Origin of the sequence: Allotamlana fucoidanivorans (assembly GCF_006265225.1) — a bacterium.
Taxonomy (GTDB): Bacteria; Bacteroidota; Bacteroidia; order Flavobacteriales; family Flavobacteriaceae; genus Allotamlana; species Allotamlana fucoidanivorans.
The window spans coordinates 173,015-230,685 of record NZ_VDCS01000001.1 but is presented as its reverse complement, the minus strand read 5'-3'; the positions used below and the strand labels follow the sequence as shown (position 1 = coordinate 230,685).

Sequence of the window (57,671 nt, the reverse complement as noted above, 5' to 3'; positions counted from 1 at the left end):
TTTTCAGGATTCTATCTATCATATTATAATTGTAGGAGTTATAGTCTAACGCCCGTTTACAGGCGTTGTCCAACCGTTGTTTTCCTACTTTTTTAGCCAGATGAAGGATGCCTAAACAGGACTTGTAAGATTGCTCCGGATGTTGTTTTTATCTAAAATTTCAACAATCATGGTGTGGCAATGCACACCTATTTGACTGGCCCAGTCGATAAATTTTTCACTACTCCATTCACTAACAAACCTATGATGTGAAGGCATGTGTTCCTTTATGGTGGTATAGCCATATTTCTGGCGCTCTCTGGCATGGAAGGTTAAGAGTTCATTCTGGTGGTAAATCTCTATAACACTTTCCGAGTATATAACCTTAACACGCTTGCCTATATGTTCGTAGGGCACGCTGTAATAATGCTTGTCTTTACTGAAGTATATATGACTGTTTTTATGAACGGTAGCTCTGGACTGTCTCTTGATTTCATAGCGTTTTTCAGGTAATGGTTTTAAAGCCTGTTTCTCTATTTCTTCGAATAGAGAATATCTGGAGTACTCGCGCCCTCTAAAAGACATGGCATTGTGCTTTTTAAGCTGTTCTAATATAGCTTTATTGAGCTCTGCTATACTGTGGAAGGTTTGATTGCGAAGTGGAGCAAATACACGTGTGTATATGATGCGAACCGCATTTTCTACAATGGCCTTATCACGAGGTCTGTATGCTCTTGTGGGGAGCACTGCGGTTTCATAATACTCTGCAAAATCAGCAAAATCGGCGTTAACTCTGGGCTCGTAGCGACTACTTTTACTAACGGCTGCCCGAAGATTGTCGGGAACCAAGGCCTGAGGCACTCCTCCATAGAACCAAAGAGCATTTTCAACACAAGCCATAAAGTCTTCTTTCTTCTGGCTCTCACAGGCTTCTACGTAAGTATACTGACTACTGCCCAAAACACAAACAAAAACTTCTAAGTCCTGGATCTCACCGGTATGCTTGTCTACAATGGAGAGTTTCTTTCCTGTAAAATCTATAAATAATTTATCACCGGCTTTATGGGTAAAATGCATCACTGGAGACACTTCCTTAGTCCACTCGCGATACCAATACCTAAACTGGGATAGTTTATAGCCATTAGGATGTTTCGTGTAATACTCCTGCCATAAAAGTTCTTTCGTGACACCGGTTTTACGAAGTTCCTTATCAAAATAAGGGAAGTACTTTTCTAATATAACAAGTTGTTCTGGTTTGGGTTTTTGGTCGGATTTAAAAAGCCTGTCCAACTCTTCTAAGGTCATAGCTGAGACTTCATAGCCTGTAAGCTGATAACGATTGAAGAAATCGATGTACTTAACAATGGTATTGCGTGAGATACCTAACTGAAGGCTTATTTTTCGTTTGCTAACACCTTCTGAATAAAGCTTAAATATCTGTTTTACTTTTCGCATATCTATTTGTTTATTGGCCATGATCTTTTTGATTATAAGATCGGTAATGCCGTACAAATAGAATCGATTTTTTAGTGGCTCACTTTCGTCCGCTGCAGGTGGCTCAGTTTCATCCGCCGCGCTATGCTCACTTTAATCCGCTGTGGGTGGCTCAATATAGCCGTTTTTTGCAGATATCTCCGTTATTTTATATTTCATTCTATTTAATCTGTCCGTTATGTGGGACTACACAAAATTTATCACTCTTCAAATATAGAAATATATACTATTGCCGAAAACGGAAACCTTGGAAAGCTTATTAGACAAAAGTATTTAACTATATGTAGAGCAAACCAACTAGTCAAATTTTATTATCACAAATTCACGAAATTTTATTTTTATGATAAGACATCAATATCTGTGAAGTCAATGACAGTAAGTGTTTCGAGACGGGTTTGAGCATATACTTTAGCTCAACAAAAAAAGCCTTGATTATCAAAAGATTAATCAAGGCTTTACAAGGATTTAAAGTGGTCCCACCTGAACCACTTGAATTTTTATTTTATTTTACTCTATTTTATTGAATTTTAGTTCGTTAACCCCTATAAACACCGTGTTTTACAGTTAAGCGAAAATAGGTGAAATTAAACGAAATTAAAAAAATTCGTCCCCTGATTCGTCCCCCAGAAACATAATTTATCTTACATTTGAAGCATGGGAAAAGCAAAATTTATACTCAAAGAACCTACTTCCAAAACGGATACACTAATCTACTTAATTTTTAGATATCAATATCAAAGATTCAAGTATTCAACTGGCGAAAAAATAAATCCAAAATTCTGGAATACCACCTCACAAAGAGTAAAGACTACAAAACAATTTACTGAACATCCCGAATTTAATGCTAGATTAGATAAAATTCAAAATGGCATAAATAACGCTTTTAGAAAATTATTAAATGATGGCATTCAACCAAACAACACTAACTTAAAAGAAGCTTTAGAAATTGAACTATCAGATAATATCGTAAAGCCTAAAAAATTATCTCTTTTTAAATTCATTGAAGATTACATAGAAGAAAGCAAACTCAATAAATCTAATGGAACTATTAAGGTTTATAACACCACATTTACGTACTTAAAAGATTATGCTAAAAAGTATAAACCAATAGACTTTGAATCTATTACATTGGAGTTCTATAACAATTATTTAGGTTTTCTAAAAAAACATAATCTATCTAATAATACAGTAGGTAAACACATAAAAACTATCAAATCTTTTATGAATGAAGCTACCGAAAGAGGTCATAATACAAATCTAGAATTTAGAAACAAACGTTTCAAAACAATTAGAGAAGAATCAGACAGCGTTTATTTAAGTGTTGACGAATTAAAGAAGGTTGAAAAGCTAGATTTAAAAGCTAGTCCGAGATTAGAAAAAGTTAGAGATTTATTTTTAATAGGTTGTTATACTGGTTTAAGATTTTCAGACTTCACCCAAATAAACCCCGAAAACATAGTTTCCAACAATACTGTTATTGAAATAAGAACTAAAAAAACAGGGCAAAGAGTGTCTATTCCATTGCATAAAACTGTAAGGACTATTCTTAAAAAATATAAAAATAAACTGCCTAAAGCCTATACTAACCAAACCATGAATGACTATCTAAAGGATGTCATAAGTTTAGCAGGAATTAAAGAAAAGATTGAAACTACAATTACTAAAGGCGGTAAAGTTGTAAAAAAGCCTATTTCAAAACATAAATTAGTATCTACCCATACCGCTAGACGAAGCTTTGCTACTAATCTATATTTAGCAGAAGTCCCAACAATTTCAATTATGAAAATAACAGGACATCAGACAGAACGTTCATTTTTACAGTATATTCGCGTTTCTCAAAAAGAAAATGCCGATAAATTATTAACGCACCCATTTTTCAACTAATGAACATAAAATCTTTTGAAGAGTTCAAAGCTGAATTTGAAACTGAACTCAATCAAATACCTCAAACCCACAAAAAGAACCTTATCGAAAATGAAATTAAAGAAGTTGAGAACTACATAAGGCATGAACAAACAAAAAACATTCACGGTAATTTTTTTAAAAACAATAGTCTTATTAACACGTCAAACGCCTTTTCTGTTTTCAAACTAAGTATCTCTCCATTAGCCAGAAAGGGATTCTCCGATGCATTTAATAATTATATTTTAAGAGGAATAATCAATGAGGAAACAGAGTGTTATAGTCAAGCCTTCCACTTTGGAAAATACTATCTATGGCTAAATGAGTTTAGAGATCAATTAAATAAAAAGCCTACTCCAAAAAAACCTCAACTATCACATAAGCAAAAAATTCTAGCCTTACACTACTATGGAGTTAATCTAAACAAATACGACAATGTAAAAACGGCTAAATTATTATCTCAAATTTTAGGTGTTGGAGAAGAAAACACAAGAAAATACCTGTCCTATGTAGCAGCAGGTAAAAATGATGTGAGAACAAAACAAAATTTAGAAAAAGTGGCTCAACTATTTGAAAACATAGATGATACAGAAGTTTCAAATAAAATAAAATCAGATTTAGATAAATAAAATTAAGGTTGTGGTTACCACATTACTTACCATACGGTAACCTCTATTTCATATTTGCACCATAATTAAAAACAATTAATCATGGGAAAAATTGAAATAAACAATTTCACTATCGCTGACTTAGAACAAGCGATTAAAAATGTTCTAAATGAAAACATCTTCAACAATGTTTTAGATAACATTAGACAAGAAGAATCTTTAAACATGTATTCTAGAGAAGCAACCGCAGATATGCTTTGTGTTTCTCTGCCTACTTTGAATGAATGGACTAAACAAGGAATAATCCGTGCGTTTAGAATTGGAGGTCGTGTTCTTTACAAACTAGAGGATATAAATAACTCATTAAAAGAGGTTAAAACTTCAATAAAGAGAGGAGGTAAATCATGTTAAAAAAGAAAAATGATTACTCCGTTATCGTGTTCTTAGAAAACGAGAAGAAACCTAAAAAATGGACTTATGTTCATAAGCTAAATGGGTTCTCTTTATTCCTCTCAAAAAAATACCCTAACTGGTTATATATGAATGTTTACAACCGTAGAGAGGGAACATTTATCCGACAATACAAAAAGGGAGAGTTCATTCCAGCTTTCACTGAATAGTTTCTCTTTTTTTTTAACCTTTAAAACAACGTAGTAACCTTTATAAAAACCTTTAATAAATAACCTTTTAATGGTATTTATTAATATACAACGATTCAGATTATGATTGTCAAGAATACATACGGTACAAGTGTTGCATTTTCAACAAGAAGATACGGTAAAGCACCAAAATATGAGTTTACAGGTTCAGCATTACAACGTAAAAAGCAAGAGCCAAAACAAAATACAAAAGCAAAAAAAAAGGAGAGTAAGGGCAAGGAGAAAAAGGAACGCTCCTTGTCCAGGCGTTCGAAACAAAAAATTCGTAAAAAGATTACCTGCTTTGCTAGATGTTATAAAAGATTAAGCTTTGTAACACTTACATTTTTAAACAAAGTTACAGACGAACAAGCCGTTAATTTATTACGAAAATTTGTAGACAATGCTAAAAAACGTAGTGAGGATTTCCAATATGTTTGGGTGGCTGAAAGGCAAACTAAGAATGACGAATTTAAGGGGAACGTTCATTTTCATATTATAACGAATAAATACTGGAAAATTGAAAAATGGTGGAATTATTGGATTAATCTTCAAATAAAGAATGGTGTTACCCCAAGAGAAAAAGACTTTAAACCTTCCTCTGCTTTCGATGTTAAACAATTAAACTCAAATAATATTAGAGCTATAGCTTCTTATGTGACAAAGTATGTGACAAAAAATAAAGCAAAGTTTAAATGTCAAGTTTGGAACTGTTCTAAAAGAGTTTCTGAATTATATACAGACTTTTATAGCACAACAGAGTTTACAGACCAATTTAAACGGTTAAATGCTGTTCTAAAAGAGTTAAATAATACTGACAGAGAAAGTCCTGTAATCAACGTTAAAATGATTGATTTGAACAGGAAAACGTTGCCTCTTTACAAAAGGCTGGATGATAAAAACAACCGAGTCCTAAAACCTAATTAAGAATGTGTTTATTGGACTCCCAAAATTCATTCAAAGAAATTTTCAAATTCTCTACTTCCAAAATAGTTTCAGGCTTCCAATTCTCTTTGGGAGTCTTAACAATTGTACTAATCAACCTCTTTAATTGCGAAGACTTAACATTGATGAAATAAGATTCAGGTAACTCTGTACCATTTTTCCATTTTTCCCAATTCTGTTTTCTTCCAAAATTATTCATGATTGTAAAATCATTTAATTTGAATGCCTCAATAATTTCATCCTCATTGAACTTAAGTTTCTTGTCAAACTTATTTCTTGCGATTTTATTTATCTGAAATTCGACACCCCCAATTACAGTTTGAAAACTCCTTCTTTTAACACCCTTATCCAAAAATTCATCTATAAACCTAGATAAAAATATTACTTTATTATTCATAAATGTTATGTTTAGCTTTACATAATATAGGTTGGGAATACTTTTTAATGAGTATTTGGAAAGAATAATCTTGCCTTATAATAAATGAATTGATGAAAAAAATTATAATAATTCGAAATTGTTTCTGAATACAAAACTTAAGCTGCTCTTCTTTTGATTTTTAAGAAAAACTCCTCCAATTCAGGGCGAATACCATCAATACTTAACTTTCTTATTGGTAAGTCAGTGAAAAATGTTGATGACAATAACTCTGACGGCGCTATTCTTTTGATTTCATTTTGAGCAAATAAATCCGCAATTGAAAGGCCATACGCCTTAGCATAAATGGGTAAATATTTATTCATAAAGTCCTTAACCCATTGGTCAGCATCATAAATAGATGAAATATTCCAATCATCTAACTTAAGATACTCATCGTTATTATGTATAAACATTCTTATTACTTTAACACAAAAACCAACACATGTAGTTATATCATAATTGGCATTAACCAAAAAAGATTTATAATCGGAAGAATCATAATAAGAATCATCAAATAAAAACCCGTATTTTGGATGCACTCCAATCTTTTGGAGTTTTTCACAATGTCCCAAAAAAACAACAACCTCTTCATTAGAGATAATATCCAATTTTTTAATATAAAGAGAATTAAGGTCATCAGTTTGGTCATTTAAATTTTCCAACTCAACTGATTTTCCGCCAAAATGAAAATAGAAAATAGCTCCATCATAAGATATAATCAACCCCGAATGCCTACAAACTCCTGAATCATCAACCTCACAGGATATGGCTACAAAGTCTTCTGAAAAATCATATTCCTTTACTGAAATTAGCTCTGATTTATAATTAATTGCTTTCAAAGATTTATTCATTCTAGTATACTTTTCCTATTTTAAGTGTTAATTTATTTTCAACTTCAGCAAGTATCTCTGACAAATCTTCATGGTCTTTGAAACCTTTGGAGATAACAAGTATAGTCCTTAAATAAACTGGTGATGCGTAATTACTTAAAAAAACTCTGATAAATTTTTTAGCGCCCGAATAATTCTGACCATCATAAAAGCCCTCTAGTTTTTCACTAATTAAATGAAAAGGTTCAGTCCCTTTCTTATCTTTTAATTCATTAAAAAACTTTTTAAAATCATAATAATAGTCCTCAGACTTTCCGGCATATATATCACAAAAACTATATTGAATACGACCATTCTTATCTTTCGTCCATGCAGAAATTTTAATCTCATTATATAAGAAAGGGTTAACTTTCCTAGCTTCTTCATGATTGCATTGAATAGTTATTTTTTCATCATTAACTACTAAATGAAAATTTGGTTTAACCCCTCCGTTCTGTTCAAGCCAACCATCTATAAATTTTACACTAAAATCATTTCTATATACTCTCCTAACCCTTCTGTTTCTAAATCGCTTAGTAAATAATGGCTTTAAACTCTCTTTTACTGATGATTCTCTATTATAAACAATATCAAAATCAAATTTATCATCAATAACATCTCTAATAACATTAAGTTCATTCACATATAAATTATCCCTCTCAGGACTATTTTCATGTGCATCCTTGATTTTGTTATAAACAACCTCCATTTGGTTATCAGGACTTAACATTAATGGAACTGCACTTCCTTGTTTAACCCCAATCTTTAGATTTAAATCCGCTTCGTGTTCAACAATTTTAATGAAAGCATCTAGTATCTGTCTTAAGGATTTTGTTTCATCTAAAGACATATTTAACAAGTTTATGTCCTTACCATCAGAATCTTTACTAAGAATTATTTGAATACTTTCCATCTTGGTTTTGTAGAGTAACCAAAAGTATATTTTTTTTCTTACAATAAATAAAATAATAAAAAATAATTCGAAAATTAATTTTGTTTACTGTAAAATCTAACTAATACCAAATCCTAAAATCCGTCCCCCAAGTCGTCCCCTTTAACTAAAAAAGCCTCATAAATTCAACATTTACAAGGCTTTACGGGTTTAAAAAGTGGTCCCACCTGGGCTCGAACCAGGGACTTTCTGATTATGAGTCAGATACTCTAACCAACTGAGTTATAGGACCGAAATTGGAGTGCAATATTACTACTTATTTTATTTCCTAGCAAGAAAAATTACCCCTTTATCTCTTGACACAATTCAATTAAAACGCCGTTGGTTGTTTTTGGATGCAAAAAAGCCACCAACTTATTATCGGCCCCTTGTTTTGGGGTTTCATTAAGAACAGTAAACCCTTCTTTTTTAAGTCGCTCAATTTCAGCATATATATCACTTACATCAAAAGCTATATGATGTATACCTTCCCCTTTCTTTGCAATAAACTTAGCTATTGGGCTATCCATTTTTGTAGCTTCCAAAAGCTCAATTTTATTTTCTCCTATTTTAAAAAAAGACGTATTTACGCCTTCGGTTTCTACGGTTTCAACCTTATAATGTGGCACCCCAAACAGTTTTTCAAACAACGTATTAGCATTTTTTAGGCTTTTTACAGCAATTCCTATATGTTCAATTTTATTCATCAAAGCAATTTATTTTAGTTAACACAGCAAAATAGTTCAAAAACGCTTCATAATTTTCTTAATGACCGTTAAATTAAACCAACAAAAGAGACAATATCTTTAAATATCGTTATTTTTGCCTTATGGAAGAAAGTCAAAGACAAAAAAAAATCGGATCGGTTTTACAGCAAGATTTAGTAGATGTCCTTCAAGGCGCAGCTACACAAGGGGGAATGCGAGGTATTATCATCTCTGTGAGTAAAGTAAAAGTCACTGTAGATTTATCTGTTGCGAAAGTCTACTTAAGCATTTTTCCTAACCATAACGCTAAAGAACTTCTTGAAGGCATAAAATCAAACACCCCATTAATACGGCATGAATTAGCGCAACGTACTAAAAATCAATTACGCCGTATGCCGCAACTGGAATTCTTTATTGATGATTCTTTAGAATATATTGATAGAATAGAAAACTCTCTAAAAGGAAAAGAAAATCCAATTAAAGACCCTTCTATTCTAGACAAAAGGAAAAAATCTTAATTACATCATTGAGCTTCTCTTTTTATATAGCGAAACGATATTTGCGCTCAAAGAGCTCTAATAATGCTATTAACTTTATCACCTATATTGCTCTTATTGGGGTCATTGTTGGAGCAGGATCACTGTTTATTGTACTGTCTGGTTTTGCGGGCTTAAAAGACTTTACTTTAGAATTTACCAATACCGTAGACCCCGACCTAAAAGCTGAAGTGGCTACTGGAAAATCATTTGTCATTTCAGATGATGACATCAACCAACTTTTAGCTTTAAAAGAAGTCGCTTCCTTTTCTAAAATTATTGAAGAACGCACAATCATTACTTCTAATGATAAAAATACTTTAGCAACCATAAAAGGTGTAGATACAAACTTTCAAAAAGTAGTTAGTATTGATTCGGTTTTAGACCACGGAAATTGGCTGGAGCAAAATTCCAATCAAATTGTGGTGGGCTGGGGTATTGCCAACATGCTTTCTTTAGGTGTTCTAGATTTTACAAGAGCCATAAACATCTATGTGCCAAAACCGGGAAAAGGAGCTATCACCTCACCAAAAAATGCTTATAATACCGTAAAAGCACTTAATGTTGGTGTGTTTTTTATAAACGAAACCTTAAACGACACCTACGTTTATGCCTCCATTGATTTAGTAAAGAACTTATTAAATTATGAACCCAATCAAATCTCTGCAATAGAATTTAAACTTTCTGAAGGCGCAGATGAAAACATAGCAAGAACAAAAATCAAAACTATTTTAGGCGATAGGGTTATATTAAAAAACAGAACCCAACTCAATGATGCCCTTTATAAAATGCTTAATACTGAGCATTTAGTGGTTTATTTGATATTTACCCTAGTTCTTATCATTGCTTTTTTTAATGTTATTGGCTCATTAATCATGATGATGCTAGACAAAAAACAAAGTTTAAACACCCTTTTCAACATAGGGGCTACAGTAAAAGATATTAGACGAATTTTCTTTTTTCAAGGCAGTCTTATGAGCGTTGTTGGAGGGATTATTGGCTTAATAATAGCCTACTTTATTGTATTACTACAGCAAGGTTTTGGTTTGGTTATGATTACGCCATCATTGCCATATCCTGTAAAAATTGAGATTGAAAACTTTTTTATCGTATTTGTTACTATTTCTGTTTTAGGTGTTTTGGCATCAAAGATGGCTTCTGTTAGAATTTCAACAAGTTTGGTTCAGGGCGTATAATGATTTGGGCAAGTTGCTATAAACATAGCAAACAGGCTTTCGGTAGTCGCTCTCGTTGAGGAGCTCCAACATATACCTCAATCCTTCTTGCGAAGTTCGATTGATAAATATCTGGTTTACAAAAAAACAATCAACCTTTATTTGTAAATATGTCAATAATCAAATGCAAAAGCGATAGAAGTGTTAGCTTTTGGCGAGCTTCTTTTTGAGCCAAAACTAGTAACGCATAGCGCAGCGACTTGTCATTTTCCCTAAATATTTACACGCTAAACTGATAGCCAGAAAATTTTTCAAGCACCTCATCAAAAGCAGCAAAAACATCTTCAGAATGATCTGAGGTTACCATTTTTGTTCGGTATTCTTTAAAATGTGGAATGCCTTTAAAATAATTGGTATAATGCCTTCGGGTTTCAAAAACACCCAACGTTTCTCCTTTCCAATCTATAGCCATTTGTAAATGACGCCGTGCCGCCTCAACGCGCTCCTCTAAACTTATAGGTGCCAAGTGTTCACCTGTTTGAAAAAAATGTTTTACCTGCTTGAAAAACCACGGATTTCCGATACTCGCTCTCCCTATCATACACCCATCTAACCCAAAGGCATCACGCATTAGCATGGCTTTTTCTGGGGTATCAACATCACCATTTCCAAATACCGGAATATGCATTCTTGGGTTATTTTTAACTTGAGCAATAGGCTTCCAGTCAGCCTCACCCTTATACATTTGAGCACGGGTACGCCCATGAATGGCAATGGCTTTGCAACCCACATCCTGAAGCCTTTCAGCCACTTCAACAATTTTAATAGAATTATGATCCCACCCCAATCTAGTCTTTACCGTGATTGGAATTGTGGTACGCTTTACCATTTCGGCGGTTAAGCTTTCCATTAAACAAACATCTTTTAAAATACCCGCTCCTGCTCCCTTGCTAACTACCTTTTTTACTGGGCAGCCAAAATTTATGTCAATAATATCTGGTTTTGATGCCGAAACAATATCAATGGTTTGCAACATACTATCTAGATTGGATCCAAAAATTTGAATCCCAACAGGACGTTCTTTTTCATAAATATCGAGCTTCATAACGCTTTTTGCGGCGTTACGAATCAATCCTTCACTAGATACAAACTCGGTATATACTACATCTGCACCTTGTTCTTTACAAAGAGCTCTAAAAGGCGGATCACTAACATCTTCCATAGGTGCTAAAAGCAACGGAAAATCAGGCAGTTCTATGTTATCTATCTTCACCAAGGGTTCAATTTTTGTGCAAAATTACTGTTTTTTAAAATAACAGGCATTTTTAAGACTAGTAAGCTGATTTTGATTCTATTTTTTAACAATCTTTTTGACTACAGTCGATTCATTTTTAAGTTTCATAGCAGCAAAATACAAACCAGATGGTAACTGAGACATATCGACTGTAGTACTTGTACCAGAAAACACGTTGAGCATTCTAGCATCATAAAGTGTTATTGATACAAGTTGCGAACTATTTATGTGAAGCATATTGTTTACAGGATTAGGAAATAGTTCAACCTCAGTAACCGCTTGTTCTTTAGTTTTTGAAAGCGCCATATCATTAGTTTCAAGTGCTATAAGTTTGGCATTTTCGGTAATTATACTGTAAAAAAATTCTGAGGTCACATAATAGCTGTTTTCATCAACATAGGTAATGGCCTCGGTCTGTTCAAAACCAAGGGAAGACAACAAAGTTTTTGTATTGGTACCTGAAAACACATCGCTACTTGTAAACCCTTCACTAACCCAAATAAACGGTTGTAAAGTTTCAGAGTAACCAATTAAATACAACTTCCCACTAAAGGGGTTATAGGTGCCTCCTGTAATTAAACCGCCACTAGCCAAAGTTGTAGGCAGAGCCGTAAGCTCATAATCGCCTGGTGTTTTTGGTATTACATAAGCCTTTGTTTCGTCGTTAATCCAATTTTTGCTAAACAGCATTAAATTATCGCTATCAAAAGAAACAAGGGCTTCGGCATCCCATTCGGTATTGTTTGCCGTTGTTCCTGTAAAATCCGTTTGATCTAAATAGCTAAATGCAATAATCTCAGCTTGTACTGAATTTGAAGCTGTAAAATCACTTTTACTAACCTTGTATATTTTTAAATCTGTTCTATTACCACTCACATTATTTCCTATGTCGCCAATATAAATATGGTCACTATCGTGGGTGATATCTTCCCAATCAACATTATCAGCATTGGTGATTTCTATGGTTCTTGTTACAGTTGCTGTGTTAACATCAAGCTCATAAAGGGCATTACTGTTTCCCGAATCATTATGCGTTACTAATTTGTCATTTAAATAAATAACACCCGATGATTCATTCAAACTCACCGGGAGATTAAACTGAATAGTTACATCTGGATTTTGGCTTTTGCCTGTGAGCATTCCAAATACAATGAAGCAACAAACTATTAATTTACTCATAAACAAAGGGTTATATCATCAAATGTATAAATAATTATGGATTATAACAGATATTACTTCAAACTTTAGTCAAAAAAATCAGCATACCATCCCTTAGTTCTGTAGTTCTCCTAAAAACACAAAAGCTTTTATTTTACAAGAAATACCACAAATACAGTAAATTTCATCTTTTATAGCATCAAATAATTAAACTATCTTTGCAAAATCTTTTTAGAAGATACCTTTATGAAGCACATTAGAAACTTTTGCATTATTGCACATATAGACCACGGTAAGAGCACACTTGCAGACCGTTTGTTAGATTACACAGGTTCTGTAACAGCTAGAGAAAAGCAAGACCAGTTGCTAGACAATATGGACTTAGAACGTGAGCGCGGTATCACCATAAAATCACATGCCATTCAAATGGATTATGAATATAATGGCGAAAAATATGTTTTAAACTTAATTGACACCCCAGGTCACGTCGATTTTTCGTATGAAGTTTCTAGATCTATAGCCGCTTGTGAAGGTGCACTTCTTATAGTTGATGCGGCACAAAGTATTCAGGCACAGACCATTTCTAATTTATATCTTGCCTTAGAGAATGATCTAGAAATTATCCCTGTATTGAATAAAGTGGATTTACCAAGTGCAAACCCAGAAGAGGTTACAGACGATATTGTAGACCTGCTGGGTTGTGACCCTGAAGATGTGATTCACGCTAGTGGAAAAACAGGTTTTGGGGTTGATAATATTTTAGCAGCTATTATTGAAAGAATACCGGCTCCAAAAGGTGATCCTGATGCGCCCTTACAAGCCTTAATTTTCGACTCTGTTTATAATACGTTTAGAGGTATTGAAACCTATTTTAGAGTGTTTAATGGCGAAATTAAAAAGGGGCAGCATATAAAATTTGTAGCCACCGGAAAAGATTATTATGCTGATGAAATTGGCACACTAAAACTCACTCAAGTTGCCAAACAAAATGTTAAGGCAGGCGATGTAGGATACCTCATCACAGGTATAAAAACAGCTAAGGAGGTAAAAGTTGGTGATACAATTACAGACTTTGCCAAACCAACTACAAACATTGTTGAAGGGTTTGAAGATGTAAAACCTATGGTATTTGCTGGTATTTACCCTGTTGACACTGAAGATTACGAAGAGCTAAGAGCGTCTATGGAAAAACTCCAACTTAATGATGCTTCGCTTGTGTTTCAACCCGAAAGTTCGGCGGCTTTAGGGTTTGGTTTCCGATGTGGCTTCTTAGGGATGCTACACATGGAAATTATTCAGGAACGTTTAGAGCGTGAGTTTGATATGACCGTAATCACTACGGTTCCTAACGTATCATACCATGCCTATACCAATAGAGAGCCTAATGAAACAATAATAGTTAACAACCCATCAGATTTACCTGAACCCTCAACCTTAAATCGTGTTGAAGAACCTTATATCAAAGCAACTATAATTACAAAATCCGACTTTATTGGTAATGTAATGTCGCTTTGTATTGAAAAACGTGGTATTATAACCAATCAAACCTACTTGACGCCTGAGCGTGTTGAGCTAACCTTTGAAATGCCACTAGCTGAAATTGTTTTTGACTTTTATGACCGACTAAAAACCGTTTCAAAAGGCTATGCCTCTTTTGATTACCACCCTATAGGCATGAAGCCTTCAAAACTGGTGCGTTTAGACATTCTGCTGAATGCACAATCTGTTGATGCGCTTTCTGCACTTATTCACACCGATAATGCTCAAAATATAGGACGAAAAATGTGCGAAAAGTTAAAAGAACTTATCCCTCGCCAACAATTTGATATTCCTATTCAAGCCGCTATCGGTGCAAAAATCATTTCTCGTGAAACCATAAAAGCCTTACGTAAAGACGTAACTGCTAAATGTTACGGTGGTGATATTTCGCGTAAAAGAAAACTTTTAGAAAAACAGAAAAAAGGAAAAAAACGCATGCGTCAAGTAGGAAATGTTGAAATCCCGCAACAAGCGTTTATGGCTGTTTTAAAACTCAACGATTAGTTCTTTTTACGCCTTTGTAGGGCTTTATAAAAACCCAAACAGTACCTACCTGTTGCCATGGTACTTTTTTCTGAATGATTAAAACTTAAACAGGCTTTTATCATGATTTTATTGTAAATAATTTCATGTATTTGCTGATATGCATTAATTTCTTCAAAAAGAAAAATCTACTATAAATTGTTGATAATTATTTTGTATGTTTATAACATAGTATTATTAACAATAAGTTCATATGCTATAAATCCCTGTTAACACTATGTTTAACTAAATTTACACTGTCTTAATTATTTGATTTGGCCGAAAAAATGTTATTAACAATTTAACAATTTCAAGAAGCTTGCTTACTTGATTTTCAATAAAGTACCTAACAAATAATCGTTTTGACAATTATTAAAATTAACCATAAAAAAAGAAGGCAACGTCAGTTCTATTTCTTTTTTTTGATATGAATTTTACTTAACACAACCATATGAAAGCACTTTTTTATACCAGAGAATTTCCACCCTATGTTTATGGTGGCGCCGGAGTTCATGTTGAATATTTAGCTGACGAATTGTCTAAATTAATTGAGGTCGACGTAAGGTGTTTTGGAGATCAAAATGAAAGTGCAAATAATTTAACTGTTAAAGGATTTCCTTTTGACAATGCTATTTTTGATAATGCCGATGATAAACTTAAATCTGTATTTAAAACACTTAGTACCTGTTTACACATGAATGCAGACTCCGTTGATGCCGATGTAGTACACTGCCATACCTGGTATGCGCATTTTGCTGGTATTATTTCTAAACTTTGTTATGGCACACCTTTAGTTATTACCACTCATTCTCTAGAGCCTTTAAGACCTTGGAAACGCGAACAGCTAGGACGCGGATATGATGCCTCATCATGGGTTGAAAAAACAGCTATTGAAATGGCTGATGCGCTAATTGCGGTATCTGAAGAAACTAAAGAAGATGTGATTAAACATTTTGATGTTGACCCCAATAAAGTACATGTTATTTACAATGGTATTAATCTGCAACAATATATTACAACCTCTGAAACAGCTACCCTTGACACCTATGGTGTTGATAAAACAAAACCTTATGTGCTTTTTGTTGGAAGAATTACACGTCAAAAAGGTATTATTCATTTGGTAAATGCCATAAAATATATTGATCCAGATACGCAAATTGTACTTTGTGCTGGTGCTCCAGACACTCCTGAAATTGCCAAAGAAATGAAAGACAGCGTTGATCTTGTTAAAAAAACGCGAGACAATGTGATTTGGATTGACAAAATGGTAACCAAAGAAGAAATCATTCAACTATATTCTCACGCCGATGTATTTTGTTGTCCTTCTATTTATGAGCCTTTCGGCATCATTAACATTGAAGCCATGGCTTGTAATACTGCTGTAGTGGCCAGTGCGGTTGGCGGGATAAAAGAAGTAGTTGTAGATGGCGAAACCGGTATTTTAATTCCGTTAGAACAACAAACCGAAGCACCATTTGAACCCATAGATCCTGATAAGTTTTCTAGAGACTTAGCTGATGGTGTCAATAAAGTTATCAAAGATAAAGCCTTACGAGAAAAGATGGCCGTTAACGGCAGGAAGCGTGTTGAAGATTACTTTGATTGGGTAGCCATTGCAAAACAAGTAGAAGAACTATATGCGTCTTTAATAAAATAAATACACTAACTAAAACGATAAAACATGATAAACAACAAGGTGCTTTCAATAATCTTAGGAGGCGGTCAAGGCTCGAGGTTATACCCACTTACAAAAGATAGATCTAAACCCGCTGTTCCAATTGCAGGTAAATACAGGTTAGTTGATATTCCAATCTCCAATTGTATAAATGCTGATATAAAACGGATGTATGTACTCACACAGTTTAACTCAGCATCCTTAAACCGTCATATAAAAAACACCTATCATTTTAGTTTTTTTAGTAGTGCCTTTGTTGACGTACTTGCTGCAGAACAAACCCCACAAAACAAAACCTGGTTCCAGGGTACAGCAGACGCCGTAAGACAAAGTATGCATCATTTTTTAAGACATGATTTTGAATACTTCTTAATTCTTTCCGGAGATCAATTGTATCAAATGGATTATGAAGAAATGATTAATGCACACGAAGAAAGTGGTGCCGAAATTTCAATTGCTACTATTCCTGTAACCGCTAAAGAAGCTACTGAATTTGGTATTTTAAAGTCCGATGATTCAAATGTTGTTACTTCCTTTATTGAAAAACCAGATGCCAGTCTATTACCTGAGTGGACCTCTGAAGTAAGTAGTGAAATGAAAAACCAGGGAAGAAACTACTTAGCATCCATGGGTATTTATATTTTCAATAGAGACTTATTAACCAAACTTATGGAAAACCCAGACACCAATGATTTTGGTAAAGAGATTATTCCTGGTGCTATTGAAACCCACAAAACTTTAAGTTATCAATACGAAGGCTATTGGACAGACATAGGAAATATTGACTCATTCTTTGAAGCTAATATTGGACTCACTGATGATATTCCTAAGTTTGATTTATATGATAAAAGCAAGCGTATTTATACCAGAGCCAGAATGTTACCAACTACCAAATTGGCGGGCACTATGCTTGAAAAAGCTGTCATTGCTGAAGGATGCATCATTAGTGCTGCAAAAATTGAAAAATCGGTTATTGGCATTCGTTCAAGAATTGGTGATGAATCTACCATCATTAACACGTATATGATGGGTTGTGATTTCTATGAAACCCTAGCTGATATTGAATCTAACAAAATTGAAATTCTATTAGGTATTGGTCAGCGTTGCTTTATAAAAAATGCTATTATTGATAAAAATGTTCGCATTGGTGATGATGTAAGGATAAACGGTGGCAAACACCTAGAAGATGTTGAAACAGAAACATATATGGTAAAGGACGGTATTGTTGTTATTAAAAAAGGTGCCGTAATACCAAAAGGCTTTGTAATTTAAATCTAAAATTTCTTTTTTCACAAACACATTATGAAGCAAAACCAGAAAAGAGTTGTCATTGATTATGTGTCACCTAATGTTAATTGTGGTGAATTTTACATAAAGAGAGTCGTTAATGAAATTGTTAATGTAGAAGCATTTATTATGGCCGATGGTCATGACGTACTTGGTGCCTCCATTTTATATAAACATGAAAATGATAAAACTTGGTCTGAAACCAGAATGACCCTACGCTCTAATGATGAGTGGCATGGTGCGTTTTCAGTTACCAAACAAGGATTTTATTCCTATAAAGTTGAAGCTTGGGTAGATTATGCCCTTAATTGGCGCTATGGCCTGATAAGAAAAATAAACGACGGGCAACATGTGTCCTCTGAACTTTTGGAGGGTGCCGAATATATTGATGCCATCATTAATAATGTTAAAGAAGAAGACAAGCACTATCTTGAAAAGCTACGCTATATTTTTAAGAATGAAAATGATTACGGTGAAGCCATTACAGAAGCTTGTACAGACAGACTCTATCAAATATTTTTTAAGAATCCGTTAAAAATATTAGCTAACACCAGTATTGAGTACAAGGCTTATGTTGATAGAAAAAAAGCCAGATTTAGTACTTGGTATGAATTTTTCCCGCGCTCAACCTCACAACAAGAAGGTATTCACGGTACTTTTAAAGACTGTGAACGTATCATGCCTCGTGTAAAAAGTATGGGGTTTGATGTGGTTTACCTCCCGCCTATTCACCCCATAGGCGAAGTGAACCGTAAAGGAAAAAATAACACTACCGAAGCCAAAGATGGTGATGTAGGTTCCACTTGGGGCATTGGTTCAAAATATGGTGGACATAAAGATGTGCATCCTCAACTGGGGACTCTTAATGATTTTAAAAATCTGATTCAAGTAGCAAAAGATAATGATATAGAAATTGCTATGGATTATGCTTTACAGGCAGCTCCAGACCACCCATGGGTAAAAGAGCATCCGCAGTGGTTTAAGTGGCGACCAGACGGCACCGTACAATATGCAGAAAATCCACCAAAAAAGTATCAAGACATTCTGCCTATTTATTGGGAAAGCAAAGACTATAAAAACCTTTGGAAAGAGTGTCTTGACATTCTTATGTATTGGATTGATTGTGGTATAAAAATATTTAGGGTAGATAATCCGCATACCAAACCATTCTATTTCTGGAACTGGATTATTTCCCAAGTAAAAGCCAAGCACCCTGATGTTATCTTTTTAGCTGAAGCTTTTACTGCTCCTAAAGTGATGCAACAATTAGCAAAACAAGGCTATACCCAATCATATACTTACTTTACTTGGCGTAATAATAAGCATGAATTAATTGAATACATGCATGACTTAACAAAAAGTGACTTAAAAGAGTATATGCAGCCCAATTTCTGGCCTAATACACCAGATATTAACCCGTATCACTTACAAGGCGCCAATGAATCTAAACATATTCAGCGCTATGCTTTGGCAGGAACATTAAGCTCGTGCATTGGAATTTATGGTCCTGTTTTTGAATACATGATTACCAATCCGCTTTTAGGTAAAGAAGAATACCTAAATTCTGAAAAATTCCAGATTACACACTATGATTGGAGCAAACAAAATAAGCTAACCACAATCATTGCAAAAATAAATTACATCAGGCATTACAACCCAGCATTACAGCAAACCAATAATATCAAATTCTGCCACATTGAAAATGATAGTTTAATTGCCTTTTACAAATGGAACGATGACCGAAGTAATGAAATTTTTGTGGTTATAAGTTTAGATGAGCACCACTCGCAAGCAGGTTCTGTTCAAATGCCATTACAAGACATTGGTGTGCCTCATGGGTACAATCTTGAAATGCATGATTTAATAACCGATAGTAGATACAATTGGAATAGCGAATGGTGTTATGTTGAGCTACACCCTACTATGCCTATGCATATTTTTAAAATAAACAAATAAAAATATGTCGAACCAATCTTTAAAAACATCTAATCAACCTATTTTCAAAACAGAAAAGCCTTGGGAAACACTACTTGATAATGACAAGTTTGTTAAGGCTTTTTTGTCGGATGTTTTAGAAGATTATATTGTACAACAACGCTGGTATGGAGGGAAATCAAGCAACCTTAAGTATATAGAACTTGTTGAATATTTCAGAATACAGCAACATGGTGAAGTTTATTTTGGATTAATTTTAGAAGTCAATTTTGTTGAAGCCTTCTATCAACACTATTTTTTACCCATTGCATTTGTTACTGATGAGAACTTTGTTCAAGAGGACAAAATTTTACCCTTATATATTGAGGATCAAAAAGGCTATATAATTGACGCTGTACACCTTGAATCTTTCAGAAAATTGGTTTTTGAGCGTATTGCAACGGCTCTACCTAAAGACACCACAAAAGTACAATACCATAAAAGTCACCTATTTAAAGATGTGACCTATGAATCCTCAAGGTTCATGGGCCTTGAACAAAGCAACACCTCAATAGTTTACAATGAAAAATATGTTTTAAAGTTCTTCAGGCGCATTTTTTCAGACAAAAATCCTGACTACGAAATGAGCAGGTTCTTATCAGAAAAAAAAGAATTTAAAAACACCCCTGCTTATCTAGGCAGCATAAACTTAGTAGATGCCGCCAATACCAATATTACTCTAGGTTTGATGCAGGAAATGATTCCTAATGATGGCGATGCTTGGGATTATATGCTGAAAGAACTCCATAAGGTCTTTTCTAATTTAGAATACAAACGCATCAACATTGCTGAGTTACCAAACACAGACTTATACCAAAGACTTAGCATTAGCGATATTCCTCCCCAAATTATTGATTGGGCTGGTTTAAACTTGTTTTCAAAAATAAAAACCCTAGCCTTAAGAACGGCAGAAATGCATATTGCTTTAGGCTCAGAATTTGAAGAAACCGCTTTTACACCAGCACATTATAATGGCGATTATACCGTATGGTTAAAAAATAAAATGTTGCATCAATTTCAAAACCGGTTAAATATTGTAGAAAATAACATCTATAAACTTGATGGGCTTGCATTAACCTTAGCCAATGAATTTTTAGATAAAAAAAACCTTATAAGAAAACGTTTTGTTGATTTTGACTGGACGAAACTTAAAGGAGAACGCATCCGTGTTCATGGCGATTACCACTTGGGGCAAATATTGGTGAAAGATGATGATTTCTACATCCTTGATTTTGAAGGTGAACCAGAAAGTACCATTCGCGACAGAAAGGTAAAACAACCACCATTAAAAGATGTTGCAGGTCTGTTTAGATCTTTTCATTATGCCATTTATGCTAATGTTTTCAATAATTGTGAAAAACACTACAATGCTTCTTTTGAAGATCTTTTTCATGCCTCCGAAATTTTATACCGATATATCACTGGCTTATTTTTAGGCACTTATGTTGCTGAAATTCAAAACGCAAATTTAAATTTAGGATACAATCAAGAACGCATTTTCATATTAAAATACTGCTTACTTGAAAAAGCAGTTTATGAATTAGGATACGAACTAAACTCACGCCCAAAATGGGCTATAATTCCTTTAAAAGGAATCTCTAATATTATAAACCACTAATTTATGGCACACGTAAAACCGTATAGTTTATTTACAGAATTTGACATTAATCTATTTAAAGCAGGCAAACACTTCAGGCTTTATGAAAAATTTGGTTCACACCTTGTTACCGTTGATGGCATTGATGGTGTATACTTTGCCGTATGGGCGCCCTCAGCAAAACAGGTCTCTGTTATAGGTGATTTCAATTATTGGATTGAAGGCGAACACCAACTCAATGTGCGCTGGGACTCTAGTGGTATTTGGGAAGGGTTTATTCCTTTAATAGGAAAAGGAACTACCTATAAGTACAAAATTCAGAGTCATAATCATGACATAAAAACAGAAAAAGCAGATCCTTATGCCAGACGCTGCGAGCACCCTCCTAGAACAGCTTCTATTGTTTGGAAAGACGATTACAAATGGAAAGACAAATCATGGATGAAAAACAGAAAAAAGCACAATGCCATTGATGCCCCATTTTCTGTTTATGAAGTACATTTAGGATCTTGGAAAAAGCATGTTGAAGAGGATCGGTTTATGTCTTACTTTGAGCTGGCAGACGATTTGGTAAAATATGTGAAAGACATGAATTTCACCCATGTTGAACTTATGCCTATTATGGAATATCCTTACGATCCGTCTTGGGGCTATCAACTTACAGGCTATTTTGCACCAACCTCACGCTATGGGTATCCTGAAGAATTTAAATATTTGGTCGATAAACTTCATGAAAATGAAATAGGAATAATACTAGACTGGGTGCCATCACATTTTCCTGAAGATGCACACGGTTTAGGCTTCTTTGATGGGTCACATTTATACGAACACCCCGATAGAAGAAAAGGATACCATCAAGACTGGAAAAGTTTAATTTTTAATTATGAACGCAATGAAGTACGATCGTTTTTAATAAGTAATGCCATTTTTTGGCTTGAACAATATCATGCTGATGGTTTACGTGTTGATGCTGTAGCTTCTATGTTGTTCCTTGACTATTCTAGAGAAGATGGTGAGTGGGAACCTAACATTTATGGTGGTAGAGAAAACCTAGCGGTAATCAGCTTTTTAAAAGAATTAAATGAGGAAGTGTATGCCTCATTCCCTGATGCACAAACTATTGCTGAAGAATCTACAGCATTCCCTATGGTTTCAAAACCAACATTTGTAGGCGGTTTAGGATTTGGAATGAAATGGATGATGGGCTGGATGCATGACACCCTAGAATACTTTGCTAAAGACCCCGTATACAGAAAATATCATCAAAATGATATTACCTTTAGTTTAGCATATGCCTTTACTGAAAACTTTATGTTGCCATTATCACATGACGAGGTGGTTTATGGCAAAAACTCTATTTTAGGTAGAATGCCTGGCGATGAATGGCAACGTTTTGCAAACCTCAGGTTGTTATATGGCTATATGTTTACGCATCCAGGAACAAAACTCTTGTTTATGGGAAGCGAGTTTGGCCAGTATAACGAATGGGATTTCCAAGAAAGCCTAGACTGGAATTTACTTGATTTTAAACCTCATCAAGACATCCAAAACTACTATAAAGCACTAAACACATTGTATAAAAACACGCCTGCCCTTTTTGAAAAAGGTTTTAGTAGTGAAGGTTTTGAATGGATTAGTTATGATGACCATGAAAATTGCGTAATCTCTTATATTAGAAAAGGCTATAAAGAAGATGAGAACGTAGTTGTGGTGTGTAACATGACACCTGCCATAAGAGAAAATTATAAAATTGGTGTAACCACCAAAGGTAAACTCGTGGAAATTTTCAATAGTGATGCCAAAGAATTTGGAGGTAGCGGTGTTAAAAACAAAAAACAAATAACCATAAAGAACGACGCATGGAACGGGAAAGACTATTCAGCCGAAATCACCCTACCTCCATTAGCTGTTACTGTATATAAGTTTAAATAAGCTATACCACATAACGAATAAACGCTCCTTTTATGATTGAAACTATAATCACAACAGGAGCGTTTTCTTTTACAATTTACTTATAGTTTTATTTAATCTCTTTTTGAAACATAAAAAATTTGCTATGTAAGATTCGTTTTGTTTTAAAATTTCACATCATTAATCATTTCTAACTAAAATATGTTACCTTAAAAACGGGTTTACCCTTGCTTTTTAAACATTTTTCAATTAAACCACTCATTATTTGGGTTTTAGGTAAATAATTTCTCTTTTTTTTAATAAATAGCAATATGAGTCCTCTCCTAATTTTAGTATTTTCGTGTGCTAATATTTAAGTAGGGATAACATGATATTAAACACTGAATTAGAATATAAGGGGAACCTGTTCCCTTCCAAAATAGTATCATATCAAAAAAACCTCAATGTACTCTCATTTACTTGTAACAATGGTGTCGTTCTTCAGGTCACCGTAAGAAGAGATAGTATTTTACGCTTTAGGTTTACTACAACTGGTATTTTTGAAAACGATTTTTCATATGCCATAACAAAATATGCTAGTAGAGGCTACAACCATCTTGAAGTTACTGAAAATACTGACAATTACATCATTACTACATCAAAATTAATTTGTTATATTTCAAAACTCGATTTACGTTCTTCCATATATGATGCCAAAGACAACTCCTTAATTTGTGAGGATGAACTCGGTTTTCATTGGGAAGAAAGTTATGAATTTGGGGGCGATGTTGTAAAGATGTCTAAAACTGCCCAACCAGGAGAAAGTTTTTACGGCTTGGGAGATAAACCCGTTGATAATAACCTTAAAGGAAAACGTTTTGAAAATTGGGTTACCGACTCTTTTGCCTACGGTAGAGATACAGATCCTATTTATAAGGCCATACCCTTTTATACGGCTTTGCATAACAAAAAGGCTTATGGTATCTTTTTTGATAATTCATTTCGTTCCTTTTTTGACTTTTGTCATGAAAGACGAAACATAACCAGTTTCTGGGCACATGGCGGAGAGATGAACTATTACTTTATTTACGGACCAGATATGTCTGACGTAGTAGCTAATTATACCGATTTAACTGGAAAACCTCATGAAATGCCAGCATTATGGGCATTAGGTTACCATCAATGTAAATGGAGTTATTATCCAGAGTCAAACGTAAAAGAAATTACCTCTAAGTTCAGAGCATTAAAAATTCCTTGTGATGCTATTTATCTGGATATTGATTATATGGAAGGGTTTAGATGTTTTACATGGAGTGAAGAGCATTTCCCTGACCCTAAAAGAATGGTGAAAGAACTTGCCGATGATGGCTTTAAAACTATTGTTATCATTGATCCAGGTATTAAAATAGACATGGATTATGCGGTATTTAAAGAAGGGCTTGATAAAGACTATTTCTGTAAACGTGCCGATGGCCCATATATGAAAGGTAAAGTTTGGCCTGGCGAATGCTATTTCCCTGATTTTACCAACCCCGAGGTTAGAGATTGGTGGTCAAATCTTTTCAAAGAATTGGTTGAAGATATTGGTGTAAAAGGCGTATGGAATGATATGAACGAGCCTGCTGTTATGGAGGTGCCGGGAAAAACATTTCCTAATGATGTAAGGCACGATTATGACGGTAACCCTTGTAGCCATAGAAAAGCACACAACATTTATGGTATGCAAATGGCAAGAGCAACCTATCAAGGATTAAAAAAATTCTCTTACCCCAAACGACCATTCGTCATTACCAGAGCGGCTTATTCTGGCACACAACGCTATACCTCAACATGGACAGGCGATAACGTAGCCACCTGGGATCACCTCAACATTGCTAACCTACAAGCGCAACGTATGTGTATGTCTGGTTTCTCTTTTGTAGGCTCTGATATTGGTGGATTTGCAGAACAACCCAACGGTGAACTATATGCCAGATGGATTCAATTAGGTATCTTTCATCCGTTTTGTAGAACACATTCTTCTGGAGATCATGGTGATCAAGAACCTTGGGCATTTGGAGATACTATTACTAATGTGGTAAGAAAGTTTATTGAATTAAGATATCAACTCCTACCTTATCTATACACCGCTTTTTGGAGATATGCCGAAGAAGGTATTCCTATTTTAAAATCTCTGGTACTTTATGATCAAGAAGACACACAGACCCATTACAGAAATGATGAGTTTGTTTTTGGCGAAAAAATCCTAGCTTGCCCTATAACAGGTCCTAACCAAAAAGGAAGACGCATGTACATTCCTGTTGGAAAATGGTATAACTTCTGGACGGATGAGATCGTTATGGGAGGACAAGAAATTTGGGTAGATGCCGATTTAGATAGTATGCCTATTTTTATTAAAGAGGGCGCCATAATTCCAAAATACCCTATTCAGCAATATGTAGGCGAAAAATCCATAGAAGAATTATTACTGGATGTGTATTACAAAAACGGAAAAGAAACTTCTATGGTTTATGAAGATGCAACGGATGGCTATGATTACATAAAAGGACGATACAGTTTACGTGACTTTAAACTTTTAGGAAAGAAGAATGAATTAATTATTCAGCAGCATAAATCAGGTAAATTTATCACCTCATATAAAACCTTTAAATTAAATCTTCACGGCCTGCCATTCAAGATTTCAAAAGTGCAAATTGATAATGTTGAAATTCCGTTTAAGGATATTAAATTAAATGGAGACAATACCTTGGTCATCACCAAAGAATTTACAGAACTGCATATTATAGGAAAATAATAATTATCTTATTTTTTAAAAGAATACTCAGAGAGGCCAATTTCTGTCTCTGGGTATTTTTTAAAATTTAATTCAAAGAACAGCAGTGACTAGCTTTTTACGGCTATTTTTTCATTGCCATTAAATGCTTTGCCTAAATATACCAGCTTATAACCTTCTTCAATCTTTTCAATAGCCTTATTGTAAGACGAAATAATTTCAAGCACCCCACGTTTATCTTTTACCAACAACGGAATAATATCGGGGTCGTTATTTGTTAGCTCAATCAAGCCTTCATAATGGTCTCTACTTTTCAAGGTTATTTCGTGTATTTCAGGGTATTTTCTAGCCACTTCAGTTAAAGAATTAAAATCATCGGTTTGAGAAAACAAACCTTCTTCAGGACTGTTTTCTGGCGTTTCAATTTCAGAGGCTGTGATAAGTCTGTAAAAGCCGCTTTCACCAAACTGATCTCTAAACTTATCAATAGCAAAATTATTAATATCTGCACTCCCTGTTAAAGCCATCAAAAACCCCACATCGTTTAACTCAATATTATCATCTAAATTATTGGAATAAATATCAGTATCAATGGCCTCTAAGCCTTCTGCCCTTGCCAACTCTATGTTGGTTTGATTACTATCAATAAGTACAACATGCCGTCCGTTTTCCTCCAAATAATTACCTATTAATCTAGAAACTTGAGATGCTCCAACAATCAAAATACCTTCAGATCGTTTTAAAAATACACCAACTATTCTTGCAAACAAACGTGCCGTTGTGGCATTAAGAAGCACCGTTCCTAACACGATCATAAACACCAGTGGAGTGATATACTCGGCACCTTCAACCCCTTGTTTCATAAGTTTACTACCAAAAAGAGAGGCAATACCAGCCGCTACAATACCCCTTGGTCCTACCCAACTAATAAATAGCTTTTCGTTAAACTTTAGTTTAGACCCCCAAGTACTCAAAAACACCGCTAGCGGACGAATAACAAACACTATGACGGCAAATAATATAACTGTTTTCCAGGTATACAACAGCATCAAATCTTCTATGTTAATATTGGCAGCCAAAAGAATGAATAGAATTGAAATGAGTAATACACTTAGCGATTCCTTGAAATACAGAATTTCTTTAATATTTTTAAGTTTACCATTACCCAAAACCATACCCATAACCACTACGGCTAGTAATCCAGATTCATGCGCAAATATTTCAGATTCCACAAAAACCAATAAAACAGTTGAGAGGGAAACTACATTTAACAAATAATGCGGAATTAACTTCTTATTAATCACAAACGCCAGTGCATGTGCAAAAGTAAATCCGAAGGTAGTACCAAACAAAATGATTTTCCCAAACTCAATGAGCGCTGTTTTGGTAAAACCACCATCACCTTCAACACTAATAAATTCAAAAACCAAAACCGCAACCAAAGCACCAATGGGGTCAATTAAAATACCTTCCCATTTTAAAACCGTTGAAATGTCTTTCTTTAAAGGAATGTTTCTTAAAATAGGTGTGATTACTGTTGGGCCAGTAACTATGATAAGGGCTGAAAATAAAAAGGAAAGCTCCCAGCTTAAGCCAAAAATAACATTAGCTAGAATACCCGCACCAAAAAAAGTAATGGCTGAACCCAAAGTGATTAACTTAGTAATGACAGGTCCTAGCGATCTTATTTCAGAACGTTTTAAGGTTAGTCCGCCTTCAAATAAAATCACACTAATGGCTAAAGACACAAAATAATACAAACCCTCACCCGGAAACAAACCGTGTTTTCCATTCCATACGGGTTCTATCCATTTTGAACCGTCTTCACTAAAATACGCGGCTGCAATGGGGCCAACGAGCAGACCTATAAGTATTAAAGGTAAAATTGCAGGGATTTTGAATTTCCAAGCTACCCATTGAGCTAATATTCCTAAAATAATTATTCCGGCTAGTTCTAACATATAGTATAACGTTCCTTAAAAAGCACTAATTTAAATAAATCATATGATTTGAAGTTTGTAAAAAATGCTATCTTTCCGTCTCTAACAAAAAATTAATAAAAGAATTGTCTTTAAAGCCATTCAAAAGCATTGGTATTGGGGTTGCTTTTTCTCCCAACTTAAAAGCAAACTTATTTGAAGCCGCCCGATTATCTGTTTTCTTTGAATCAAAATTATTTTTAATTCATGTGGGTGAAACTTCTGATGAAAAACTAAATGCCCTTCGTTCTATTCTTCAAAGTTTTGAAAAAGACAACCTAGACTATGAGGTAGTTTTTAAGGCGGGTGACCCTGTAGACGTTATCTTATCAGCCGCAGAAGACAAAAAGATAGACTTATTAATTCTAGGAGCTGTTCAAAGAGAGCATTTTGTAAAATACTATATTGGGTCTATTGCTAGAAAAATTACAAGACGTGCTAAATGTTCTATTTTACTTTTAATAAAACCTTCGGTTAATCGAGTGCCTTGCGCACATATTGTAGTTAATGGCCTAAAGGATCCTAAAACGGAGCAAACCATTACCACCGCTTTTTACGTGTCAAAAAAATTAAATTCCCATAAAATTACCATTGTTGAAGAGATAAATAATGAAGAAGTAGCTGTAAAGGTAGATGATGATAAGTCTTTACGTAGGGCAACCATTATGAAAGAACGTATAAAATTACGAGAAAACTCAAGAGTAAAGGATATTATCAGTCACATTCCTAATGATTATACCAAAGGAAAAAACATAAAGCTTCAGGCTATTTTTGGCAAAAAAGGGTATTCCATTGGGCACTATGCTCAAATTTCTAGAGCCGATCTTTTAGTTATGAATGCCCCTTCTAAAATGACCTTTTGGGATAGATTGTTTCCGCATGATATTGAGCATATTTTAACCGAATTACCAACCGATGTTTTAATTCTGCAATGAGCCCTAAAAAAAATAATATAGTCCATTTTTTTAAGGCGTTACCCAAAAACATATTTGCTGGTTTCGTAGTAAGCCTCATTGCTTTGCCGCTTGGTTTGGGTTTGGCTATGGCTAGTGACGCACCGCCTATTTCGGGTGTAATTGCAGCCATAGTTGGTGGTGTGGTAGTTTCAATATTTGGAGGAAGTCACGTAACTATTGCAGGACCAGGAAACGGCTTGGTAGGTGTTTTATTAGCCACTATAACCACACTTGGTATTGAAAACGCCTATGTTGCCATTATGCTCTCTGGCTCCTTATTGCTGCTTTTAGGTTTTTTTAGAATGGGAACTATTGCCGATTTCTTTCCATCCGCGGCAATTCAAGGTATGCTAGCTGCAATTGGTTTAATCATTTTGGGTAAACAGTTTCATATTATGTTGGCGCATAAAATAAAAAGGCCAGATACAATTGATTACTTAATTGAAATTCCGTATACCATAAATGATGCGTTACACTACGGTAACAAGGGGCTTATTTATGCAGCAGCGGCAGGTGTTATCAGTCTTATAATCATGCTCATTTATTCAAAAATTAGAAATAAATATTTACAGCTTATACCAGCACCAATGTGGATTGTTATTTTATCAATTGCGTTTAGTTACTATTTTGAAATGGGCTTACATGAGCCCAATCCTATTTCAAAAGAGTATATGATTTCTGGAATTCCTGAATTTCAAGATATTATGGCCGATATACCAACACCTAATTTTGGTGGTATCTGGAATATGTCTTTTTGGGGTAGTGTTTTAGCTTTAACACTCATTTCAAGTATTGAATCACTACTCAGTATAAAAGCTGTTGACAAACTTGACCCAGAAAAAAGACGTTCAAACGTAAACAGAGATTTAAAAGCCCTTGGTTTGGCCACCATTGGTAGCAGTTTGTTAGGAGGCTTAAATGTAGTTACCGTGATAGCGCGTAGCTCCGTTAATGTAAACAATGGAGCCAATAACAGGTCGTCAAACTTTTTTCACGCCTTATTTTTAATCATATTTATAGTATTTTTTAGCACGCAACTCACACGTATTCCGTTACCAGCACTTATGGCTATTTTGGTATATACTGGCTATAAACTAGCTTCTCCAAAAGTAATTACCAAAATGTTTTCTATTGGAAGAGAGCAACTCATTATATTCTTTGTCACTTTAATTGTAACCCTTAAAATAGGTTTAATAACAGGCATTTTAGCAGGTGTTTTAGCCTCCTTAATCATTCATGTTGTTATCAATAAAAGCTTCGGATTATTTTTTAGAAATGTGCTTAAACCTAATGTATTAATGTTTAAAGAAGAGGAGGATGCTGTCAAAGACAGCTTTTACGTATCGGTAAAACACTTTTGTAGCTTTCTAAATTATTTCAGACTTAAAAAACATTTGGATGATATTCCTGAAGACCAAGATGTTATTGTAGATTTTTCTATGTGTGAATTTGTTGATGACACGGTTATGGAAAACATTAATAATTATCAAGAGCTTTTTTCCAAACGTGGGGGGCATTTTGATGTAGTTGGTTTAGATATGCATGATACCGATTCAAAACACCCCTTTGCTTCAAGACGCTTACTTCCTGTACCAAAAATCATAAAAAACAGTTTAACCAGACGGCAAACCAATATGAAAGCGTTGGCTTTAGATTACGGCCTTGCTTATAATTCTAAAAAGACCAAAGAATTTTCTTTTTTGAATCATTTTTCCTTCTTTGACACCAAACATATTGAGCGTATTTATAATGTATCGGCACATAAAGAAAGCCATAGTAAACTTTTTGATATTCAATTTTCAGAAGGTGAATTTATTGCCAAAGAAGATATTAGAGCCACTATGCTTTATATGGAATTAAATAAAACCATTCCAGAATTTACACTAGACAAGGAAGGTTTTCTTGAAAAAGTCTCTGCCTTTGCTGGTTATAAAGATATTCTTATTAATAATCACGAAGATTTTTCAAAACGATTTCATTTAATGGGTGATAATGAAGCTGGAATAGCCGAACTGTTTAATGACGATGTAACACACTTTTTTGAAAGCAATCCCTACTATCATGTAGAATCTAACGGAAACGCTATTTTAATATTTGGTAAAGAACGTTTGGCAAGCATCAAAGAAATAAAAGCGCTATTCGACTTTGGCAAACGTTTAAGACAAGTTATTTCTTAATATATTCTTAACATTTTGAGGGATTCTTTATAGATTTCTTAATTTTGCTTTCTATGAATTTATTCCCCATTAATGCCGGAAATTTTAAGTTAGATGGTGGCGCTATGTTTGGCGTGGTTCCTAAATCTATTTGGCAAAAAACAAACCCTGCCGATGCTAATAATATGATTGATATTGCCTCTAGATGTTTGCTGATAGAAGATGCTAACAGGCTCATTTTGATAGACAACGGTATGGGAAACAAGCAATCTGAAAAGTTTTTTGGATACTACTACCAATGGGGTGATTTTAATTTAGACAGCTCTTTAAAACAATATGGTTTTCACCGTGATGATATTACCGATGTGTTTTTAACACATTTACATTTTGATCATTGTGGCGGCAGTATTCAGTGGAATAAAGATAAAACTCGTTTAGAAACTGCTTTTAAAAACGCACATTTTTGGAGTAATGAAAACCACTGGAAATGGGCTACAGAACCTAACCGACGTGAAAAGGCCTCTTTTTTAAAGGAGAATATTTTACCTATTGAAGAAAGTGGACAACTTAAATTTACCACCCTTCCTGAACAAAACATACTGGAAGGTTCTCCATTAAATTTTGATATCTTTTTTGCAGATGGTCATACCGAAAAACAAATGATTCCGCTTATCAAATACAAAGGTAACACCATCGCTTTTATGGCAGATTTACTGCCTACTGCTGGTCACCTACCTCTCCCCTATGTTATGGGTTATGATACACGACCACTTTTAACGCTTAATGAAAAAGAAACCTTTCTTAACATGGCTGCTGACCATAATTTCTATTTGTTTTTAGAACACGATGCTCACAATGAAATTATTACCGTTCGGCACACCGAAAAAGGGGTTAGATTAAAAGAGAACTTTAAAACACAAGATATATTTAATTAAAAAACGACTAATTCAATACAAACATGAGAACATTCAAATTAATAGCTTTATCAGCAGTTTCTGCTACTATACTTTTTGGCTGTGGTGCCTCTGGTGATATCATATCAACACCTGTTGAAAACATTGATAATTCACCACTAAAGGTATCTGAACTTACCGAGGCAGAGGCCCATAACTGGGGACACCTTGACTTAGTAAAAGATACCATTCCTGGTATGAGTGTAGACAAAGCCTATGCCGAACTCATCAAAAAGAAAAAAGGAAAAAAAGTTATTGTAGCTGTTATTGATTCTGGAATAGATATCGACCATGAAGATCTAAGTGCTAATATTTGGACCAACAGCGATGAAATTCCTAATAACGGTAAAGATGATGATGGAAATGGATATATTGATGACATTCATGGTTGGAATTTTTTAGGAAAAGGTTATGATGAACAGCTAGAATATGTGCGGATTCTAGCTAAAGGTGATACGACTGATCCCGATTATAAAAGAGCGGAAGAAACCTATCAAAAAGAATATCCTAAGTATCAGGAAAGAAAAACGCAATATGATCAAATTTATCAACGTATAAAACGTGCCGATGAAATTTTAGCTGACCATTTAGGTAAAAAAGATTATACCAAAGACGATGTTAATGCCATCAAGACAGAAGACCAAGACTTAAATCAGGCTAAGCAGATTGCCCAATATATGTATAGTAACAATCTAGAGTCTTTAAATGCTGCATTAAAAGAAATTGAAAAGGATTTAGAAGGCATTAATGAACGTTTAAATTACCATTTGAACAAAGACTTTAAAGGACGCGTAAATGGTGACAACGCAAATGATATGTCCACAAAATATTACGGTGATGCTAATGTAAAGCCCATTAAGAAAAGTGAGAGTCACGGTACGCACGTAGCTGGAATTATAGCCGCTGTTAGAAACAACGGAAAAGGAGCTAACGGTGTAGCAAACAATGTTGAAATTATGAGCGTAAGAGTGGTGCCAAACGGAGATGAATATGATAAAGATGTGGCTCTAGGTATACGCTATGCTGTTGATAATGGTGCCCAAGTTATAAATGGGAGCTTTGGTAAAAGCTTTTCACCACATAGTGATTGGGTAAGAGAGGCTATTGCTTATGCTTCAGAAAAAGATGTGGTATTTGTGCATGCTGCTGGAAATGACAGTAATAATGTTGATATAGAGCCTAATTTCCCAGATGATAATATAGATGGTAAAGAAATTTCTGAAACATACATTAGAGTTGGTGCGTTAAGTCCTAATTATGGGTCAAATTTAGTGGCTGGTTTTTCAAACTATGGAAAACAAAATGTTGATGTTTTTGCGCCTGGAGCAAGCATCTATTCAACGTTTCCTGAGAATGATTATAAATCAATAGGAGGTACATCTATGGCAGCACCAGCGGTAGCAGGTGTAGCAGCATTAATTCGTTCTTATTACCCTAATTTGTCTGCAGCTCAGGTAAAACAAATTATTATGGATTCTGGGTTAGCTATAAAAAGAAAGGTTATTGTTGGTGGTGATGCACAAGATGTAAGACCATTTGCTGATTTAAGTAAATCTGGAAAAATGGTAAATGCATATAACGCCTTAATTATGGCTGCAAAAATGTCAAAATAATATCGTTTTAAATCTAAAAAGGTTGTTTGTGTTAAAATTCAAACAACCTTTTTTTAATTATACCCCTTTATGAATCGAATTTTCATATCAATAGTATCTATCTCTTTTCTATTATCATGTAAACCTACAACACACGTTTCACAAGTTACAAACAGCACAGCTTCTCAAGATTATATTCTATCTTCAAAAGCAAGTAGCACCTATTGGCAACAACATGTAGATTACAACATGGAAATAGATGTTGATGTAAACAACTATCAATACGAAGGAAAACAAACGCTTGTTTACACCAATAATTCTCCTGATGTTCTTAAAAAGGTGTTTTACCACCTCTATTTTAACGCCTTTCAACCTGAAAGTGAAATGGACATAAGATCGCGTACCATTCCTGATCCAGACTCCAGAGTTGGCGACCGCATTAGTAAACTAAAACCTAATGAAATTGGATATATTCATGTACAATCTTTAAAACAAAACGGTACTATTTTAAGTTACAAAACCGTTGGAACCGTTTTAGAGGTAGATTTAGCACAGCCTATTCAGCCAGGAGAGCGTGTTACTTTTGATATGGTCTTTGACGCTCAAGTGCCTGTTCAAATACGTCGTTCAGGAAGAAACAATAGTGAAGGTGTGGCACTATCTATGGCGCAATGGTATCCTAAACTAGCGGAGTACGATTATGAAGGCTGGCATACCGATCCTTACATTGGTCGTGAATTTTATGGTGTATGGGGAAATTTTGATGTCAAAATAGCTATTGATAAAAATTATACTTTGGGAGGAACAGGTTACCTGCAAAACCCTAATGAAATTGGTCATGGTTACGAAACAGAACCTGTAAAACCAATCGGTTCTGAAAAGTTGACTTGGCATTTTATAGCCCCTAACGTACATGATTTTACTTGGGCCGCAGATCCTGAGTATATCCATGATACCATGCAAGTTCCTAATGGTCCGTTGCTTCATTTCTTGTATAAAAGCACGATGCCTAAAGACAAATTAAAAAACTGGAAAAAACTACAGCCCAAAACAGTAGAATTGATGCAATTTTACAGTGAAAACATTGGTCAATATCCGTATGAGCAATATTCGGTAATACAAGGTGGTGATGGTGGTATGGAATATGGTATGTGCACATTAATTGCAGGTGAAGGCGAGTTTAATGGCCTTTTTGGAGTGACAGCTCATGAACTTGCTCATTCTTGGTTTCAATTTTTATTGGCTACTAATGAACTTACCAATTATTGGATGGACGAAGGTTTTACCGAATACTTTGGGGAGCTAGCTGAATGCGCCATTTTTAATAAACCTTTTGAAAAACCTACAAAACGCGTTTATGATATTTATTTCTCTTATGCCAAATCTGGATATGAGCAGCCACAAACTACCCATGCAGACCGCTTTTTTTTAAATCAGTCGTCATCTGTTTCAGCCTACTATAAAGGTTACATTTTTTTAAATCAGTTAAGCTATATTATTGGGGAGGAAAACCAAAAAGAAACCATAAAGCAATATTTTAAGGAATGGGCTTTTAAACACCCAACAAGAACAGATTTTATAAGAATAGCCGAAAAGGTTTCAGGGATACATCTTGACTGGTATTTAAATGATTGGACACGCACCACCAATACGATTGATTATGGCGTTAAAACAGTTAAAGAAAAAACCATAACCCTTGAACGAAGAGGTTTGATGCCTATGCCTATTGATTTAACCGTAACTTATACTGATGGAACTACTGAAGATTTTTATATTCCGTTACAAATGATGCGTGGTGAAAAACCAACCGCAGCAACCATTATAAAAGATTGGGCTTGGGCCTACCCGACTTATACGTTTGACGTTTCAAAACCAGTTAAATCTGTTGAAATTGATCCTAAACACATGATGGCCGATATTGACAGAGAAAACAATAAGAAATAATTCAATTTTTAAAAAAAAGCCCGTATTAATATAAATCGGGCTTTTCTATTTTTATAACTAAAACAAACTCAATAATTAATTTGTAATTGTAGCCTGATTAGCTGTCCTTTTTCTCTATTTATAGGTTTAAAAGAATCTTCATACCTTCTATTGGCAATAGTATAATTTGCCGTGAACTCAATAGCTTTATTTATTTGCCATTCGGCGCCTATTTCTAATTCTTTTACCTCATAACTTCTCGCATCTTGCTCAAATTTTTTACCTCCATCATAATACATAAATCGGGTAAATGGTGTTAAAATTTGTTGCTTAATACGTTTCATATACATAAGCTGAATATACCCACCATGTAACGATTCAACACCTATAGAGTGTGGTGATGGCACATTGGTAGGGTCATATTTATACTCAGGTCCTTGACCAAAATTATACTCTAACTGTACACCAAACGGTTGCGGATAATACAAGAAACTAACAGCCAACCGTTGGTCTCTGAATTGTTGATTTACGGCATCAATATCAGTTGTGTTTCCATTATCATCTCTTAGCTTAACCGCATCATTGACTTCGGTTGTTACATACTTTCCGGTATATCCTTGAACAGCAGCCTCAATAAATTGCCCCGATGGTAATTTTATGGGATAAGTAAATCGAAACGCAATATGATTAAGTTTATCTACATTAGGAATTAACGTGTTAGCCTTTTGCCCATTATACATCATGATATAAGCCATCCCATAGTCACCAGTTCCTTTAAAGCCTTTGTTCACAATTTCTTTTAGCAGTGCACGCTTCTCTACTGGCGCCCAATGTATCCCAATATTTAAATCACGTTCATCTTTCACAGCACTATTTAAAGGGTCGTTTCTATCTAAGCCAATTCTATTTTGTGACGATTGAAGATTTTCAAAACCAAATGGAATTTTACTTTGACCGCCTCTTAGCTTAAAAGCACCTGCTTCATCAATAAAATAATCAAAGTAAGCGTCTCTTAGTTGACCAAGGTTTTTCCCGTCAGAAGCAAAATCGGCTTGAAAATAAAAGTAAACTCTTTTGTGTACTTGACCAGAAACCTTTAATCGCATGCGCCTTAATGAAAAACCACTATATCCGCCATAGGTTCTATCGCCTTGTGGGTTTTCCATGTTCGGATTGGTTTTATATAAATCGTTATTTCGAGCCTGCATGTATCCGCCAAGCGTAATTTTATCATACCACTTAACTTTAATTTCTTGTCCGTTTGAAATACTAATAAATAAAAAAGTAACTAAAATTTTGAGGAGGCTCTTAGTTGTATTCATAACTATCTAAGGGTTTGATAATCAATATTACTCAAATATAGCTAAATAACCTACCAATGGTGTTAACCGCACATTAATACCATAGCTCTTTTTTATAAATAGAAGTTTTAGCCACGCGCTCTCTGTTATTAAAGAGGATATGCGAAGCCGTAATTTGTTTACTTCGGTAACCTAATAAGTGGAAGAAGGCCTTAGCAAAATACTTGGCAACCCTTAAGTTAACTTTTAAAATACCTTCCTTTTTATTTTCCCAGGAAATTCCAGGAAGAAGCACCAACACACTATCTGTTTTCACCTTTCTTAATAAAGCAGATAGTTTTAAAAAAAAGGGGTTTATTGGTTTAATAATAAAGAAGCCATCGGCACCTCGTTTTTGATACAAAGGCATAAAAATACTACCGTTATAAGGCGCCATTATTTCTGTTCCATTGCTTATGGCGAGTTTGGTGCCCTTTTTGACGGGTTGAAAACTTCTAAATCCTGTATGCATTTTAAACACGTCATCTTTTTGAATACTGTGCAAATAAACGACCTCAAAAACATCAAAGGTATTTGAAGCTTGCTGCTTTAGCTGTTCATGATACTTATTAAAATTTATAATAGCTTCCTTTTCTAAAATGCCTGAATAAACAAGCGCTAAATGAATAAAAGCGATACTATTGGTAATTGCTAGAAAATCATCATGCTGACCAGATTCAAATCCTAAGGACACATAACCCAACTGATTTATATAACTTAAAAGTGGCCCATTAAGGTATTCTTCTATACCAAGAACAATAGGTACTGGAAATTGTTTTGAAAACTGCCTATTGATTAAAGCGTCATTAATAGTAATAAATGGTAATGTTTTACTAGATGTAGTGTGTAAATCAATAAAATAAAAAGGTCCTGAATGCGTGTTTAAAATGGTATTCAAAATATCAAGCAATTCAATTAATTCGGTTTCATCATCATTTAAATTGGTTTTGCTTTTTAAGATATCAATATTCTGTTTCGTCCAAAGTCTGTTTAAATCATCGGTAATAAAACGCTGGTGTTTTTTTAGTGCTGCCAAATTCCCCGCTATACCATAAATGGTTCCGTTTACATAGGCTCTACTAACACCTGATAACGTATCTTTTAAAGCAAATACACCAGAGGTTTCATTGCCATGAATACCACCAAAAAACACCATGGTAGGTCCTGGTTGGTATCCTTGTATTTTATTTAAAATACGGTCAACTTTTATAGTATCGTCAATAGCTTTATTGTAAACATCAATCATGAATACCTGTTTTTAAGAATCAAAATCATTCTTAGTCACTAATCCTATCAATTTATTGTTCTTTAATACAGGGAGACTCCCTATTTTATGTGTATCCATAAGAGTTTTTGCTGTTTCAATCGTATCATATTGATCTATGGTAATAATATCTGTTCTCATCAATTTAGAAACACTATTATGCTTTAGTTCAGATTGATTGAGGTAATTTTCAACATCGGTCCAACTAATTAAACCAACCAAAGCACGTTCATGGTTTATTACAGGCATATGATGAATGTTTTTCCACTTCATCATGTTTAACACTAAATCAATACTATCCTTTTTTTCAACAGAAAAAATATCTGAACTCATAATGTGCTTCACCACTTTTCTGTAATTAAAATCGGAAGCATTTATAGGCCCCCAAACAGATACAGGATAGCCCTGCTCCTGTTTTTTATAAATACTAGCGGTAAGTACCTGCATAGCTTCATAGCGCTTATAAGATTTTAATAGCTCTCTATAATTTCTAACCATCCATTCAGATCCATTATTACCCTGTACTCTATTAATTATAATTTTTAAGTAATATTCAGCATCTTTTTGCGTAATTCCGCAGTGTGACAACCCTTTATAAGCTAAGGGAATAAGCTCATTAATTAAAAGTTCATGACTTGATACATAAGCTCCATTCCAATAAAACTGTGTAGCCATGCCATAGCGCGCAGCATTAAAAAAATTCGTCTTTACATCTTTAAAATCCCATTTGGTGTGTATATTTTTATATGCTTTAGGCTTTCCTAACATTAATCCCACCCAAAATACCATATTCGCTATTTCATCAACGGTTGTGGGTCCTGAGGGTATATAACGATTCTCAATTCTTAAATTAGGCTTTCCATCTAACACGCCGTAACATACCCGATTCCATGGATATACCGTTCCATTATGGAGCTGTAGAGCTCTTAATCTTGGCATCTCCTTGTTATGAATCATTTCAACACTGTCTTTAATAAAATCGGTAGTTAAAAAGCTTCTAAACCTTGATATATTATCTTTAAAGATATCAGAAATAGATCCTGTTTGCCAGCTATTACCAAAACTTACTCGAGATTGTTTTTCGTTTAATAAATAGGAGTTAGCACGTGTATCAACACTTTGGGTAAATAAAGCAATTCTGGTTTCACTCCATAACTCTTTTCCAAATAATATAGGAGAGTTGGTACAGGCGCTTAAAACAGGACCAGCTATAGCCTGAGCCCAGTTATAATTATCAACAAAATCTTTTACGGGAAGTTGCAAATGCATTTGAAAGCTAGTATTACACCCTTCAAGCATGACCGAATCGTGCAATAAATTAAGTTCATCTACCCCTTTTATATGAATATCAAAACTCTTTCTTCGACTTTGTTTTATGGCATCATTTAAAACAGCATAACGTTCTACATTCGTCATATTGCCTTCATCTACATTATTTACAGATAGTGATGGTAAAATCCCTGTCAAAACAATTTTAATACCATGTTTTGAAGCCTCTATTTTAGCTTTATTCATCAGGGTTTCCAATTGGTTTTGAAGTTTTGAAAAACAATTATTTTCAAGCTTATACGGCTCTAAGTTAAGTTCTAAATTATGGCTTCCTATTTCAGTGGTGAAATGATGATCATTAAGTGTTTTTAATACTTCTAATGATTTATTTACAGGTAAAAAATCTTCATTTACCAAACAAAATTCCTGTTCGGCGCCAATGCGCAAAACCTCATCTTCTATGAGATCTTTTTCAATCAATAAATCAAGCGCTTTTATATCATTTATTAAATGATGGATATAATTTGCTCTATCTTTTTTGGTGTTAAGAATCGCAACATTTTGAAACCCCATAATGCTGTATTATTTAGTTTAGTTAGTCTTAAAAATACTGAAAATCAGTTCGTTTAAATATGATTTTTATCATGGAGATTTATCAATCACTAAAACAAGTATCTGAAAGCATACATTGTATCAACATTTTTTTATAAGTTTGTGAAGTAAACTTTAGGGGTGTTCTATCATTTAGAACTGAGAAAGACCCTTTGAACCTGATATGGTTAGTACCATCGAAGGGAAAAGTTGAAAAACACCTTGAAATAGGTGTTTACATCTCTTTTCTTTGTATACCTGCTAGGTATACTATTTTCAAAAGTCTTTCTTATTCGCCCTTTAATACTACTTTGTAGTAAAAACACTTGTTATATGATTAAAATTAAGGTGAATCAGTGCGCAATAGACGTAGAAAACAACTGCGATGTATTTCAATTATTAGAAAAAATTGAAAGCCCGAAAGAAGGTATTGCTGTAGCTATAAACAATAAAATTGTTTCGAAACCACAATGGTCTTCTCAAACCTTTAACGATAACGATAGCATACTCATCATACAAGCTACTCAAGGGGGTTAAGCCACGTAATAGCTATAACAATAACAAATATCTAAAGCTTAAAAAAATTGAAAAATAAAGACACAGCACCACAACAGGGAAAGATTACCAGAAATCCTTTTCCTAATTCTAAAAAGATCTATGTTTCAGGTAAAATGCATCCACACATTAAAGTGGCCATGCGTGAAATTACCTTAAGCGATACCAAAGATTCCATGACAGGTAAATTAACCCCTAATGAACCTGTAACTGTTTATGATACTTCGGGACCTTATACAGACCCAAGAAAAAAAATAAGCGTTCACGATGGTATTGAGCGTTTAAGAGAACAATGGATTTTAGATCGTAGTGATGTGGAGCAATTAGACGGCTTTTCATCAAAATATTGTAACGAACGTTTAAACGACAGCAGTTTAGACCACATGCGTTTTTCGCATTTAAAAAAGCCTTTACGCGCAAAAGCGGGTAAAAACGTAACCCAATTACACTACGCTAAGCAAGGTATAATCACACCTGAAATGGAATACATCGCCATTCGTGAAAACCAACGTATTGACGAAATGACCGAAATCGTAAAGCAACACAAAGGCGAAGATTTTGGTGCTTCAATCCCTGCGAAGATTACACCAGAATTTGTACGTAGTGAAGTGGCTAGAGGACGTGCTGTAATTCCAAATAACATCAATCACCCAGAATCTGAACCTATGATTTTAGGTCGTAATTTCTTGGTGAAAATCAATGCTAACATCGGTAACTCTGCAACAACATCATCAATAGAAGAAGAAGTTGAAAAATCGGTTTGGGCTTGCCGGTGGGGAGCAGATACCATCATGGATTTATCTACAGGACAAAACATTCACGAAACCCGTGAGTGGATTGTACGAAACTCACCAGTGCCAATCGGAACCGTGCCAATCTATCAAGCTTTAGAAAAAGTAAACGGTGTAGCCGAAGACTTAACTTGGGAAATTTTCCGTGATACTTTAATAGAACAAGCAGAGCAGGGGGTAGACTACTTTACCATTCATGCTGGGGTTTTGTTACGTTATGTGCCTATGACGGCTAAACGTGTTACTGGAATCGTATCTCGTGGTGGTTCTATCATGGCGAAATGGTGTTTAGCGCATCATAAAGAAAACTTTTTATACACACATTTCGAAGATATTTGCGAAATTTTAAAACAATACGACGTAGCCTTCTCTTTAGGTGATGGTTTACGCCCAGGGTCTATTGCCGATGCTAACGACGAAGCTCAGTTTGCGGAATTAGAAACGCTTGGCGAATTAACCAAATTAGCACGTAAACACGAAGTACAATGCTTTATAGAAGGGCCTGGTCACGTGCCAATGCACATGATTAAAGAAAACATGGATAAGCAATTAGAAGCTTGTGATGAAGCACCTTTCTATACTTTAGGCCCATTAACTACCGATATCGCGCCAGGTTACGACCACATTACCTCGGGAATTGGAGCGGCAATGATTGCTTGGTACGGTTGTGCTGTTCTGTGTTATGTAACACCTAAAGAACACCTTGGTTTACCTAACCGCGATGACGTTCGTGAAGGAGTTGTAACTTATAAATTAGCGGCACATGCAGCCGATTTAGCCAAAGGGCATCCAGGCGCACAACATAGAGACAATGCTTTAAGTAAAGCACGTTTCGAGTTCCGTTGGGAAGACCAATTTAACCTTGGTTTAGACCCAGAAAAAGCACGCGAATTCCACGATGAAACCTTACCAGCTCAAGGGGCTAAAATTGCACACTTCTGCTCAATGTGCGGACCAAAATTCTGCTCGATGAAGATTTCACAGGAGGTACGTGATTTTTCTGCCGAAAACAAAGTAGAAGGCACCGAAGTGTTCTCGAAAGGTATGGAAGAGAAATCGGAAGAATTTAAAGAAAAAGGTTCAGAAATTTATTTATAACATATTTAGGGAGTTCCAAAAAACGGTTACACAAACTGTAACGGTAACCGTTTTTGGTCGGGCTTTCGGTACTCGCTTTTTACAACGTGCTCCGCTAAAGCTACGCACCTTGTAAAAGAGCTCAAACAAAACCTCAATCCCTAACTCAAGACGTTAGATTATGATAGTTTTAATTGCACCAGAAACAGACATACCCAACGAAATTGAAATACTACATCAGTTATTTCAAGCGGGTTTGCAATACTATCATTTAAGAAAACCTAAAAAAGACGGTAACGCATATTGCGACTATTTGAATCAAATCGATTCTAAATATCACGATAGAATCATATTGCATCAGCATCATAAATTGGTTGCCAATTATAATCTAAAAGGGATTCATTTTCAAGAAGCTCAAAGAGAAGCATTCGATTTAAATGGTAAAACGCCTATTTTAAAAACGGACTTTTTAAATGACTATGTGCAATTATTACATATAGAATCAGCCGCTTTAAAAGGGAAAACCATTAGTGCATCGTTTCATGAACCAGAACATATCGAAAACTGTGCTTTAACATTCGATTACCATTTGCTTAGTCCCGTGTTTTCTTCAATTTCAAAAACGGGGTATCAAGGCCGCGGTTTTGATGTTAATCAAATCGATAAAAACATAGTAGGTATGGGCGGTGTCACTACTAAAAATCTAAAAGCGTTCACAACACTAGGTTTTAAAGGTGTTGGTGTCCTTGGTGGTATTTGGCAAAGTGGTGCACCGATTTCAAATTTTAAAATCATGCAAAACTATTTTACAACTGTAAAAAGCTATATTTAAATGGCAGCACACCAGTACATATTATCTATTGCAGGTTTCGATCCCAGTTCGGGAGCAGGCATCACTTCAGATATTAAAACCTTTGAAGCGCATGGTCTCTACGGGCTTTCGGTATGTACAGCCATTACGGTTCAAAATGATGTTGAATTTAAAGCTTGTATTTGGACCGATGTTAAGGTGATTATCGCACAAATTGAAACGCTTTTTAATCGGTTTGATATCCCTGTGGTTAAAATAGGGATTGTAGAATCTTGGGCGGTATTGTCTCAAATTATAAATACACTAAAAGCCTTAAATCCTCACGTTAAAATTATAGTCGACCCTGTATTTAAAGCCAGTGCCGGTTTCTATTTTCATACAAAAGAACATCAAGAACGTTTAGATAGTATTTGGAAACAATGCTATGTCATTACGCCAAATTACGATGAAATTAAAAGCTTATACCCAGAACTTTCGGTTGAAGCAACTCTAGAACGCTTAAGTCAACACACCAACGTGTATTTAAAAGGTGGACATCGCGCCGATAAAAAAGGCTGGGACCAACTTTACCATAGCGCCATTGTTATGGTTAACCTACAACCAAACGTTGATAAAGTTTATGAAAAACACGGTAGCGGCTGTGTATTAGCTTCAGCTTTAGCATCAAACATAGCTCTTGGATACCTGTTAGAAGATGCTGCTAGACTAGCCAAAAGCTATACCGAAGCGTTTTTAAACAGTTCAGAAACCTTGTTGGGAATTCATCATCACATTAAAAAAACACAACACATTACAGAATGATTGTTAGCAAACTACATTATATAAGTCAGGGAGACGCTGTAAAAGATCATTTAGAACACATTCAAAAAGCATGTAGTTCTGGAGCCGAATTGGTTCAGCTTCGCTTAAAAAATGTTTCAGAAAAAACACTCTTAAAAGCTGCCGAAGAAGCGCGAGACATCACGGCACATTATCAAACACGTTTAATTATAAACGATCATTATAAAATAGCTAAAGCAGTAAAAGCAGATGGCGTGCATTTAGGTAAAACCGATGCATCGCCAACGGAGGCACGAAAAACATTGTATTCTTGGCAAATGATAGGAGGTACAGCCAATACCCTTGAAGATTGCCAAAACTTACTTGCACAAAACGTTGATTATATTGGTCTTGGGCCTTACCGATTCACGACCACTAAAAACAATTTAAGTCCTGTTTTGCGCTATAATGGTTACTTAACCCTGCTTGAAACCTTACAAACCCATACGCCTATAATTGCGATTGGAGGGATAACATTAGATGATGTTTCAGAACTCTTAACCACAGGCATACACGGTATAGCGGTTTCTGGAGAGATCACTAAAAATTTTAATAGCATCGCCGCGTTTCAAAAACTATTAAACGGCGATATTGTACATGAACAGGTCTGGAAACCTAACAAAAAGAATTAATTATGACAGACACACTAAAAATAGCAGATAAAACCTTTAACTCAAGGTTATTTACAGGCACAGGAAAATTTAGCAATTCACAATTAATGCGCGAGGCTATTATCGCTTCAGAAAGTGAATTGGTTACTGTCGCTTTAAAACGTGTAGATATAGAAAATGAATCGGATGATATATTGGTGCATTTAAAAGACAATCAAATTCATTTATTGCCAAATACATCAGGAGTTAGAACAGCTAAAGAAGCTGTATTTGCAGCACAATTAGCACGTGAAGCTCTTGAAACCAATTGGGTGAAATTGGAAATTCATCCAGATCCAAAATACTTATTACCAGATCCTATTGAAACCTTAAAAGCTGCTGAAGAATTGGTTAAATTAGGTTTTGTGGTGATGCCTTATATTCATGCAGACCCTGTGTTATGTAAACGTTTAGAAGAAGTAGGTACCCAATGTGTCATGCCTTTAGGAGCACCAATTGGAAGCAATAAAGGTTTAAAAACTATGGATTTTTTAGAAATCATTATCGAGCAAAGTAATGTGCCTGTAGTGGTTGATGCAGGTATTGGCGCACCTTCGCATGCTGCTTATGCTATGGAATTAGGTGCCGATGCTGTTTTAGTAAATACCGCAATAGCTGTTTCACAAAACCCTGTAGAGATGGGTAAAGCGTTTAAAATGGCTGTTGAAGCAGGAAGAATGGCTTACAATGCGAAACTAGCACCTATAAAACAACACGCCGAAGCGAGTAGTCCTTTAACCTCTTTTTTAAATGCATAATTTTAAAGATACTTTTAATCAGTATAATTGGGACGATTTAGAACGTGAGATTTATGCGTTTACATCGGCTGATGTTGAACGGGTTTTGGCAAAACAAAAAATCACTTTAGACGATTTTAAAGTGCTTATTTCGCCTGCGGCGAAACCTTTTATAGAACAAATGGCACAACGTAGTAATGCCATTACTAAAAAACGTTTTGGTAACACGATTCAAATGTATATCCCAATGTATTTGTCTAACGAATGCCAAAACATTTGTACCTATTGTGGTTTTAGTATGACCAATAAAATACGTCGTAGAACACTAACCGATGCCGAAATTTTAAAAGAAGCAGCGTATATTAAAAGTTTAGGTTACGATCATATTCTTTTAGTAACTGGTGAAGCTAACAAAACGGTAGGGGTATCGTATTTAAAACATGCCATTCAGCTTATACGATCTCAATTTTCTAATATTAGTATTGAGGTGCAGCCTATGGATCAAGAAGAGTACGAAACGCTTATTTCCGAAGGTTTGTATGCTGTTTTAGTCTATCAAGAAACCTATAATGAAGCCACTTATAAAATCCATCACCCGAAAGGGCGAAAATCAAATTTCGATTACCGTTTAGAAACGCCAGATCGTTTAGGAAGAGCAGGTATTCATAAAATTGGTATGGGCGCGTTATTTGGTTTAGAAGATTGGCGAGTGGATAGTTTTTACACTGCATTACATCTTAAATACTTGCAAAAAACCTACTGGAAAACCAAGTATTCCATTTCATTCCCGAGGTTACGTCCGCATCAAGGTGATGTGCAACCAAAAGTAGAAATGACTGACGCCGATTTGGTACAACTCATTTGTGCTTATCGCTTGTTAGATGAAGATGTAGAACTCTCAATGTCTACACGCGAAAGTGAAACCTTTAGAAATCATATCATTCATTTAGGTATTACCTCTATAAGTGCCGAGTCGAAAACCAATCCTGGTGGTTATGTGGTTGAACCAGAATCGTTGGAACAATTTGAAATTTCGGACGAAAGAAGCACCGAAGCCATAAAAAATATGATAAAAAGTCAAGGTTACGAAGTGGTTTGGAAAGACTGGGAGAAACACTATACCGAAACCCATTAAATCATGCCCTTAAGTAAAGAAGAACAAAAACAATACAGCCGTCATCTTATACTAGAAACCATTGGAGAAAAAGGCCAATTGCAGCTTAAAGCTGCCAAAGTTTTAGTTATTGGCTCGGGCGGGTTGAGTTGTCCTGTTTTACAGTATTTAACGGCTGCTGGTGTTGGCACTATAGGTATTATAGATAACGATAGGGTAGACCAAACCAACTTGCAACGTCAAATACTTTATACTATTGAAGACGTTGGAAAACACAAAGCCCTTTGTGCAGCACACCGTTTAAGTCTGCTTAATCCGTTTGTAAATTTTCAAACCTATACCGAAAGACTATCTCAAAACAATGCTATCGATTTGTTTGAAGCTTATGATATTATTGTTGATGGTACCGATAATTTTCAAACCAAATATTTGGTAAACGATGCTGCCGTTCTCACTAATAAACCCGTGGTTTTTGGTTCTATTTTTAAATTCGACGGACAAGTCTCAGTAATGAACTATAAAAGCAGTGCTACTTACCGTTGTTTATACCCAACACCGCCAAAACCAGATGCCGTACCTAATTGTTCAGATATTGGAGTTTTGGGTGTTTTACCTGGTATTATAGGCTGTTTACAAGCTAATGAAGTCATCAAAATAATTTGCAATTTAGGAAACATCCTCGCTAATAAACTACTCACTTTTAATGCGTTAAGCTTGAAACAATTCATTTTAGAGTATGAAAAAAATGAAACGATTTCAATTACCAAATTAGAAGAAGATTACGATTTTTTCTGCGGTGTTGCACCTCAAAAAAATGAAATTATTTATGAAGAATTACAAGCGCATTTGAACCGCTATAATTTATTGGATGTGCGTACAATTGCAGAACGCGAAGAAAAACACATAGGAGGGAAGCACATTCCGTTAAATGAATTACAAGAACGTTTATCTGAAATTGAAACCGATAAAGATTTAGTGGTGTATTGCCTTTCTGGTGGTAGAAGCAAACAAGCTATCAATCTTATTAAAAATGCCAATATCAATGTTAAACTCATTAACTTAAAACAGGGTTTAATGGGCATTTAGTTAGCATGAATTCGTGTATGAATACAATTTCTAGACTTCGTTTGAAGTTCTAAATTTTTCGTTTTAAAAGAGGTCTCGACTCCGCTCGATATGACATCATTAGTTTCTCTTAAACATAAAGCTATCTAGATCCTACGTTAATAATAGAATACTTTTTTTAAGGTGATTTTTTTATTTCACTACCTTTGAGGTTTAAAATTATTTCGCTTGACTTACACGTATCCTAAAAAGGAAAAACTTAAAAGCAAAAAATTAATCGATCAGTTATTTTCTCAAGGTAAATCGGTTTCGGCATATCCTTTGCGGTTGGTTTATCTTCAAACAGCATTTGACGAGGATGTTTTGGCTAAAACAGGTGTTTCGGTAAGTAAGCGTTATTTTAAAAAAGCGGTTGACAGAAATAGAATAAAACGTTTGTTAAGAGAAAGTTACAGATTACATAAAGCGCAATTTATTAACGATTTAGAAACACAACATGCCTTCATGATTTTATATGTAGGTAAAGAAAAACCAACATGCTCTCAAGTTGAAAAAAGAATGACGGCCTTGTTTGAAAAATTTTCAGACAAGCGCTCTAACCCTTAAAATACTTGATTATGAAATTATTGCTTTCTTATGTACTTATTGCCTTTTTACCTTTAATGTGTTCTAAATCGGCTTCAGAAAACTACAAATCGGAAGCTTATCTTGAAAACGAAGTTATTAATATCGCCGAAGAAGCTTCAGAAGTTAGTGTAGCTAAACCTTCAGAAGCAAAAAATAGCAGTCCTAAAATTATTAAAGAAGGTTTTTTACGCTTTGAAACACAAGATTTAGACAAAACTTTTTCACAAATAAGTAATAGTCTCACTGCCTATAAAGGTTATATCCAAAACGATTATACCAATAAATCATACAACCGAATTTCAAGACATTTAATTGTTAGAATTCCAACTGAACAGTTTCAAAATACAGTCGATGCTATTAGTAAAGACGTTACGTATTTTGATAGCAAACGTATTTCTACTAAAGATGTTACAGAAGAATTTATCGACCTTGAAGCCCGTTTAAAAACCAAAAAAACGTTAGAAAAACGGTATTTAGAGTTATTAGATAAAGCTAAAACTGTTGAAGACGTTTTAAATATAGAACGCGAACTTTCTAAAATACGAGAAGAGATTGAAGCTAAAGAAGGACGCATAAAATATCTTCAAAATAAAGTATCTTTTAGTACCTTAGATATTGAATTTTATAAATACACAGATGAAGCTCCTGTAACTTTATCATATGGCAGCAAAATGTGGAATGCTCTCAAATCGGGATTTAACGGAATTTCTCTATTTTTCTTGGGCTTATTACATATTTGGCCTTTTATACTAATACTTGCTTTTTCTATATTTTTCTTTAGAAAATGGCTTAAAAAACGTAAAAAATGAAACACCTTTTAAAAAAGCGATTTGTTATTCCAGTTATAGCAGCAGCCTTATTTTTTACTACTTCGGCATTTCAAAACGATTTTTTTGAAATCGCTAAACAGATAGAAATTTTCACCACATTGTTTAAAGAACTTAACATGAATTATGTGGATGAAACCAATCCTGGAGACTTGATGGATACGGCCATTAAAAGCATGTTGGCTGATCTTGATCCCTATACCAACTTTATGAACGAACAGGATGTAGAAGCAGCAAGAATTAATAATACGGGAGACTATACTGGCATTGGTGCCAAAGTAAAAACCTTAAAGGATAAGTTGGTTATACTAGAACCTTATAAAGATTATCCCGCTGATAAAGCTGGTTTAAAAGCGGGTGATGAAATTATAAAAGTAGGGAATACAGCCATTTCAAATTACAAAGATAATGCTGGCGATTTACTTAAAGGCTCACCCGATTCTTCGGTTGAAGTCACTTATAAACGCCAAGGTAAAACCCAAACTGCCAGTATAAAACGTGCCGAAGTGGCTATAAAGGCAGTACCCCATTTTTCTTTAATTAATAAGGAAACGGGGTATATTGTTTTAAGTCAGTTTAGCGACAAAGCTTATGCAGAAACAAATTATGCGCTTCGCGATTTAAAAGCTCAAGGTGCTCAAAAAATAGTGCTCGATCTTAGAGGCAATCCAGGAGGATTGCTTAACGAAGCTATTAAAATTGTTAATCTTTTTGTACCCAAAGGGCAGTTGGTGGTTACTACAAAATCAAAAGTAAAAAAATACAATCGTATTTATGTCACTCAAAATGATCCTATTGACACAAAAATACCTCTTGTTATTTTAATTGATGGCAGCAGTGCCTCAGCTAGTGAAATTGTTTCGGGAGCGCTTCAAGATCTTGATAGAGCTGTGGTAGTAGGTTCCCGAAGTTTTGGTAAAGGTTTAGTACAACGCCCAAAACAATTAACCTATGGCACCCAAGTAAAAATTACCATATCTAGATATTACACCCCTTCTGGTAGATGTATTCAATCTTTAGACTATTGGAATAGAAATGAAAAAGGGGAAGCTGTAAGAATTAAACAAGAAAACTATAATGCTTTTAAAACAAAAAATGGCCGACCCGTTTTTGATGGTGGTGGAGTTTTTCCTGATGAAGTTATTGGCGCCCCTAAAAATTCAACCATTACTAATGCAATAATCAATAGTGATTTAATTTTTGATTTTGCTACCCAATATTATTACACGCATAACATTGAAAATATTAATAATTTAGTATTGAATGATAAGGATTTTTTAGCGTTTAAATCCTTCTTAAAAACAAATAATTTTTCGTTTGAAACCGATACTGAAAAGGCCTTAAAAAAAGCCTTTGACGTATCAAAAAAAGAAGACCTTAATGATAATATTGAGCGCGATTATAAGTTACTAATACAAAACTTAAACCAATCAAAATTAATCGTTATTGATGAGAATAAAAACTTTTTACTAAAGCTTCTTACAGAAGATATTGTAAAAAGATATGTGTATAGGGAAGGTTTATATGATTACTATAAAATTCATAATCCTGAAATAAAAAAGGCAACTGAAATTCTTAGTAATCTGTCAAAATATGAGAGCTATTTGAAATAAATTAACTGTATTTTATCGATATAATTTTTATAACTCGTTCACTGGTCATTAATTCAACCTTGAAAACCCCTTATACGTAGACTTGTGGCATAATTTTCGATAGAAAATATTATATTTAGCCTATTACTTTTTCTACCATGAATAAATTATTAGTTGCCATTTTAATAATACTTAACAGTGTGATGGCTTTTTCGCAAGAGCAGCTCACCCATGAGGTTTATTTTGAAACTGATAAGTATGAGGTGCCTAGTACTGAAAAAAACCGTTTACTACTCTTTATTTCTAACTTAAATGATATAGAAATTGAATCGATATCCATATTTGGATTTTGTGATGATAGGGGAGCAGATAGTTATAATTTAATATTATCTCAGCAACGTGCTGATGCTATAAAAACGATATTTTCAAACAATGAAATTAGTGAAGATTTAATTTCCAATGTAGATGGAAAAGGCAAAGTTCTTTTAAAAATTGTTGAAGAAAAAGACATACTTAAAATTAGAGGGTTAAATAGAAAAGTTGAAATTATTGTAAAACCAAAACAACCCAAACCTAAGCCTATTGCCAAAGTAGAACAACCCATTGTTGAAAAAGAAAAAACCGTTGTTGATTTAATCAATGAAAGTACAAAAGGAGATAAAATAGTTTTTAAAAATATCCTTTTTAAAACAGGTTATGCCGCTGTGACGCCTGAATCAAAAAAAATTTTAAAAGAGATTGCTGATGCTTTAGTAGAACGCCCTGATATTTATTTTACTATACAAGGGCATGTGTGCTGTACCCAGTATACAAGAGATGCGGTAGATAGAAAAACTAAAAAGCGAAATCTCTCTGAGGCCAGAGCAAAATATGTTTATGATTACTTTGCTAAAAAAGGCGTAAACAAAAAACGAATGCGTCACCTAGGAATGCGCAGAAAATTTCCGTTGGGTGGTGATCCTAAATTTGATAGGCGGGTAGAAATTGTTATCACTTATGTTGATGACAAATTGAAATGATTACTATGGCAAAAAAAGCCAATTTACTTTTCTTTTTTGTTTTTTTGATTAGTATATCATGTTTTACTCAAATCACTTATGTTCCAGATGATAATTTTGAGCAGGCTTTAATTGATTTGGGGTATGATACGCCTCCTCTTAATGATCTTGTACCTACTGCCAACATTGCTAACGTAGTAAGTTTAGAGCTTTCAGAAAAAAGTATTCAGGACTTAACAGGTATTGAAGATTTTAAAATTTTAACCAATCTTAATTGTTCAAAAAACCAGTTGGATATACTGGATCTCTCAAACAATCTTAATTTAGTAGAAGTATATTGTAGTGGAAATAACTTAACATCCCTGAATGTTAGTAGATCAACTGAATTACAAAGACTTTGGTGTTTTGGAAATAACCTATCAGATTTAAATGTAATGAACAACACAGAATTAATATCACTGAGGTGTGAAAACAATAATTTAAATGAATTAGATACTTCAACCTTAACAAACCTTAATATTTTAAGCTGTGAAAATAATCAAATAACAGATTTAGATTTATCAAGTAGCACATCACTAGCAAGGTTATTGTGTGGGGGTAACTTTATTTCAAATCTAAATATTAGTAGTAATTATATGCTCACTTATTTGTCTTGTGAAAACAACCAAATAGCTTCACTTGATGTTTCAAATAGCAAAAATATTAAGGCCATACTATGTCAAAATAATCTGATTGATCGTTTAAATTTATCAAAAAACAGTAATTTATTAAACCTGAATTGTAGTAATAATGATTTATGCAAACTTGATTTAAGAAATGGAAATAATGGCAACTTAAGCCTCATTAATTTTAGTAATAACCCTAGTTTAACTTGTGTTTTAATAGATAATGCTATCGGAAACCATAGTACATGGCAGCCTGAAAATTATACAAATTATGTAACCTCTGAAAAAGAATGCGGAGTTACAGTTCCTGTGGATTATTTAAACAATTTTATTGGTTCCAATTATACCTTACCATATATTACCTACGGAAACTATTTTACGGCATCTGGTGGCAAAGGTAGTTTATTATATGCTGGGCAAAACATCACTACAAGTCAAACTATTTATATTTACAACGAAATAAATTGCTTTGATAATGAATCCCGTTTTAATGTCATTATTACCGATGATGACTTTATAATTCCTAAGTTTTTCACCCCTAATAATGATGGTACCAATGATACCTGGCAGGTTTTTGATGTTAACCACACAGTTAAAAATATTTTAATTTTTAATAGATATGGCAAACTACTAAAAACCATATATTTAAATTCTGAAGGGTGGGATGGTACTTTTAATGGTTATCCACAAATTACAGATACGTACTGGTATCACATAACATTAAATACAGGAGAGGTACTAAAAGGTCCTTTCACTTTAAAACGCTAATTTTCTTTAATCATGGCTATATGCGGAATACCATCTTCTAAATAAGACTCACCAACAGCTTTAAAACCACAATTAGTATAAAATTGCTTTAAATAACATTGAGCAGAAATCTTTATTAAATCTTCATTATAATAAGATTTAATAGCTTTAATTGAAGCTTCCATTATATCATAACCATATTTATGATTTCGTTCATGTTTAGAAACTACCACACGCCCAATACTAGATGCTTTAAAGTATACTCCAGGTTTAAATACCCGAGTATAAGCTACTAATTTTTTATTCTTAAAACCTAAAATATGAAGAGCCTGCTCATCTTTACCATCTATATCTTGATACACACAATCTTGCTCAACTACAAATACTTCACTTCGTAATTGCAGTAACTTATATAATTCAAGTGTAGTTAATTCTTTAAAAGACTTTACTTGTATCTCTAACATAGATTAATCTTGAACAATAATATCTTTCGCATCTGGTTTGCCGTACTCTGGTTGAATATTAACATGGTTAATATCATATTTTTTAAACACCAAATCTTCTATATCATGTAAAATAGCATCAAATTGAGAAAGGGTAATATCTTCATGAAAATCAATATGCGCTTCTAAATGTATTTCGTCTTCATTCAATTGCCAAACGTGTACATGATGCGTATTTTTAACACTTTCAAAAGCATTTATTTCGTCAACTATTTGCTTAATAGGTATATTTTCAGGGGTAAATAACATAAGCACTTTGGTAGAGGTTTTTAATAAATCGTACCCCATCCAAATTAAATATATGGCTATAGCTAATGTAAGTAAATTATCTACCCAATAGATTTGATAAAAATACATTAAAAGACCCCCTATTAAAACGGCAATACTCGCCATCATATCAGTAAATAAATGAAGGTATACACTACGCATATTCATATTACTTTCAGAATCTTTTTTAAGCAGTAATACACTGAATCCATTAGCAAGAATACCTAAAAGCGATAACCAAATAACTAAATTAGACTTAATATTTTCAGGTTCTTCAAATCTCTTTACAGCTTCAATAATCAACAAAATAGCTACAATAATTAGTGTAGCAGCATTAACAAAAGCAGCTAAAATTTCGGCGCGCTTATAACCAAAGGTTTTATAAAAAGACGCTTCCTTTTTAGTTAATTTATTAGCAACATAACTAACCACAAGAGATAATACGTCACTAAAATTATGAAGCGCATCACTAAGTAACGCTAAACTACCAGATAGTAATCCGCCTATAACCTGTGAGGCTGTAATTAATATGTTTAAAAATATAGATATTAAAAGATTACGGCCTTTTAAATCGGAATGGGTATGTGAATGATTATGCGAATGGCTTTGTCCCATTTAACAAGACAATGGAATTTTATTTATTCTGTTTTGATGTCTTCCACCTTCAAATTCTGTATTTAAAAATACATCAACCATTTCAAGGGCTTGTTGAATAGCGGTAAACCTAGCTGGAATACATAAAATATTAGCATTATTATGACTTCTTATTAAATGAACAATCTCCTTATTCCAACATAATCCAGCTCGTATTTTTTGGTGTTTATTAGCAGTCATAGCTACACCATTAGCACTACCACAAATTAAAATACCATACTTAGCTTTTCCATTTTCAACATCATCAGCAACAGGGTGAACAAAATCAGCATAATCTACACTACCACTCTTATCTGTACCATGATTTATAACTGTAATACCTTTAGATTCAAGAAGTTCTTTTATAGCAAATTTATAATCTGTTCCAGCGTGATCGTTTCCAATAGAAATTGTCATTTTTTAATTATATTAATAGGTTTCCACAAAGGTAGTAATTATTAACAATGTGGATGATAGTATTGATTACTTGTTAATAAGTGTTCATTACTTTCTAAAAGAAAAATTAGGAGAACATAAATATTTTTTCAATCAAAATGAGTCGTGAAAAATCCAAATATTTAATTCACTTTTTACAGCAAAGTTATCAGACTAAAATTTTAAAGCTATAAACACAAATCTTAAAAAAGTTATGAGTAAAATAGAGTTAATTTTGGTTGTTAACAACTGTGAATATAAAATTCAAAAAGGTTCTCTATTAGTATGTTAAAAAAATTAACATTGTTAATTACGTATTAATAGAACGTAAATTTAATATTATCAAAATAAATCTTAAAAAAGTTATACCAGTTATTAACACACTATAATAACCACCATTTATTTTTTTAAAATTTAAAAAGAAAATAGTATTATAATATATAATGTGGATAACTACATTTTAAGTTTAGATAATATGAATTTGATATGGCTTTAATTTAATTATTGTAGCTTTGTGAAAAATAAATAGCTAGTCTTCTCCTAAAAATAGAGCTGTTTAAAACTATTTTCCTGTATCTTAGGAAATAAATATGATTAAAAAAATTAATGAGTAAAAAGAGAAAAGGGAAATCCAGAAAGAGTGGTATTTCCAACCTAACAAATACAATTCTTAGTATTTTAAAAAAAGATAGAAATCAAGCATTTAATTATAAACAAATAGCGGCTAAACTTGGTGTGAATGATGCCAGTAACCGAAATCAAATTATAAAAACCTTAGCCAAACTAGCTGCTAAACAAGAAATTCAACAAGTAGAACGTGGTAAATTTAAAGCAGTTATTAATACTGAATATCATACAGGAAAACTTGATTTAGCGGCAAAAGGAAATGGTTACATTATTTGTGATGATTTTGATGACGATGTGTTCATTGCTTCAAATAATATTAATAAAGCATTGCATGGTGATGAAGTTGAATTTTATGTATATAAACGTAGAAAACGTGGTAAACTAGAAGGTGAAATTACAAATATTATTCAGCGTGCAAAAAGCGAATATGTTGGTGTTATTCAAATACAGAATAACAGTAATTATGCTTTTGTAGTGCCTGATAGTAATAAAATGTACAAGGATATTTTTGTACCTATCAATAAAACTTTAAAAGCTGATGATGGTGATAAAGTATTAGTATCACTTGAAGATTGGCCGGAGAATGCCGATTCACCCTACGGAAAAGTCATAAAAATTTTAGGGAAACCAGGAGAGCACAACACTGAAATTCATGCTATTTTGGCAGAGTATGGTTTACCGCATGAATTTCCTTATGAGGTAGAACAGTTTGCTAATGAGATAGATACATCAATTACTGAAGAAGAAATAGCGAAACGTCGTGATATGCGTAAAGATTTAACTTTTACCATTGATCCTAAAGATGCTAAAGATTTTGACGATGCTTTGTCTTTTGAGGTCTTAGATAATGGTTTGTATGAAATAGGTATTCATATTGCTGATGTATCACATTACCTTAAAGAAGGCACTATTTTAGACGATGAAGCTTATGAAAGGGCTACCTCAGTTTATTTGGTTGATAGGGTAGTACCAATGCTTCCTGAAGTGCTGTCAAATGGGGCTTGTTCGTTACGTCCTCATGAAGAAAAATATACCTTTTCGGCCGTGTTTCAAATGAATGATAAAGCTGAAATTAAACACCAGTGGTTTGGTAGAACGGTAACCTACAGTGATGCCCGCTATGCTTATGAAGAAGCGCAAGCAGTTATAGAATCAAAAACCAATCTAATTCCGGAAGAAGTATCGTTAACAGGTAAAGCTTATGAAACCGATCAAAAATTAGCTGATGCCATTTTAAAAATGGATGAACTAGCAAAAATTATGCGTAGAAAACGGATGAAATCTGGTGCTATTTCTTTTGATAAAGTTGAAGTAAAATTCAATTTAGATGAAGATAATAATCCAGAAGGGGTGTATTTCAAAACTAGTAAAGATGCTAATAAACTTATTGAAGAGTTTATGCTTTTAGCTAATAGAAAAGTATCTGAATTTATTGGAAAACAAACCCCTAAGAAAACTTTTGTATATCGTGTACATGATGAGCCTGATGAAAGTAAATTAGCAGCCTTACAGAACGTTGTGAGTCGCTTTGGATATAAGCTTAATTTTAAAGATAGAAAATCTACCACAGCCTCTTTAAATAACTTATTACAAGATGTGGTTGGTAAGAAAGAGCAAAATTTAGTTGATACATTAGCTATTCGAAGTATGAGTAAGGCGGAATATACCACGCATAATATTGGTCATTACGGATTAGCTTTTGATTATTACAGTCATTTTACATCGCCTATTCGTCGTTATCCAGATGTAATGGCTCATCGCTTATTACAGCTGTATTTAGATGGTGGTAAATCGGCTAATGAAGCAGATTATGAAGAAAAATGTCAACACTCCAGCACCATGGAAATGTTAGCTACTAAAGCAGAACGTGATTCTATAAAATACATGCAAATTCGTTTTATGGAAGATCATAAGGATCAAGAGTTTGTTGGTGTCATTTCTGGTGTAACAGATTGGGGAATTTATGTGGAAATTATTTCAAATAAATGTGAAGGTATGGTTAGTGTTAGAGATATGAAAGATGACCATTATGCTTTTGATCAAGATTTATATGCTATGGTTGGAAGAACTACAAAAAACACCTATCAATTAGGTGATGAAGTTATTGTAAAAGTGAAAAACACCGATTTAATTAAGAAGCATTTAGATTTTAATTTGATAGGAAAACAAGAATAGAAAGTTTATTTATTCATTTTAT

47 protein-coding genes, 1 tRNA gene and 1 riboswitch (1 of these 49 cut by a window edge) are annotated in these 57,671 nt (G+C 34.1%); of the genes, 32 read left to right on the top strand and 16 right to left on the bottom strand.

Features of this window, described 5'->3' with window-relative positions; all coding sequences use genetic code 11:
* Window positions 1-111: 111 nt before the first annotated feature.
* Window positions 112-1,434, bottom strand: coding sequence for an IS21 family transposase (gene istA, locus FGF67_RS00975; protein WP_233243977.1), 1,323 nt, complete (start codon window positions 1,432-1,434; stop codon window positions 112-114).
* Window positions 1,435-2,127: 693 nt separating this feature from the next.
* Here istA and FGF67_RS00970 point away from each other — a divergent pair.
* The 4 genes from FGF67_RS00970 to FGF67_RS00955 all read left to right on the top strand — a co-directional run bounded on the left by FGF67_RS00970 (window position 2,128) and on the right by FGF67_RS00955 (window position 5,548).
* Window positions 2,128-3,357: a tyrosine-type recombinase/integrase gene (locus FGF67_RS00970; RefSeq protein WP_139694587.1), complete on the top strand. Its 1,230-nt coding sequence runs from the start codon at window positions 2,128-2,130 to the stop codon at window positions 3,355-3,357.
* A complete protein-coding gene (locus tag FGF67_RS00965) occupies window positions 3,357-4,004 on the top strand; it encodes a hypothetical protein (RefSeq protein ID WP_139694586.1) in 648 nt (215 codons plus the stop codon). The genes FGF67_RS00970 and FGF67_RS00965 overlap by 1 nt, the downstream gene beginning before the upstream one ends.
* Window positions 4,005-4,085: 81 nt before the next feature.
* On the top strand, window positions 4,086-4,394 hold the full coding sequence (locus tag FGF67_RS00960) for a helix-turn-helix domain-containing protein (protein ID WP_139694585.1): 309 nt from the start codon (window positions 4,086-4,088) through the stop codon (window positions 4,392-4,394).
* Between the two features lie 311 nt (window positions 4,395-4,705).
* A complete protein-coding gene (locus tag FGF67_RS00955; protein ID WP_139694584.1) occupies window positions 4,706-5,548 on the top strand; it encodes a rolling circle replication-associated protein in 843 nt (280 codons plus the stop codon).
* On the opposite strand, the gene FGF67_RS00950 is transcribed toward FGF67_RS00955, so the two are convergent.
* The 5 genes from FGF67_RS00950 to mce form a co-directional block, all read right to left on the bottom strand.
* A complete protein-coding gene (locus FGF67_RS00950; protein WP_139694583.1) occupies window positions 5,541-5,963 on the bottom strand; it encodes a hypothetical protein in 423 nt (140 codons plus the stop codon). The genes FGF67_RS00955 and FGF67_RS00950 overlap by 8 nt on opposite strands.
* 137 nt (window positions 5,964-6,100) lie before the next feature.
* Window positions 6,101-6,835 carry a hypothetical protein gene (locus tag FGF67_RS00945; protein ID WP_139694582.1) on the bottom strand — a complete coding sequence of 245 codons (735 nt, stop codon included), beginning with the start codon at window positions 6,833-6,835 and terminating at the stop codon, window positions 6,101-6,103.
* Window position 6,836: 1 nt separating this feature from the next.
* The gene (locus FGF67_RS00940) at window positions 6,837-7,766 is read right to left on the bottom strand and encodes a hypothetical protein (RefSeq protein ID WP_139694581.1); all 930 of its coding nucleotides are present in this window, start codon (window positions 7,764-7,766) and stop codon (window positions 6,837-6,839) included.
* Window positions 7,767-7,963: 197 nt separating this feature from the next.
* Window positions 7,964-8,037: transfer RNA gene (locus FGF67_RS00935), tRNA-Ile, on the bottom strand.
* A 49-nt stretch (window positions 8,038-8,086) separates the two neighbouring features.
* On the bottom strand, window positions 8,087-8,491 hold the full coding sequence (gene mce, locus FGF67_RS00930; protein ID WP_139694580.1) for a methylmalonyl-CoA epimerase: 405 nt from the start codon (window positions 8,489-8,491) through the stop codon (window positions 8,087-8,089).
* 122 nt (window positions 8,492-8,613) lie between these two features.
* Between mce and rbfA the strand changes: the two genes are divergently transcribed.
* Together rbfA and FGF67_RS00920 are read left to right on the top strand one after the other, a co-directional pair.
* Window positions 8,614-9,009 carry a 30S ribosome-binding factor RbfA gene (rbfA, locus tag FGF67_RS00925; RefSeq protein WP_139694579.1) on the top strand — a complete coding sequence of 132 codons (396 nt, stop codon included), beginning with the start codon at window positions 8,614-8,616 and terminating at the stop codon, window positions 9,007-9,009.
* A gap of 41 nt (window positions 9,010-9,050) precedes the next feature.
* Window positions 9,051-10,223, top strand: a complete 1,173-nt coding sequence (locus FGF67_RS00920; protein ID WP_394344285.1) for an ABC transporter permease — start codon at window positions 9,051-9,053, stop codon at window positions 10,221-10,223.
* 259 nt (window positions 10,224-10,482) lie between these two features.
* Here FGF67_RS00920 and dusB read toward each other — a convergent pair whose 3' ends face one another.
* Both dusB and FGF67_RS00910 read right to left on the bottom strand, forming a co-directional pair.
* Entirely contained in the window at window positions 10,483-11,478 is a 996-nt protein-coding gene (gene dusB / locus FGF67_RS00915; RefSeq protein WP_139694577.1) for a tRNA dihydrouridine synthase DusB, read from the bottom strand.
* Between the two features lie 75 nt (window positions 11,479-11,553).
* Window positions 11,554-12,675, bottom strand: a complete 1,122-nt coding sequence (locus tag FGF67_RS00910) for a T9SS type A sorting domain-containing protein (RefSeq protein ID WP_139694576.1) — start codon at window positions 12,673-12,675, stop codon at window positions 11,554-11,556.
* A 225-nt stretch (window positions 12,676-12,900) separates the two neighbouring features.
* On the opposite strand from FGF67_RS00910, the gene lepA reads away from it, so the two are divergent.
* From lepA to FGF67_RS00875, 7 genes are all read left to right on the top strand, one after another.
* Window positions 12,901-14,697 (top strand): translation elongation factor 4, encoded by a 1,797-nt coding sequence (lepA, locus tag FGF67_RS00905; RefSeq protein ID WP_139694575.1) that lies wholly within the window; start codon window positions 12,901-12,903, stop codon window positions 14,695-14,697.
* Window positions 14,698-15,166: 469 nt separating this feature from the next.
* Window positions 15,167-16,372: a glycogen synthase gene (gene glgA, locus FGF67_RS00900; protein ID WP_139694574.1), complete on the top strand. Its 1,206-nt coding sequence runs from the start codon at window positions 15,167-15,169 to the stop codon at window positions 16,370-16,372.
* 24 nt (window positions 16,373-16,396) lie between these two features.
* The gene (locus FGF67_RS00895; RefSeq protein ID WP_139694573.1) at window positions 16,397-17,662 is read left to right on the top strand and encodes a glucose-1-phosphate adenylyltransferase; all 1,266 of its coding nucleotides are present in this window, start codon (window positions 16,397-16,399) and stop codon (window positions 17,660-17,662) included.
* A 30-nt stretch (window positions 17,663-17,692) separates the two neighbouring features.
* Complete coding sequence (locus FGF67_RS00890; RefSeq protein WP_139694572.1) at window positions 17,693-19,633, top strand: alpha-1,4-glucan--maltose-1-phosphate maltosyltransferase; 1,941 nt, start codon at window positions 17,693-17,695, stop codon at window positions 19,631-19,633.
* 4 nt (window positions 19,634-19,637) lie between these two features.
* A complete protein-coding gene (locus FGF67_RS00885) occupies window positions 19,638-21,269 on the top strand; it encodes a trehalose synthase (RefSeq protein ID WP_139694571.1) in 1,632 nt (543 codons plus the stop codon).
* A 3-nt stretch (window positions 21,270-21,272) separates the two neighbouring features.
* The gene (gene glgB, locus FGF67_RS00880) at window positions 21,273-23,180 is read left to right on the top strand and encodes a 1,4-alpha-glucan branching protein GlgB (protein ID WP_139694570.1); all 1,908 of its coding nucleotides are present in this window, start codon (window positions 21,273-21,275) and stop codon (window positions 23,178-23,180) included.
* Window positions 23,181-23,526: 346 nt separating this feature from the next.
* Entirely contained in the window at window positions 23,527-25,932 is a 2,406-nt protein-coding gene (locus FGF67_RS00875) for a glycoside hydrolase family 31 protein (RefSeq protein ID WP_139694569.1), read from the top strand.
* Between the two features lie 89 nt (window positions 25,933-26,021).
* On the opposite strand, the gene FGF67_RS00870 is transcribed toward FGF67_RS00875, so the two are convergent.
* On the bottom strand, window positions 26,022-27,872 hold the full coding sequence (locus FGF67_RS00870) for a cation:proton antiporter (RefSeq protein ID WP_139694568.1): 1,851 nt from the start codon (window positions 27,870-27,872) through the stop codon (window positions 26,022-26,024).
* A 104-nt stretch (window positions 27,873-27,976) separates the two neighbouring features.
* Here FGF67_RS00870 and FGF67_RS00865 point away from each other — a divergent pair, with 104 nt between their 5' ends.
* The 5 genes from FGF67_RS00865 (at window position 27,977) to FGF67_RS00845 (ending at window position 35,491) form a co-directional block, all read left to right on the top strand.
* Window positions 27,977-28,825 carry a universal stress protein gene (locus FGF67_RS00865; protein ID WP_139694567.1) on the top strand — a complete coding sequence of 283 codons (849 nt, stop codon included), beginning with the start codon at window positions 27,977-27,979 and terminating at the stop codon, window positions 28,823-28,825.
* Complete coding sequence (locus FGF67_RS00860) at window positions 28,822-31,023, top strand: SulP family inorganic anion transporter (RefSeq protein ID WP_139694566.1); 2,202 nt, start codon at window positions 28,822-28,824, stop codon at window positions 31,021-31,023. Before FGF67_RS00865 ends, FGF67_RS00860 begins: the two co-directional genes overlap by 4 nt.
* Window positions 31,024-31,076: 53 nt before the next feature.
* A complete protein-coding gene (locus FGF67_RS00855; RefSeq protein WP_139694565.1) occupies window positions 31,077-31,937 on the top strand; it encodes an MBL fold metallo-hydrolase in 861 nt (286 codons plus the stop codon).
* A 23-nt stretch (window positions 31,938-31,960) separates the two neighbouring features.
* Window positions 31,961-33,568, top strand: a complete 1,608-nt coding sequence (locus tag FGF67_RS00850; RefSeq protein ID WP_139694564.1) for a S8 family peptidase — start codon at window positions 31,961-31,963, stop codon at window positions 33,566-33,568.
* Window positions 33,569-33,637: 69 nt separating this feature from the next.
* Window positions 33,638-35,491 carry a M1 family metallopeptidase gene (locus FGF67_RS00845; RefSeq protein WP_139694563.1) on the top strand — a complete coding sequence of 618 codons (1,854 nt, stop codon included), beginning with the start codon at window positions 33,638-33,640 and terminating at the stop codon, window positions 35,489-35,491.
* A 68-nt stretch (window positions 35,492-35,559) separates the two neighbouring features.
* Here FGF67_RS00845 and FGF67_RS00840 read toward each other — a convergent pair whose 3' ends face one another.
* From FGF67_RS00840 to FGF67_RS00830, 3 genes are all read right to left on the bottom strand, one after another.
* Window positions 35,560-36,792 (bottom strand): porin, encoded by a 1,233-nt coding sequence (locus tag FGF67_RS00840; RefSeq protein ID WP_139694562.1) that lies wholly within the window; start codon window positions 36,790-36,792, stop codon window positions 35,560-35,562.
* Between the two features lie 73 nt (window positions 36,793-36,865).
* Window positions 36,866-38,056, bottom strand: coding sequence for a succinylglutamate desuccinylase/aspartoacylase family protein (locus FGF67_RS00835; RefSeq protein ID WP_139694561.1), 1,191 nt, complete (start codon window positions 38,054-38,056; stop codon window positions 36,866-36,868).
* Window positions 38,057-38,068: 12 nt separating this feature from the next.
* A complete protein-coding gene (locus tag FGF67_RS00830) occupies window positions 38,069-39,916 on the bottom strand; it encodes a CBS domain-containing protein (protein ID WP_139694560.1) in 1,848 nt (615 codons plus the stop codon).
* Window positions 39,917-40,061: 145 nt separating this feature from the next.
* Window positions 40,062-40,157: riboswitch (TPP riboswitch) on the top strand.
* A gap of 110 nt (window positions 40,158-40,267) precedes the next feature.
* Here FGF67_RS00830 and thiS point away from each other — a divergent pair.
* The 13 genes from thiS (at window position 40,268) to FGF67_RS00765 (ending at window position 53,030) form a co-directional block, all read left to right on the top strand.
* A complete protein-coding gene (gene thiS, locus FGF67_RS00825) occupies window positions 40,268-40,471 on the top strand; it encodes a sulfur carrier protein ThiS (RefSeq protein WP_139694559.1) in 204 nt (67 codons plus the stop codon).
* Between the two features lie 47 nt (window positions 40,472-40,518).
* On the top strand, window positions 40,519-42,378 hold the full coding sequence (gene thiC, locus FGF67_RS00820) for a phosphomethylpyrimidine synthase ThiC (protein ID WP_139694558.1): 1,860 nt from the start codon (window positions 40,519-40,521) through the stop codon (window positions 42,376-42,378).
* A 160-nt stretch (window positions 42,379-42,538) separates the two neighbouring features.
* Window positions 42,539-43,189, top strand: coding sequence for a thiamine phosphate synthase (locus FGF67_RS00815; protein WP_139694557.1), 651 nt, complete (start codon window positions 42,539-42,541; stop codon window positions 43,187-43,189).
* Window positions 43,190-43,969, top strand: a complete 780-nt coding sequence (locus FGF67_RS00810; RefSeq protein WP_139694556.1) for a hydroxymethylpyrimidine/phosphomethylpyrimidine kinase — start codon at window positions 43,190-43,192, stop codon at window positions 43,967-43,969.
* Window positions 43,966-44,619, top strand: coding sequence for a thiamine phosphate synthase (thiE, locus tag FGF67_RS00805; protein WP_139694555.1), 654 nt, complete (start codon window positions 43,966-43,968; stop codon window positions 44,617-44,619). Before FGF67_RS00810 ends, thiE begins: the two co-directional genes overlap by 4 nt.
* Window positions 44,620-44,621: 2 nt before the next feature.
* On the top strand, window positions 44,622-45,395 hold the full coding sequence (locus FGF67_RS00800; RefSeq protein WP_139694554.1) for a thiazole synthase: 774 nt from the start codon (window positions 44,622-44,624) through the stop codon (window positions 45,393-45,395).
* Window positions 45,388-46,509: a 2-iminoacetate synthase ThiH gene (gene thiH / locus FGF67_RS00795; protein ID WP_139694553.1), complete on the top strand. Its 1,122-nt coding sequence runs from the start codon at window positions 45,388-45,390 to the stop codon at window positions 46,507-46,509. Before FGF67_RS00800 ends, thiH begins: the two co-directional genes overlap by 8 nt.
* 3 nt (window positions 46,510-46,512) lie before the next feature.
* On the top strand, window positions 46,513-47,574 hold the full coding sequence (locus FGF67_RS00790) for a ThiF family adenylyltransferase (protein ID WP_139694552.1): 1,062 nt from the start codon (window positions 46,513-46,515) through the stop codon (window positions 47,572-47,574).
* Window positions 47,575-47,781: 207 nt separating this feature from the next.
* A complete protein-coding gene (gene rnpA, locus FGF67_RS00785; protein ID WP_139694551.1) occupies window positions 47,782-48,159 on the top strand; it encodes a ribonuclease P protein component in 378 nt (125 codons plus the stop codon).
* Between the two features lie 11 nt (window positions 48,160-48,170).
* Window positions 48,171-48,989: a DUF4349 domain-containing protein gene (locus FGF67_RS00780; protein ID WP_139694550.1), complete on the top strand. Its 819-nt coding sequence runs from the start codon at window positions 48,171-48,173 to the stop codon at window positions 48,987-48,989.
* Complete coding sequence (locus FGF67_RS00775) at window positions 48,986-50,620, top strand: S41 family peptidase (protein ID WP_139694549.1); 1,635 nt, start codon at window positions 48,986-48,988, stop codon at window positions 50,618-50,620. Before FGF67_RS00780 ends, FGF67_RS00775 begins: the two co-directional genes overlap by 4 nt.
* A gap of 137 nt (window positions 50,621-50,757) precedes the next feature.
* A complete protein-coding gene (locus FGF67_RS00770) occupies window positions 50,758-51,618 on the top strand; it encodes an OmpA family protein (RefSeq protein ID WP_139694548.1) in 861 nt (286 codons plus the stop codon).
* A 5-nt stretch (window positions 51,619-51,623) separates the two neighbouring features.
* A complete protein-coding gene (locus FGF67_RS00765; protein ID WP_158293155.1) occupies window positions 51,624-53,030 on the top strand; it encodes a T9SS type B sorting domain-containing protein in 1,407 nt (468 codons plus the stop codon).
* On the opposite strand, the gene FGF67_RS00760 is transcribed toward FGF67_RS00765, so the two are convergent.
* Genes FGF67_RS00760 through rpiB form a run of 3 tightly spaced genes read right to left on the bottom strand, consistent with a single transcriptional unit; the run spans window position 53,027 to window position 54,829 of the window.
* The gene (locus FGF67_RS00760) at window positions 53,027-53,473 is read right to left on the bottom strand and encodes a GNAT family N-acetyltransferase (RefSeq protein WP_139694546.1); all 447 of its coding nucleotides are present in this window, start codon (window positions 53,471-53,473) and stop codon (window positions 53,027-53,029) included. The two genes, FGF67_RS00765 and FGF67_RS00760, sit on opposite strands and share 4 nt — an antisense overlap.
* A gap of 3 nt (window positions 53,474-53,476) precedes the next feature.
* A complete protein-coding gene (locus FGF67_RS00755) occupies window positions 53,477-54,394 on the bottom strand; it encodes a cation diffusion facilitator family transporter (RefSeq protein WP_139694545.1) in 918 nt (305 codons plus the stop codon).
* Window positions 54,395-54,829, bottom strand: a complete 435-nt coding sequence (gene rpiB, locus FGF67_RS00750; RefSeq protein ID WP_139694544.1) for a ribose 5-phosphate isomerase B — start codon at window positions 54,827-54,829, stop codon at window positions 54,395-54,397.
* A gap of 624 nt (window positions 54,830-55,453) precedes the next feature.
* Between rpiB and rnr the strand changes: the two genes are divergently transcribed.
* Window positions 55,454-57,649, top strand: coding sequence for a ribonuclease R (rnr, locus tag FGF67_RS00745; protein WP_139694543.1), 2,196 nt, complete (start codon window positions 55,454-55,456; stop codon window positions 57,647-57,649).
* Between the two features lie 5 nt (window positions 57,650-57,654).
* Here rnr and FGF67_RS00740 read toward each other — a convergent pair whose 3' ends face one another.
* A protein-coding gene (locus FGF67_RS00740) for a voltage-gated chloride channel family protein (RefSeq protein ID WP_199240631.1) crosses the window boundary here: on the bottom strand, window positions 57,655-57,671 show its final stretch. 1,300 nt of this gene lie beyond the right edge of the window; the window shows 17 of its 1,317 coding nt (coding positions 1,301-1,317); the start codon falls outside the window, past its right edge — the gene reads right to left on this strand; its stop codon occupies window positions 57,655-57,657.

Coding starts and splice junctions, on each gene's coding strand:
- FGF67_RS00790 (WP_139694552.1), top strand. CDS start 46,513: ATGCCCTTAAGTAAAGAAGAACAAAAACAATACAGCCGTCATCTTATA.
- rbfA (WP_139694579.1), top strand. CDS start 8,614: ATGGAAGAAAGTCAAAGACAAAAAAAAATCGGATCGGTTTTACAGCAA.
- glgB (WP_139694570.1), top strand. CDS start 21,273: ATGGCACACGTAAAACCGTATAGTTTATTTACAGAATTTGACATTAAT.
- FGF67_RS00760 (WP_139694546.1), bottom strand. CDS start 53,473: ATGTTAGAGATACAAGTAAAGTCTTTTAAAGAATTAACTACACTTGAA.
- FGF67_RS00885 (WP_139694571.1), top strand. CDS start 19,638: ATGTCGAACCAATCTTTAAAAACATCTAATCAACCTATTTTCAAAACA.
- FGF67_RS00780 (WP_139694550.1), top strand. CDS start 48,171: ATGAAATTATTGCTTTCTTATGTACTTATTGCCTTTTTACCTTTAATG.
- FGF67_RS00765 (WP_158293155.1), top strand. CDS start 51,624: ATGGCAAAAAAAGCCAATTTACTTTTCTTTTTTGTTTTTTTGATTAGT.
- thiE (WP_139694555.1), top strand. CDS start 43,966: ATGATTGTTAGCAAACTACATTATATAAGTCAGGGAGACGCTGTAAAA.
- glgA (WP_139694574.1), top strand. CDS start 15,167: ATGAAAGCACTTTTTTATACCAGAGAATTTCCACCCTATGTTTATGGT.
- FGF67_RS00855 (WP_139694565.1), top strand. CDS start 31,077: ATGAATTTATTCCCCATTAATGCCGGAAATTTTAAGTTAGATGGTGGC.
- FGF67_RS00950 (WP_139694583.1), bottom strand. CDS start 5,963: ATGAATAATAAAGTAATATTTTTATCTAGGTTTATAGATGAATTTTTG.
- FGF67_RS00755 (WP_139694545.1), bottom strand. CDS start 54,394: ATGGGACAAAGCCATTCGCATAATCATTCACATACCCATTCCGATTTA.
- FGF67_RS00955 (WP_139694584.1), top strand. CDS start 4,706: ATGATTGTCAAGAATACATACGGTACAAGTGTTGCATTTTCAACAAGA.
- FGF67_RS00815 (WP_139694557.1), top strand. CDS start 42,539: ATGATAGTTTTAATTGCACCAGAAACAGACATACCCAACGAAATTGAA.
- FGF67_RS00830 (WP_139694560.1), bottom strand. CDS start 39,916: ATGGGGTTTCAAAATGTTGCGATTCTTAACACCAAAAAAGATAGAGCA.
- FGF67_RS00775 (WP_139694549.1), top strand. CDS start 48,986: ATGAAACACCTTTTAAAAAAGCGATTTGTTATTCCAGTTATAGCAGCA.
- FGF67_RS00810 (WP_139694556.1), top strand. CDS start 43,190: ATGGCAGCACACCAGTACATATTATCTATTGCAGGTTTCGATCCCAGT.
- rpiB (WP_139694544.1), bottom strand. CDS start 54,829: ATGACAATTTCTATTGGAAACGATCACGCTGGAACAGATTATAAATTT.
- FGF67_RS00870 (WP_139694568.1), bottom strand. CDS start 27,872: ATGTTAGAACTAGCCGGAATAATTATTTTAGGAATATTAGCTCAATGG.
- FGF67_RS00845 (WP_139694563.1), top strand. CDS start 33,638: ATGAATCGAATTTTCATATCAATAGTATCTATCTCTTTTCTATTATCA.
- FGF67_RS00860 (WP_139694566.1), top strand. CDS start 28,822: ATGAGCCCTAAAAAAAATAATATAGTCCATTTTTTTAAGGCGTTACCC.
- FGF67_RS00835 (WP_139694561.1), bottom strand. CDS start 38,056: ATGATTGATGTTTACAATAAAGCTATTGACGATACTATAAAAGTTGAC.
- FGF67_RS00910 (WP_139694576.1), bottom strand. CDS start 12,675: ATGAGTAAATTAATAGTTTGTTGCTTCATTGTATTTGGAATGCTCACA.
- FGF67_RS00840 (WP_139694562.1), bottom strand. CDS start 36,792: ATGAATACAACTAAGAGCCTCCTCAAAATTTTAGTTACTTTTTTATTT.
- FGF67_RS00875 (WP_139694569.1), top strand. CDS start 23,527: ATGATATTAAACACTGAATTAGAATATAAGGGGAACCTGTTCCCTTCC.
- rnr (WP_139694543.1), top strand. CDS start 55,454: ATGAGTAAAAAGAGAAAAGGGAAATCCAGAAAGAGTGGTATTTCCAAC.
- istA (WP_233243977.1), bottom strand. CDS start 1,434: ATGCGAAAAGTAAAACAGATATTTAAGCTTTATTCAGAAGGTGTTAGC.
- FGF67_RS00890 (WP_139694572.1), top strand. CDS start 17,693: ATGAAGCAAAACCAGAAAAGAGTTGTCATTGATTATGTGTCACCTAAT.
- FGF67_RS00945 (WP_139694582.1), bottom strand. CDS start 6,835: ATGAATAAATCTTTGAAAGCAATTAATTATAAATCAGAGCTAATTTCA.
- FGF67_RS00965 (WP_139694586.1), top strand. CDS start 3,357: ATGAACATAAAATCTTTTGAAGAGTTCAAAGCTGAATTTGAAACTGAA.
- FGF67_RS00970 (WP_139694587.1), top strand. CDS start 2,128: ATGGGAAAAGCAAAATTTATACTCAAAGAACCTACTTCCAAAACGGAT.
- FGF67_RS00850 (WP_139694564.1), top strand. CDS start 31,961: ATGAGAACATTCAAATTAATAGCTTTATCAGCAGTTTCTGCTACTATA.
- lepA (WP_139694575.1), top strand. CDS start 12,901: ATGAAGCACATTAGAAACTTTTGCATTATTGCACATATAGACCACGGT.
- FGF67_RS00770 (WP_139694548.1), top strand. CDS start 50,758: ATGAATAAATTATTAGTTGCCATTTTAATAATACTTAACAGTGTGATG.
- thiS (WP_139694559.1), top strand. CDS start 40,268: ATGATTAAAATTAAGGTGAATCAGTGCGCAATAGACGTAGAAAACAAC.
- thiH (WP_139694553.1), top strand. CDS start 45,388: ATGCATAATTTTAAAGATACTTTTAATCAGTATAATTGGGACGATTTA.
- FGF67_RS00940 (WP_139694581.1), bottom strand. CDS start 7,766: ATGGAAAGTATTCAAATAATTCTTAGTAAAGATTCTGATGGTAAGGAC.
- FGF67_RS00895 (WP_139694573.1), top strand. CDS start 16,397: ATGATAAACAACAAGGTGCTTTCAATAATCTTAGGAGGCGGTCAAGGC.
- FGF67_RS00960 (WP_139694585.1), top strand. CDS start 4,086: ATGGGAAAAATTGAAATAAACAATTTCACTATCGCTGACTTAGAACAA.
- mce (WP_139694580.1), bottom strand. CDS start 8,491: ATGAATAAAATTGAACATATAGGAATTGCTGTAAAAAGCCTAAAAAAT.
- FGF67_RS00800 (WP_139694554.1), top strand. CDS start 44,622: ATGACAGACACACTAAAAATAGCAGATAAAACCTTTAACTCAAGGTTA.